The 43,803-nt window shown below is 70.8% G+C and carries 36 protein-coding genes and 5 pseudogenes; 22 read left to right on the forward strand and 19 right to left on the reverse strand.

The annotated features are described in order from the left end of the window. The first annotated feature begins 108 nt into the window (after window positions 1-108). The gene (locus ACWC09_RS41890) at window positions 109-801 is read left to right on the forward strand and encodes a cytochrome P450 (protein WP_450856327.1); all 693 of its coding nucleotides are present in this window, start codon (window positions 109-111) and stop codon (window positions 799-801) included. A 2-nt stretch (window positions 802-803) separates the two neighbouring features. Next, window positions 804-1,454 carry a TetR/AcrR family transcriptional regulator gene (locus tag ACWC09_RS41895; RefSeq protein WP_450856296.1) on the forward strand — a complete coding sequence of 217 codons (651 nt, stop codon included), beginning with the start codon at window positions 804-806 and terminating at the stop codon, window positions 1,452-1,454. A 28-nt stretch (window positions 1,455-1,482) separates the two neighbouring features. On the opposite strand, the gene ACWC09_RS41900 is transcribed toward ACWC09_RS41895, so the two are convergent. Then, a complete protein-coding gene (locus tag ACWC09_RS41900; RefSeq protein ID WP_450856297.1) occupies window positions 1,483-2,409 on the reverse strand; it encodes an SGNH/GDSL hydrolase family protein in 927 nt (308 codons plus the stop codon). Window positions 2,410-2,805: 396 nt separating this feature from the next. Here ACWC09_RS41900 and ACWC09_RS41905 point away from each other — a divergent pair, with 396 nt between their 5' ends. Both ACWC09_RS41905 and ACWC09_RS41910 read left to right on the forward strand, forming a co-directional pair. Beyond that, entirely contained in the window at window positions 2,806-3,042 is a 237-nt protein-coding gene (locus tag ACWC09_RS41905; protein WP_450856298.1) for a hypothetical protein, read from the forward strand. Between the two features lie 117 nt (window positions 3,043-3,159). Next, window positions 3,160-3,693 (forward strand): MarR family winged helix-turn-helix transcriptional regulator, encoded by a 534-nt coding sequence (locus ACWC09_RS41910; RefSeq protein ID WP_450856299.1) that lies wholly within the window; start codon window positions 3,160-3,162, stop codon window positions 3,691-3,693. Window positions 3,694-3,701: 8 nt separating this feature from the next. Here ACWC09_RS41910 and ACWC09_RS41915 read toward each other — a convergent pair whose 3' ends face one another. Beyond that, complete coding sequence (locus tag ACWC09_RS41915; protein WP_450856300.1) at window positions 3,702-4,898, reverse strand: MFS transporter; 1,197 nt, start codon at window positions 4,896-4,898, stop codon at window positions 3,702-3,704. Window positions 4,899-4,951: 53 nt separating this feature from the next. On the opposite strand from ACWC09_RS41915, the gene ACWC09_RS41920 reads away from it, so the two are divergent. The 4 genes from ACWC09_RS41920 to ACWC09_RS41935 all read left to right on the forward strand — a co-directional run bounded on the left by ACWC09_RS41920 (window position 4,952) and on the right by ACWC09_RS41935 (window position 9,114). Next, a complete protein-coding gene (locus tag ACWC09_RS41920; protein WP_450856301.1) occupies window positions 4,952-5,734 on the forward strand; it encodes an AraC family transcriptional regulator in 783 nt (260 codons plus the stop codon). A gap of 113 nt (window positions 5,735-5,847) precedes the next feature. Further along, window positions 5,848-6,228, forward strand: coding sequence for a DoxX family protein (locus tag ACWC09_RS41925; protein WP_450856302.1), 381 nt, complete (start codon window positions 5,848-5,850; stop codon window positions 6,226-6,228). Continuing rightward, complete coding sequence (locus ACWC09_RS41930; protein WP_450856303.1) at window positions 6,225-6,695, forward strand: peroxiredoxin; 471 nt, start codon at window positions 6,225-6,227, stop codon at window positions 6,693-6,695. Before ACWC09_RS41925 ends, ACWC09_RS41930 begins: the two co-directional genes overlap by 4 nt. Window positions 6,696-6,771: 76 nt before the next feature. Further along, the gene (locus tag ACWC09_RS41935; RefSeq protein WP_450856304.1) at window positions 6,772-9,114 is read left to right on the forward strand and encodes a SpoIIE family protein phosphatase; all 2,343 of its coding nucleotides are present in this window, start codon (window positions 6,772-6,774) and stop codon (window positions 9,112-9,114) included. On the opposite strand, the gene ACWC09_RS41940 is transcribed toward ACWC09_RS41935, so the two are convergent. The 3 genes and pseudogenes from ACWC09_RS41940 to ACWC09_RS41950 all read right to left on the reverse strand — a co-directional run. After that, window positions 9,115-9,549, reverse strand: coding sequence for a cupin domain-containing protein (locus ACWC09_RS41940; RefSeq protein WP_450856305.1), 435 nt, complete (start codon window positions 9,547-9,549; stop codon window positions 9,115-9,117). It abuts the gene before it with no gap. 133 nt (window positions 9,550-9,682) lie between these two features. Further along, window positions 9,683-10,067 (reverse strand): annotated as a pseudogene (locus ACWC09_RS41945) (DNA polymerase ligase N-terminal domain-containing protein); the annotation flags it as partial. Further along, window positions 10,058-10,162: pseudogene (locus tag ACWC09_RS41950) on the reverse strand (aldo/keto reductase); the annotation flags it as partial. The pseudogenes ACWC09_RS41950 and ACWC09_RS41945, both read right to left, overlap by 10 nt. 752 nt (window positions 10,163-10,914) lie before the next feature. Between ACWC09_RS41950 and ACWC09_RS41955 the strand changes: the two are divergent. Continuing rightward, a complete protein-coding gene (locus tag ACWC09_RS41955; RefSeq protein WP_450856328.1) occupies window positions 10,915-11,883 on the forward strand; it encodes a TauD/TfdA dioxygenase family protein in 969 nt (322 codons plus the stop codon). A gap of 3 nt (window positions 11,884-11,886) precedes the next feature. Here ACWC09_RS41955 and ACWC09_RS41960 read toward each other — a convergent pair whose 3' ends face one another. Both ACWC09_RS41960 and ACWC09_RS41965 read right to left on the reverse strand, forming a co-directional pair. Continuing rightward, complete coding sequence (locus ACWC09_RS41960; protein WP_450856306.1) at window positions 11,887-12,918, reverse strand: LLM class flavin-dependent oxidoreductase; 1,032 nt, start codon at window positions 12,916-12,918, stop codon at window positions 11,887-11,889. A 99-nt stretch (window positions 12,919-13,017) separates the two neighbouring features. After that, on the reverse strand, window positions 13,018-14,523 hold the full coding sequence (locus tag ACWC09_RS41965; RefSeq protein ID WP_450856307.1) for a metallophosphoesterase family protein: 1,506 nt from the start codon (window positions 14,521-14,523) through the stop codon (window positions 13,018-13,020). Between the two features lie 18 nt (window positions 14,524-14,541). Here ACWC09_RS41965 and ACWC09_RS41970 point away from each other — a divergent pair, with 18 nt between their 5' ends. Continuing rightward, window positions 14,542-16,929, forward strand: coding sequence for a zinc-dependent metalloprotease (locus tag ACWC09_RS41970; RefSeq protein WP_450856308.1), 2,388 nt, complete (start codon window positions 14,542-14,544; stop codon window positions 16,927-16,929). A 31-nt stretch (window positions 16,930-16,960) separates the two neighbouring features. Here the strand turns inward: ACWC09_RS41970 and ACWC09_RS41975 are convergent, their stop codons facing one another. Both ACWC09_RS41975 and ACWC09_RS41980 read right to left on the reverse strand, forming a co-directional pair. Beyond that, window positions 16,961-17,866, reverse strand: a complete 906-nt coding sequence (locus ACWC09_RS41975; RefSeq protein ID WP_450856309.1) for an MHYT domain-containing protein — start codon at window positions 17,864-17,866, stop codon at window positions 16,961-16,963. 170 nt (window positions 17,867-18,036) lie between these two features. Then, entirely contained in the window at window positions 18,037-18,885 is an 849-nt protein-coding gene (locus ACWC09_RS41980) for an SDR family oxidoreductase (RefSeq protein WP_450856310.1), read from the reverse strand. 129 nt (window positions 18,886-19,014) lie between these two features. Between ACWC09_RS41980 and ACWC09_RS41985 the strand changes: the two genes are divergently transcribed. Both ACWC09_RS41985 and ACWC09_RS41990 read left to right on the forward strand, forming a co-directional pair. After that, complete coding sequence (locus tag ACWC09_RS41985; protein ID WP_450856311.1) at window positions 19,015-19,953, forward strand: helix-turn-helix domain-containing protein; 939 nt, start codon at window positions 19,015-19,017, stop codon at window positions 19,951-19,953. A 204-nt stretch (window positions 19,954-20,157) separates the two neighbouring features. Beyond that, window positions 20,158-20,550 carry an SDR family NAD(P)-dependent oxidoreductase gene (locus ACWC09_RS41990; RefSeq protein ID WP_450856312.1) on the forward strand — a complete coding sequence of 131 codons (393 nt, stop codon included), beginning with the start codon at window positions 20,158-20,160 and terminating at the stop codon, window positions 20,548-20,550. A 5-nt stretch (window positions 20,551-20,555) separates the two neighbouring features. Here the strand turns inward: ACWC09_RS41990 and ACWC09_RS41995 are convergent, their stop codons facing one another. Both ACWC09_RS41995 and ACWC09_RS42000 read right to left on the reverse strand, forming a co-directional pair. Then, window positions 20,556-21,098, reverse strand: coding sequence for an FABP family protein (locus ACWC09_RS41995; protein WP_450856313.1), 543 nt, complete (start codon window positions 21,096-21,098; stop codon window positions 20,556-20,558). Window positions 21,099-21,137: 39 nt separating this feature from the next. Further along, window positions 21,138-21,452, reverse strand: a pseudogene (locus ACWC09_RS42000) (alpha/beta hydrolase); the annotation flags it as partial. Window positions 21,453-21,479: 27 nt separating this feature from the next. Here ACWC09_RS42000 and ACWC09_RS42005 point away from each other — a divergent pair. Further along, a pseudogene (locus ACWC09_RS42005) lies at window positions 21,480-21,545 on the forward strand (hypothetical protein); the annotation flags it as partial. A 292-nt stretch (window positions 21,546-21,837) separates the two neighbouring features. Continuing rightward, window positions 21,838-22,326: a LysR substrate-binding domain-containing protein gene (locus ACWC09_RS42010; protein ID WP_450856314.1), complete on the forward strand. Its 489-nt coding sequence runs from the start codon at window positions 21,838-21,840 to the stop codon at window positions 22,324-22,326. A gap of 200 nt (window positions 22,327-22,526) precedes the next feature. On the opposite strand, the gene ACWC09_RS42015 is transcribed toward ACWC09_RS42010, so the two are convergent. Continuing rightward, window positions 22,527-23,861: a phosphoribosyltransferase family protein gene (locus ACWC09_RS42015; RefSeq protein ID WP_450856315.1), complete on the reverse strand. Its 1,335-nt coding sequence runs from the start codon at window positions 23,859-23,861 to the stop codon at window positions 22,527-22,529. Between the two features lie 232 nt (window positions 23,862-24,093). Between ACWC09_RS42015 and ACWC09_RS42020 the strand changes: the two genes are divergently transcribed. Then, window positions 24,094-25,131 (forward strand): hypothetical protein, encoded by a 1,038-nt coding sequence (locus tag ACWC09_RS42020; RefSeq protein ID WP_450856316.1) that lies wholly within the window; start codon window positions 24,094-24,096, stop codon window positions 25,129-25,131. An 811-nt stretch (window positions 25,132-25,942) separates the two neighbouring features. On the opposite strand, the gene ACWC09_RS42025 is transcribed toward ACWC09_RS42020, so the two are convergent. From ACWC09_RS42025 to ACWC09_RS42045, 5 genes are all read right to left on the reverse strand, one after another. Next, window positions 25,943-26,311 carry a hypothetical protein gene (locus tag ACWC09_RS42025; protein WP_450856317.1) on the reverse strand — a complete coding sequence of 123 codons (369 nt, stop codon included), beginning with the start codon at window positions 26,309-26,311 and terminating at the stop codon, window positions 25,943-25,945. A 402-nt stretch (window positions 26,312-26,713) separates the two neighbouring features. Then, window positions 26,714-27,475: a carbohydrate ABC transporter permease gene (locus ACWC09_RS42030; protein WP_450856329.1), complete on the reverse strand. Its 762-nt coding sequence runs from the start codon at window positions 27,473-27,475 to the stop codon at window positions 26,714-26,716. Window positions 27,476-27,531: 56 nt separating this feature from the next. After that, window positions 27,532-28,518 carry a carbohydrate ABC transporter permease gene (locus ACWC09_RS42035; protein WP_450856318.1) on the reverse strand — a complete coding sequence of 329 codons (987 nt, stop codon included), beginning with the start codon at window positions 28,516-28,518 and terminating at the stop codon, window positions 27,532-27,534. A gap of 118 nt (window positions 28,519-28,636) precedes the next feature. Next, window positions 28,637-29,890, reverse strand: coding sequence for a sugar ABC transporter substrate-binding protein (locus ACWC09_RS42040; protein ID WP_450856319.1), 1,254 nt, complete (start codon window positions 29,888-29,890; stop codon window positions 28,637-28,639). A gap of 64 nt (window positions 29,891-29,954) precedes the next feature. Continuing rightward, on the reverse strand, window positions 29,955-31,925 hold the full coding sequence (locus ACWC09_RS42045) for a glycoside hydrolase family 127 protein (protein ID WP_450856320.1): 1,971 nt from the start codon (window positions 31,923-31,925) through the stop codon (window positions 29,955-29,957). A 255-nt stretch (window positions 31,926-32,180) separates the two neighbouring features. Here ACWC09_RS42045 and ACWC09_RS42050 point away from each other — a divergent pair, with 255 nt between their 5' ends. The 4 genes from ACWC09_RS42050 to ACWC09_RS42065 all read left to right on the forward strand — a co-directional run bounded on the left by ACWC09_RS42050 (window position 32,181) and on the right by ACWC09_RS42065 (window position 37,988). Further along, the gene (locus ACWC09_RS42050; RefSeq protein WP_450856321.1) at window positions 32,181-33,200 is read left to right on the forward strand and encodes a LacI family DNA-binding transcriptional regulator; all 1,020 of its coding nucleotides are present in this window, start codon (window positions 32,181-32,183) and stop codon (window positions 33,198-33,200) included. 483 nt (window positions 33,201-33,683) lie between these two features. Continuing rightward, window positions 33,684-34,691: a LacI family DNA-binding transcriptional regulator gene (locus ACWC09_RS42055; RefSeq protein WP_450856322.1), complete on the forward strand. Its 1,008-nt coding sequence runs from the start codon at window positions 33,684-33,686 to the stop codon at window positions 34,689-34,691. 455 nt (window positions 34,692-35,146) lie between these two features. Then, a complete protein-coding gene (locus ACWC09_RS42060) occupies window positions 35,147-36,877 on the forward strand; it encodes an RICIN domain-containing protein (protein WP_450856323.1) in 1,731 nt (576 codons plus the stop codon). A 694-nt stretch (window positions 36,878-37,571) separates the two neighbouring features. Beyond that, window positions 37,572-37,988, forward strand: coding sequence for a hypothetical protein (locus ACWC09_RS42065; protein WP_450856324.1), 417 nt, complete (start codon window positions 37,572-37,574; stop codon window positions 37,986-37,988). Window positions 37,989-37,990: 2 nt separating this feature from the next. Here ACWC09_RS42065 and ACWC09_RS42070 read toward each other — a convergent pair whose 3' ends face one another. Together ACWC09_RS42070 and ACWC09_RS42075 are read right to left on the reverse strand one after the other, a co-directional pair. Further along, window positions 37,991-38,500 carry a cupin domain-containing protein gene (locus tag ACWC09_RS42070; RefSeq protein WP_450856325.1) on the reverse strand — a complete coding sequence of 170 codons (510 nt, stop codon included), beginning with the start codon at window positions 38,498-38,500 and terminating at the stop codon, window positions 37,991-37,993. A 19-nt stretch (window positions 38,501-38,519) separates the two neighbouring features. Then, the gene (locus tag ACWC09_RS42075) at window positions 38,520-39,404 is read right to left on the reverse strand and encodes an NmrA/HSCARG family protein (protein WP_450856326.1); all 885 of its coding nucleotides are present in this window, start codon (window positions 39,402-39,404) and stop codon (window positions 38,520-38,522) included. 18 nt (window positions 39,405-39,422) lie between these two features. On the opposite strand from ACWC09_RS42075, the pseudogene ACWC09_RS42080 reads away from it, so the two are divergent. The 3 genes and pseudogenes from ACWC09_RS42080 to ACWC09_RS42090 all read left to right on the forward strand — a co-directional run. Then, window positions 39,423-40,400: pseudogene (locus tag ACWC09_RS42080) on the forward strand (AfsR/SARP family transcriptional regulator); the annotation flags it as partial. A gap of 165 nt (window positions 40,401-40,565) precedes the next feature. Next, a complete protein-coding gene (locus tag ACWC09_RS42085; RefSeq protein ID WP_450856330.1) occupies window positions 40,566-43,316 on the forward strand; it encodes an ATP-binding protein in 2,751 nt (916 codons plus the stop codon). 195 nt (window positions 43,317-43,511) lie between these two features. Continuing rightward, entirely contained in the window at window positions 43,512-43,715 is a 204-nt protein-coding gene (locus ACWC09_RS42090; protein ID WP_450856331.1) for a type II toxin-antitoxin system RelE/ParE family toxin, read from the forward strand. The last annotated feature ends 88 nt before the right edge of the window (window positions 43,716-43,803 follow it).

The following is a 43,803-nucleotide window of genomic DNA, read 5'->3' on the forward strand; positions in this document are numbered from 1 at the left end:
GCCGCCGCGGTAGCGCTTCCAGGCGGCCGGTTCGTGGGGCGGGGTGCCGGTGAGCAGGAGGGTTCTGCGCTCGCCGTCGATCTCGGCGACCTGGACTGGTCCGACGTCCTGCTCAACCTCACCCGCTACAAGCAGGACGAGATCGAGCAGGCCCAGGACGACTTCGTCGACTACATGGCCGCCCATGTCTACGCCAAGCGCGAGACCCCGAGCGCCGACCTGCTCAGCGACCTGGTCGTCGAGTGGGACCCCGACGGTCACCCCGTGTCCGAGCGTGAGCTGGTCTTCACCGGCCAGGCCCTGCTGGTCGCCGGGCACGAGACGACCACGAACGTGATCGGCAAGACGGTCGCCCTGCTCCTCGCCGACCGCCACCGCTGGGAACGGCTCCTCGCCGACCCCTCACTGGTGCGCCCCGCGGTCGAGGAGGCCCTGCGCTTCGACCCCGACCCCGGCATCGGCGTGCCCCGCTACCTCGACGAGGAGACCGAGATCGCCGGTCACGTCCTGCCGTCCGGCACGACCGTGCTGTGCAGCACCGCGGCCGCCAACCGGGACGAGAAGGTCTTCGACACGCCCGACGAGATGAGGCTCGACCGCAGCCCGAACCCGCATCTGGCCTTCGGCACCGGAGACCGCTCCTGTCTGGGCCAGGAGCTGGCCCGCGCCCAGCTGCAGACCGTCCTCCACGTGCTGTTGCGTAGGCTTCCGACGTTGGAACTCGCCGCGTCGGCGGCGGACCTGCGACGGCTCGAGGGACTGACCGTCGGAGGGCTGAGCGAAGTCCCGGTGCGGTGGTGAGCATGACCGGCAGGACGGTACGGGCGGAGCAGGTCAGCGCGACCCGGGAGCTGATCCTGACCGCGGCCGAGCGGCTGTTCGCCGAGCGCGGCGTCAACGCCGTCTCCAACCGTCAGGTCAGCGAGGCCGCCGGACAGGGCAACAACACCGCCGTCGGCTACCACTTCGGCACCAAGGCCGACCTGGTCCGCGCCATCGTCCGCAAGCACGCGGCGCCCATCGAGGAGATCCGCGCGCGGCTGCTGGCCGAGGTCGGCGACTCCACGGACGTACGCGACTGGGTGGACTGCCTGGTGCGGCCGGTCCCGGAGCATCTCGGGACGCTGGGCGGCCCCACGTGGTACGCCCGCTTCTGCGCGCAGATCATCACCGACCCCGTCCTCCACGAGATCCTCATGGAGGAGTCCCTCGCCTCCCCGTCGCTGCGGCAGATCATCGACGGACTCACCTCCTGCCTGCCCGACCTGCCCCCCGAGGTCCGGGCCGAGCGCAGCGAGATGGTCCGTCACCTCATCGTGCAGATGCCCGCCGAACGCGAGCGCGCCCTCGGCGAGAACCGGCCCACCCCGCGCCCCAACTGGGACGACGCCGCGACGGGCCTCGCCGACGCGATCGTCGGCCTCTGGCTGGCACCGGTGGCGTCGCGGTCCTGAGGCGCGGTACGCCCCGCGGCGGACACGGTCAGTCCGCGGCGCCGATGGCCTTCAGCACCGCGTCGGCCATGCCCTTCTCGCCGCGCTCGTTGGGATGGACCGACGCGGCGGGGGAGAGGGGCACCAGCGGCTCGACCCAGCGCGTGGTCCGGGCCGAGCACGCGTCACGTCCCACCGAAGGCGTGTACGTGTCGACATAGCCGGCCCCCGCCGCTTCCGCGCGCGCCCGCAGCATCGTGTTGAGCTGCTGCTCCTTCTCGTGCAGATAGGCGACGTCGCCGGGTGCCAGGCCCATGGCCCGACCGCAGCCGGAGCTCTTGGCGGGCAGGATCGCCGGGTACCCGACGACGTACACACGCGCCTGGGGCGCCCTGTGCCTGACCTCGCTCAGGGCATGGGCGAGCTGCTCGTCCGCCGCCCGGATCTTCTCCCGCACCTCGTCGGTGCCCCCGGCCACATAGCGCTCACGGCACGGGGCGTCGTCCTCGGCCCGCTTGCCGCCGCCCAGCGCGAAGAAGACCACCCCCTGCCGCACGCACTGCTCGACCGTCGACGCGAACCCGATGTCATTGCCGCCGATCCCGAGCGTGACCAGCCGCGTCCTGTCGGACAGGGCCGAGAGCTGGGCCCCGTTGGCGCCGTCGTCGGTGCCCTGGGCGGAGAACAGGTCACCGATGGTGGCGCCGCTGCAGCTCACGTCGTGGAAGTCGGCCGCCCCGAGGTTCAGGCTGCGCGCGACCAGCGAGGGATAGTTGCGGTCGGAGCGGTCACAGCCCGCGGGCCTGCCGTTCTGGTCCGGGATCTTCGGGCCCGCGGTGTATGAGTCGCCCAGGGCGACGTACGGGCCCTTGGGCGGGGCGTGGTCGGAGTCGTCGTGGTGGGCGATGCCGACGGCGGCGCCCAGCGCCCCGAAGGCCAGTACCCCGGCCAGAACGGCGCGTACGGAGTTCTTCATCGGTGTGTCATGCCTTCCGTGTCGGAGGTCGGGCGCGTCCGGACACGGTCGCTGCCGGACGTCGCTCGGCCGGGGGAGTGGGCGGCGGACAACCGAGCAGGGAGCGGGAGAGGAACAGGGGTCCTCGGGCCCGGCGCCGACCGGGGATGGCCGGCGCCGGGCCCGGACCGCGTCGCACCCCGTATCGGGGGCGGGGCGGGGCGCGGCGCGTCGGGGCGGCCTCCGCTCAAGGCGGCCCCTGTCCCGGACGGGGGCGTGGCTCCCGTCCGGACGAAAGGAGTTGCTTGCGTCAGGCAAGCACAGTTAGATTACTTGAGTCAAGCAAAAGATGGATTCGCCCGCGCCGTCGGCACCTAGGTCGGCGCGCTGCTCACCCGTGCCCCTGTCGAACGGGGCGTGGACCTGCGCTGCGGCGTCAGCGTGGCCGAGGTGGCCGGGGGTGGGGTGCGGCTCGCGGACGGCGAGGTGATCGAGGCCGACGAGATCCTGGTCGCCGTCGGCTCGCTGCCGAACACCGAGTGGCTGGGGAGCGGCGGTTCGTCGCCGCGTGCCGCACCGGCGACCGGGTGTCCGGCGCCCCGGCGGTCGGGATGCCGCCCAAGGCCATCCGGCGGTGGCGTCAGGCGATCATGACTGGCACGGCATGGGAGGAGGCCGTGGTCGTCGACGATGTCGTACGAACGCAGTAGGCGGAGGAAACGCGCGCAGTAGATTACTTGAGTTACGCAACAATATGGTAAAGTGGATCGCATGTCCACACCACCGCTCCCCGCCGAACTCCCCGACGTCCCCGCGTCGGACGAAGTGATCGAGATCGAGCGCGCGCTCACCCGCATCACCTATCTGAGCACCCGCGCGCGCCAGCACGACCGGCTGATGGCGCTGGCCGGTGTGCCGCTGGACCGCGCCGCCGTGGCGCTGCTGCGGCAGATCGCCGACTCGGAGCCGCTGCGTCCCGGGGAGCTGGCGACCCGCCTGGGAGTGGAGGCGTCCCACGTCACCCGCACCGTGCAGCAGCTGCAGAAGTCCGGCTTTGTCACCCGCGTCCCCGACCCCGACGACCGCCGGGCCCAGCGCATCGAACTCACCGAGGCCGGCCGGCAGGCCATACACCGTGTCCGCGACGCCGGCGCCCGCGGTATGCAGCTCGCCCTGTCCGAGTGGACGCCGGAGGAACTGCGGCAGCTCGCCACCCTCTTCCACCGGATGGTCGACGACTTCCTTGCCTACGCCATCGACGAGGAGGGCGAGCAGCAGGCCGTCGCACCGGCCGGCACCGCCTGACCCCGTTCTCAGCCCGAGGCCGTGCGGGGGCGGCGGCGGTCGGGTGGCCCTACGGAATCCCGCTCGGCCGGGACCGGCTCCCGCAGCCCGCACAACACGAGTCGTCCCAGGGCCGGCAGGGCGATCAGGGGGACCAGGGCGGTCCGCAGGGACGTGGCGTCGGCCAGCGCTCCGACGACGGGGGCGGCGAGGCCGCCCACGCTCACCGTCAGGCCCAGCGTGACCCCGCTCGCGGTGCCCATCCGCCGGGGCAGGAAGTCCTGTCCGAGGGTGACGTGCAGGGAGAAGGGGACGTACAGACCGGCCGAAGTGAGCGCGACGAAGAGATGGACCGCGGGGCCGGGTACGAGGACCACGCCGGCGACGGCGAAGACGGTGAAGGCGTACGAGCGCCGTACGACCGTCACCCGCCCGTACCGGTCGGCGAGCCGCCCGCCGATCACCGTGCCCACGGCGCCGCCTCCGTACAGCACGAACAGGGCCGCCGTGCCGGCCGCCGCCCCGCCGCCCGTGCGCTGGCGGACGTACAGCGCGACGAAGGCGCTGAGGCCGACGAAGACGATCGAGCGGCACACGATCGCACCGGACAGCCGCAGGAACGACGGCCAGTCGTCGGTGCCGACCGCCGGCGCCGTACCGGCGGATGTGCTCCCGCTCCCGGAGGAGCGGACCGCGGCCGCGCACAGCGCCGCCCCGATCACGGCCGGGACGGCCAGCAGGGGAGAGGCGCGCAGGCCCCCGGTGGTGACGACCGCGGCGACGAGCAGCGGGGCGGTCGCGAAGCCGAGGTTGCCGCCGAGGGAGAACCAGCCCATCGCCGTGTTGCTGCCGCCCGCCGCGAGGCGGGCGGCCCGCGCGGCCTCCGGATGGTAGGCGGCGACCCCGATGCCGGAGACCGCGACCGCCGCGAGGGTCAGCGGGTACGAGCCGGTGACCCCGCACAGGGCCACCCCGGCGCCGCCGGTCAGCGCGCTCAGCGGCAGCAGCCAGGGCAGGGGCCACCGGTCGGTGAGTGCCCCGAACAGCGGCTGTACCACCGAGGACAGCAGTGAGGCCGCCAGGACGATGCCCGAGGCGGCGGCGTACGAGTAGGCGCGCTGCGAGACGAAGAACGGCACGAGCGCGGCGACGGAGCCCTGGTACACGTCCACGCAGGCGTGCCCGAGGGACAGCAGGGCGATGGGTCGGTCGTGGTGGGTGGACACCCTGCGATCGTCGCGGGGGCGGCTCCGGCGTGCTTCCGATAATCTGCCTGATTGTGTCGAACATCCGCCACGCACCAGTGACCGGGCCGGCGTCGGGCATCCGGCACACGCCGAAAGCCCCCACCCACGCCCGCAGCCTGGCGGCCGGGGAGATCATCGACGCGCACCGGCACGACGAGCACCAGATCGTCTACGCCGGCTCCGGTGTCCTCGCCGTCACGACCGACGCCGGCACCTGGTTCGCGCCGGGAACCCGCGCCCTCTGGGTCCCCGCCGGGACCGCCCACGCCCACCGCGCCCACGGCCACCTCGACCTGCACCTGGTAGGGCTGCCCGCCGACGACAACCCCCTCGCCCTGGACGCGCCGACCGTCCTCGCGGTCAGCCCCCTCCTGCGCGAACTGATCCTCGCCCACACCCGCGACCCCGACCACGACACCCCGCAACGCCGCCGCCTCCTCGCCGTCCTGCGCGACCAGCTGCGCGCCTCGCCCCAGCAGCCGATGCGTCTGCCCACCCCGGCCGACCCACGCCTGGCCGCCGTGTGCGCACTCGTCCACGCCCACCCGGCCGACCCCCACACCCTCGCCGGCCTCGGCGCCGCGACGGGCGCCGGCGAACGCACCCTCAGCCGCCTCTTCCGCACCGAGTTCGGCATGACCTTCCCGCAGTGGCGCACCCAGTCCCGCCTCTACCACGCACTGCGCCTACTGGCCGACGACACCCCGGTCACCGCGGTCGCCCACCGCTGCGGCTGGTCCTCCAGCAGCGCCTTCATCGATGTCTTCCGCCGCTCCTTCGGCTACACGCCGGGCACCCACAACCGCCGGGCCTAGAACAAACCCATGGCGTCCCTTTCGGGCCAGCTCGAGGCCCTCCGGGGCATCCGCCGTCCAGCCCGCCTCTACCTACCGGTAACATCTCCCGGCAGGTCATCGGAGGAGGAACCGTGCCACGGTCCGAACGCTCGCCCCTGTTGCTCGCCGGCCTGTTGGCCACCGCGGGCGTCGCTCATTTCGCCTCACCACGCCAGTTCGACGCGATCGTTCCGCGTGCGTTGCCGGGTGCGCCCAGGACGTGGACGTACGCGAGCGGGGTCGCCGAGCTGGCGCTCGCGGCCGGGGTCGCGGTGCCGCGTACCCGCAAGGTCGCGGCCCTCGGCGCGGCCGCCTTCTTCGTCGGCGTGTTCCCCGCCAACGTCAAGATGGCCGTCGACTGGCGGAACCGGCCCGCGCCACTGAAGGCAGCGGCCATCGGACGACTGCCGCTGCAGCTGCCCCTCGTTCTGTGGGCCCGCAGTGTGGCAAAGAATGGGGAGGCACAGGCATGAGCGAGAAACTGGACGTCGGGGACAAGGTTGACGACTTCGAACTGCAGGACGAGACCGGCACGCCCCGCAGGCTGACCGAGCTGCTGGCCGACGGGCCGATCGTGCTGTTCTTCTACCCGGCCGCCCTGACCGCCGGCTGCACCGCGGAGGCCTGCCACTTCCGTGACCTGGCCGCCGAGTTCGCCGCCGTCGGCGCCCGGCCTGTGGGCATCAGCGGCGACACCGTCGAGCGGCAGCAGGAGTTCGCGGGCAAGCACACGCTCGGCATGCCCCTGCTGTCGGACGCCGACGGTGCGGTGCGTGAGCGGTTCGGCGTGAAGCGCGGCTTCAGTCTGGCGCCCACCAAGCGGGTCACCTTCGTGATAGCGCAGGACCGCACGGTCCTGGAGGTCGTCCGCAGCGAACTGCGCATGAACACCCACGCCGACCGGGCCCTCGACGCCCTGCGCGCCGCCCAACAGAAGTGACCGTCGCGAAACGGGGGGCCCTGCCGGGCCTCCGTTTCGGTTGAACCAGTACGACAAAAGCACCATCCTGTGAGATATGGAGCAGGCCTCCGCTGTGGCGATCGTGGATGCCCGGGGCATGGTCACGGGGTGGAGCGAGGGTGCCCGGCAGCTGACGGGATACCCGGCCGAGGAGGCCGTGGGACGGCCGGCACGGGACCTGCTCGCCGAACACCCGCCGGCCGAGGCCGTGGCGGCATTGAGCGGCACCGTCGTGCTGCGCCACCGCGACGGCTCCACTGCCGCGCTCACGCTCAGGGCATGTGCCGTACAGGGCGAGGACGGCGAACCCGGCGGATACGTGATCACCGCCGAGCCGCCCCGCGACCCCAGGACCGCCCTCGGCGGCGAGGCCTTCCAGCAGGCCTCCATGTCGATGTCCGTCTTCGACACCCGCCAGCAGTATCTGCGTCTCAACGGTGTCGCCTGCCGGGTCATGGGCGTGTCCGAGGAGACCCTGCTCGGCCGGCACTTTCCGGACACCGTGGAGGACGCCGAGCACAGCCGCGGCTTCCTGGCCAATCTGCGCCAGGTCGCCGAGACGGGCCGGCCCGCCCGCTACGAGAGCTACGCAGGTGCCCCCGCCCTGAACCGCGACCATGCCTGGACCACGGAGATGTGGCCCCTGCGGGACGGCTCGGGCGAGGTGACCGCGGTCGCCCTGGCGGCGTTCGACAGCACCGAGCAGTACTGGGCCCGCGAGCGCCTGGCCCTCCTCAACGAGGCGGCGGCCTCCATCGGTACCACCCTGGACGTGGTCCGCACCACCGAGGAGCTGATCGGACTCCTGGTGCCCCGCTACGCCGACTTCGCCAGCGTCGACCTCCTCGACTGGGTCCTCGGCGCGGAGGAACGGTCCGCGCCGCTGGAGGCGGACGTCGTGCTGCGCCGCATCGCCCACGGCTCCGTGTCCGAGGGCACACCCGAGGCGGCCGTGCACGTGGGCGACGCGGACGTCTACCCCTCGTTCTCGCCGCCCGCGAAGGCTCTGCTGAGCGGACGGGCCGTGCTGAGCCAGGCGGGCGAGCCGGACTTCGTGCGGTGGGTGGCCGAGCGCAACGCGCGAGCCCCGGCGGGCCGTGCGCGCCGCAAGGGCGTCCACTCGATGCTCGCGGTGCCGCTACGGGCCCGCGGCACCACGCTCGGCGTGGTGGTCTGCGTCCGTATCGCCAATCCGGACGACTACGGGGACGACGACGCCGTCCTCGGCGAGGAACTCGCCAGCCGGGCCGCCGTCTGCATCGACAACGCCCGTCGCTTCGCCCGGGAGCGCACGACCGCGCTGGCCCTGCAGAACAGCCTGCTGCCGCGCGGACTGCCCGGACAGGCCGCGGTCGAGGTGGCCCACCGCTATCTGCCCTGCGGTTCACCGGTCGGCATCGGCGGCGACTGGTTCGACGTGATCCCGCTGTCCGGCAGCCGCGTCGCCCTGGTCGTCGGCGACGTGGTCGGACACGGCATCCCCTCCTCGGCGACCATGGGCCGCCTCTGCACGGCCGTCCGCACCCTCGCGGACGTGGACCTCCCCCCGGACGAACTCCTCACCCACCTCGACGACCTGGTCATCCATCTCGCCTCGGACGACCGGGACGACGAGGCGGCGGAGCTCGGCGCCACCTGCCTCTACGCCGTCTACGACCCCGTCTCGCGCCGCCTCACCTTCGCCGCCGCCGGCCATCCGCCCCCAGCCCTCCTGCTGCCCGACGGCACCGCGAACCTCGTACCCATGACGGCCGGACCGCCGCTCGGCGTCGGCGGCCTGCCCTTCGAGGCGACGGAGATCGAACTGCCCGAGGGTTCCGTGCTCGCCCTCTACACGGACGGCCTCATCGAGGACCGCGACCGGGACGTCGACCACGCCACCGCCGAACTGTGCCGCGCCCTGACCGCACCCACGGACACCCTCGACACCCTGTGCGACACGGTCCTGAAGGCCGTACTGCCGGAGGAACCCAGCGACGACGTGGCCCTGCTGCTGACCCGCACCCGCGCGCTGGGCGCCGACCAGGTCGCCACCTGGGACATCACCCCCGACCCCGAACGCGTGGCCGCCGCCCGGCAGGCCGCCACCGAGCAGTTGAGCGCCTGGGGCCTGGACGAGGCCGCGTTCGTCACCGAACTGGTCGTCAGCGAACTGGTCACCAACGCCATCCGCTACGGCGCACCGCCCGTCCGGCTCCGGCTGATCCGCGACCGCACCCTCATCTGCGAGGTCTCCGACGGCAGTTCCACCTCACCGCATCTGCGCCGGGCGCACGCCTTCGACGAGGGCGGCCGCGGACTGCTGCTGGTCGCCCAGCTCACCCAGCGCTGGGGCAGCCGCCAGACGGCCCGCGGCAAGACGATCTGGGCCGAACAGCCGCTGCCCCCGCCGATGTGATCACTGGAAGGAGCAACCCGGGTTCGGGACGTCCTCCGAGTACGGCTTGCCGTGCGGGAGGATGTACAGCACGTCGAGGACCAGGGGGGCGTCGCCCTCGTTGCGCCCGAGATGGACGTCGCTCGGACCGCCCGGCTCGTGGACCGTGGTGCCCGTCGGGTAGACGCCGTCCTCCTTGCAGTCGGAGTGGTAGTGACTCAGGGTGCCCTGCTGGACGAAGCCGTAGACCGGACCGTCGTGGTAGTGCCAGCCGGTGCTCTGGCCCGGCGGGACGGTGATCTCCCGCAGGACGTAGTCGGTGTCCCCGATGGTGGTCGTGCTGATCAGCTTGCCGGTCACCCCCGGCCCGGGCGGAGTGGCACCGGCGGTGCCACCCGTCAGGACGGTGCCGGTGACGATCGCGCCGACGACGGCGGTGCGAAGCGTGGTGCGCATGCGTGAGTGGCCTTCCGGGACGACGGGCGAAGATCGAGTACCGCCGTGAACATAGAGGCCCGGAAGCCCTGTTGGGGCCGGAACGCGCCAATCCGGCCCAGGGAAAGGCGAGTTCCTGCCGCCCGACCGCCCCTCACCCCCGTCCGCCGTCGCCCGGGGCGACCTGGGCGACCTGGGCGACCTGGGCGAGCGTACGACCGCTTGTCACCGAGCGGGCCCGACGCGGATCCGGCGTCCCGTGCCCCGCCCGCCTTGACCAGCAGCCAGGACTCCCCGCGGCCGCCGTCCTGCCCGTCGCGGAAGCGGGTGAGCGCGTACTCGCCGTGGAGCGTGGAGCCCTTGAGCCGGAACTCCGCATGCTGTGCTGCAGGGACTTGGCGAAGCCGACGAGCCGCCCCTTCCGGTCGTGGCTCAGCGGCTCGTAGGTGCCGTGGTCCCTCGTGCCGATCGCCGGAGGGGCCCCTGGGGATCGACCACGACTTCAGCACGTCGCCGACCTGGAGCCGGAAGCCGAAGTGCGCTCCGCCTCCGCGTCGCTCATCGGCCAGGTGCCCAGACCGACGGCGGGAAGCCGCGTGCCGTCGTTGAGCGTGTGCGTGGGGATGCTGACCACGGTGGCACCTTTCCCTCGACTGTGCCGTACCTCCAGCCTCACGGACCGGGGAGTACTGAACAAACGGGCTGGTGGGGACGGCAGGGGAAAGGTCCCTTGCGAGCGCCGTGGTCCGACGCGCTGGACAGCGCGAGCCCCGCCGCCCCGACGCCTTGCGAGGGCTGATGCGGCGTGGCGCGGGTGCCGTGCCGGAGATCCGTCGAGGGCTCTCCCATCCCGTCGCGCGGGTGCGGGAGGAGTGCCGCAGACTGCTGGACCAGTTGCTCGTGCCGGAGGCGGTGGGCGACCTGGTCGCCATGATCGAGGACCCCGATGCCCGGGTGCGCGTGGCCGCGCTGCACGCCCTGTCCTGCGACCGCTGCAAGTCGGACGCGGACGCCTGCCGTCCCAGCCGTACGGTGATCCTGCCGCGTGCGATCCGGATCCTGCACGACGATCCGGACCCACAGGTCAGGGCCAGGGCGGTCGAGTTGGTGGCGTTGTGGGTGCACGGCGACGCGACCGCCCTGGTCGCCCTGGAGCGGGCGCGAGACGCGGATACCTCACCGGTCGTGCGGAACAAGGCGGCATGGAACACTCCCGGCGGGCCCCTTCACCGCCGTACCGCGCCGAAGCCCGTGCGTACGCCCCGGGCGCGACCTGTACGAGGCCCTGTCGCCACGTCCCGCGAACGCTGTCACGATCTCCCTGGAAGCGGCTCCCGACTGCCCGTGCGAAGACCGGAGCCGGTGCACGCGAGTGACGGAGTGTGTATGACGACGGAGTGGGACGCGGCGATGGAAGAGGGCTCCGGTGTCGAGGTCAGGCCGGTCGCCGGGCACATCGGGGCCGAGATCACCGGCGTCGACCTGGCCGGCGACCTCGACGACGCCGTGGTCGCCGTGATCCGGGCGGCGGTGCTGCGCTGGAAGGTGGTGTTCTTCCGCGGGCAGCGGCTCGACCACGCCGGGCATGTGGCGTTCGCGCGCCGGTTCGGCGAGCCCGTCGTGCTGCGCAAGCGGGGGAGCGCCTCACCGGCGGACTTCCCCGAGGTGGAGACCACCGCCGACCGGCTGGAGCTGGGCGGGAAGTTCGGCATGGAGCACGACGAGTGGCTGCAGCGCCGCCGCCACACCCTGCTGCGCGGCTGGCACTGCGACCACGGCGCCCGCATCGACCCGCCGGCCGCGACCATCCTGCGCGCCGAGACCGTACCGCCGTACGGCGGCGACACCACCTGGTCCAACCTGGTGGCCGCGTACACCGGACTCTCCGCCCCGGTGCGGGAGTTCGTCGACGGGCTGCGGGCCGAGCACCGCCTGGGGGTCGGCTACCAGCCGAGGCCGGGCGACGACGCGTACCTGCGGCACCTGCTGGACCATCAGGTCGCCTCCGTGCATCCGCTGGTGCGTGTGCACCCGGAGACGGGGGAACGGGTGCTGTTCGTCAACGGCTACTACCTGGAGCAGATCGTCGACGTGTCCCGGCCGGAGAGCCGGGCCCTCCTCGACATGCTGCTGGAACAGGCCGTGCGGCCCGAGTACACGGTCCGCTTCCGCTGGGAGCCCGGCAGCGTCGCCTTCTGGGACAACCGGGCCACCATCCACCTCGCCCCCAGCGACAACAGCCACCTCTCCTTCCCCCGGATCATGCACCGGGTGATGCTCACGGGGGACGTGCCGGTGGGAGTCGACGGCAAGCCGTCGGAGCCGGTCACCGGGACCGAACCCGGGCGCTGGTGACCCTCAGACGGCGGGCTGCCAGCCCAGCGCCGGGCCCAGCTTCGTCGCCACGTCGGTCAGGATCTGCACATAGTCCTCGTGCTCGAAGGTGAACGGCAGCGCGAACGCCACCTCGTCCACCTCACGGAACGCGGCGTGCGCATGCAGCCGTTCGGCGATCTCCTCCGAGGTGCCGACGATGTCCGGCGCGAACAGCAGTCGCGCCGGGCCCTGCGGGGACGTCGTCCGAGGAGTGCGCGTGGCCGCGTACGCCTCGTACTTCGCGCGCTGCTCCGACGAGGCCGAGTCGGTGGGGATGACGACCAGGCCCTGCGAGACCCGGGCACTGTCGCCGTCGGGGTGCCGCTCGCGGAAGGCGCGGATGTGGGACAGCTGGATCTCCGCGAAATCGAACTCCGGCCCGTCCGCGCCCTCCGCCTTGACGACACTGCTGGTCAGGAAGTTCATCCCGTGCTCACCCGCCCAACGCGCCGAGCCGAGGCTCCCGCCGCCGTACCAGAGACGACGGCCCAGCCCAGGGGAGTGCGGCTGCACACGGTCGGAGAACACCTCGAAGCCCTCGATGCCGCTGAAGTCCGTGGCGCTCCTGCCCCGCACGAAGTCCAGCAGCCGGCGCACCCGCTCGTACGAGAAGTCCTCGGCATCCGCCGTGTCCGGATACAGCGCCTCCTTGACCTGGTCGAAGTGCATCGGCGGGCCGACGCTCACCCCCGGGTTGATCCGGCCCCCGGACAGGATGTCGACCGTCGCCAGGTCCTCGGCCAGCCGCAGCGGGTTCTCCCAGCCCAGCGGGATGACCGCCGTGCCGAGCTCGATACGGCTGGTGCGCTGCGAGGCGGCCGCCATGACCGCCACGGGGGACGAGATGCCGTACTGCAGATGCCGGTGGCGCAGCCACGCGCTGTCGAAGCCGAGCCGCTCGCCCAGCTCGATGATCTCCAGCGTGGACTCATGGCCGCGCCGCGGGTCCGACTCGTCGAACAGGCCGATGGTCAGGAAGCCGAGCTTGCGCAAGGGGCGTGAGGTGGGCGGCACGGGCTCCTCCGTGATTGCTTGACGTATCAAGTAGTACGGCAGTGCCAACCCGGTCGTCGCGGGAACTGTTCCCCCTGCTCAGGTCACGATCAGGTCATCTCAGGCGAGCGGAATCGTCACCTCGTCCTCGACCGGCGGCTCGATCTCCTGAGCACGGTTGCCGGTGGCCGCGAAACAGCGCAGCCGGACCGCCTCCGGAGTGACGTCCAGGCGCAGGAACTGCTTGAAGAACGGCGGGCTGTAGGTCGCCGAGCCCGGCGAGAACAACTGCGTGTAGATCTTGCGCACCGGGAGGCGGAAGCGGGAGGTGCGGTCGGGGCGCCCGCCGGCGCCCAGCAGACTGGCGACCAGGCGGACGCGACGGGTCACGCGCACCGGACCGCCCGGGGCGCGGGTCGGCTGGATGCCCAGGCGCTCGGCGATGACCGCCATGGCTTCGGCCTCGGTGAGGGTGAAGAAGCGGGGCAGGTGCAACCGGCGGCCGTACAGACGGCTGTAGAAGGCGAGAGAGTCACCGCGCAGCGGATAGCAGCGGAAGTCCTTCTCCGTGACGTTCGCGATGTCGACGCGAGGGATGGTGTGAGTGGCGTGCATGAAGGCCCCGCCGCCGCCCGAGACGACGTACTGGATCGTGCGACCGTCCACCTGGACCGGATAGCGCTGGTAGTTGTGGATGTCGCCGCCTATCGACGCCACGTAGTGGTGCTCTGGGTCGCGGACTATCTCGTCGACCGTGCCGCCGTCCCCTTCGATCGTGCAGGGATGGTGTTCGCCGTCCACGTACAGGGGCGAGCCGGTGAGCAGGATCTTCGGGCGGGGGCCCTTGGACACCTCGCGCAGCCAGGCGCCCTGTTCCGCGTCGATGGTGCCGAGCAGGCCGGTGTCGATGCCTATGAGACGCAGCGGTCCGGCGTCGATCGCCCAGTAGGGGCCGGGCTGGACGGCCTGTTGGGCCGAGGACGACCTCAACTTCCGTACCTCGTCCAGGTGCTGACCGTCCGTCGGACGCGGCCGGTGCCACAGGAGCGACCTCCACCAGGCCCCGGTGAGGGGGCGCGGCCTCGGCCCGGGAGGCAGCGGCGGTGTGTCCCCGCAGAAGACGCGCATGAACGCGCCGAGATCCTCGTACCAGTCATGGTTGCCCGGTATCGCGTATATCGGCGCCGGGTAGTCCTGGTAGGGCCGGAAGAACTTCGTGCCGTAGTCGTCCGCGCTGCCCACCGGATAGATGACGTCGCTGGTGACGACGGCGAAGTCGGTACCCTGACCGATCTTCAGAAAGCCCGGCACCACGGCGTATTGGGAGTCGTCGCCCTCGCCGGTGTCGCCGATGACCATGAAGGAGAAGCGGCCCGGATCGTCGCGCCGGATCACCTTGTCGGCCGGGGCGCCGGCCGCCTCTCGTTGTGCCACCCATCGGCTTCGGGTGTGGCCGGTCGGGTCCCCGAACCAGGAGGACAACACACCGTTGCGGGCGGCCCACAGCGTCTTCGGGTTGAACCAGGAGAGCTTCTCGACCTTGGCGGGCATCAGCTGCTTGTACTCGCCGGGTTCCGCAGAGCCCCAGCCGGCGCCTTCGGCGGTATCGCGTGAGGAGTCAGACACCGGTGCACCGTAACAACGTTGACTTCCTCCACCCTGCAGGGGGTGGACTGCTCCAAGGCGGTGTTCCATACGGCCCGGCAGATGTTCCCGAAATTCATGACCGAGCACCGCTCTCCCGAAAGGCCCCGCATGCCCGCCGACTTCATCGACCTCGTCAGCGATCCGGACCACCCCGGCGACCGGCTCCTGTTGGGGATCCGCCACTTCGACGAGCCCTTCCTGCTGACCCTCTCGCTCTCCCAGGGCCTGGGTTCCAGTGAGTTGTGGCTGGACCGGGGGAGGGCGGGCAAGGCGCGGCTCGCGGAGTTCCGGCGGGTCGGTGACCGGGTGCTGTTCGTCGTGCGGAACAAGCACTTCCTGACGTCCGGTGACCCTGCCGCCGTACGCGCCGGTGCGGAGTCCTTCCCGCTCTCCGTGGTGTGGAGCGGGCCGGTGCTGCGCGAGGAGGACGGCGCGGTGGTTGTGGACGCCACCGGGCTCGTGCTGGCCGATCACGATCGGGTGGCCGAGCATCTGCGCGAGAAGGGGCAGGGGGAGTACGCGGTCGACGAGGCCCGCAGTCTGCCGTTGGTCGCCGACAGCCGTACCGGGCCTGCCGCCACCCGGCTGCCCGCGCTGCTCACCTTCGGTGGACCGGGCCGAGGTGCGGCGGTTCGCGCGGTGGCCGCCGACCCGCGTGCCCTCACCGTCGTCCAGCAGCTCAACCTGGTCCGCCTGCCCGCCGACCCGATGCCGGTGCGGCGCTTCCACCCCAACTCCGGTGGCTTCGGCGTCGGTTACGCCGACCACGGCCACGTCGGTGTGCGCGACACGCAGGTGAAGGTGCAGCCGCGCTTCCGTGTCGGCCCGGACGGCACACCGATCGTGTTCCAGGTCGACCCGGCGATCCCGGAACCCTTCCGCTCGGCGGTGATCGAGGGCGGCAACTGGTGGCAGGAGGCCTTCGCGCTGATCGGCCTGCCGGACGCCTACCGGGTCGAGGCCGGCGGCGACGCCTTCGACCCGTACGAGGTGGGCGTCAACGGCGTGGTGTGGGTGCACCGTGCGGGCCGCGGCTGGTCCCTCGGGCAGGGCCTGACCGACCCGCGCACCGGCGAGATCCTGCATGCCCGGGTCCGCCTGGGCTCCCAGCGCGTCGAGCAGGTCCGTGCCCTCGGCGAGGCCCTGCTGGCCCCCTACGGCCGCCCCGACGAGGCCGAACGGCTCGCCGCTGTCGAGGAGTTGGTCCTCGCCCGGCTGCGCCACCTGGCCGCCCACGAGATCGGCCACGCCCTCGGCTTCATGCACAACTTCGCCAGTACGACCCACCCGAAGCCGTCCGTCATGGACTACCCCCACGCCCGCATCCATGTCACCGACGAGGGCGCCATCGATCTCTCCGCCGCGTACAGCACGGGTCTCGGGCCCTGGGACCACTTCCTCGTCGCCCATACATACGGGCACTTCGCCGACGAGGACAGCGCGCTCGCCCAACTGCGCGGCGAGGCCACCGGCGCGGGCCTGCACTTCGTCTCCGACGAGGACGCGCAGGGCCCGCACGCGGCCCACGCGGACGCCGTGACCTGGGTGACGGGCGGGGACGCGCGGCAGGCGCTGGAGACGATGCTGGAAGCCCGGCGCATCGCACTGGGCGGGTTCTCGCGCGGAGTCCTCCCGCCCGAGCGGCAGACAGGCGAACTGGAGGAGCGGCTCGCGCTGCTGCACCTCCTGCACCGGCACGAGGTGACCGCCGTGGCCCGACTGGTCGGCGGGGTCCGTTACGCCTACGGCCTCGCGGGCGACGAGGGCCGAGGCGTCGAGCCCGTCGACGCGGCCACCCAGCGCAACGCCCTGACCGGCCTGGCCCAGCTCCTGCGTGCGGAGCACCTCGCCCTGCCGGAAGCCGTGTTGAGCAGCCTCACGCCGCCCGCCATCCGCTACGCGCGCACCGACCAGTACCTCGACACCGACGCCGGGCGGCTCTTCGACCCCTTCAACGCGGTCCGGGTCGCCGTCACGCTGGTGACCGAACAGCTCCTGGAACCGGCCCGTCTCAACCGTATGGCCTGGCAGCACGCCGTCGATCCCGGTGCGCCCGGTGTCACCGAGGTGGTCGACACCCTGCTGACCGCGACCTGGCGCCGCACCGACCCGGTTCCGGCCGACCTGCCGGGCGGTGTGGCGGTTCAGTACACGGCTGCCTGGGCGCTGCTGAACCACCTGCTGACCGTTCTGGAGGACGGCACCCCGCACGCCGCCGTCCGTACGGCCCTGCGCAGCGCCCTGCGCCGGTTCGCCACGGAACTGAGGCAGGGCAACCACGACGGGCAGCGGGAGGCGGCGGACCTGATCAACGGCTTTCTGAGCGATCCCGGCTCGGTCCGGCTCGACCCGCTGCCGAGGGTGCCGCCGGGGGCGCCGAACTGAACACGACGTACGCCTTGAGTCAGGTACCCCTTCACCACTCCCGGGTGCCGGGCGGCGGCGCCCACTGCGGGGAGGGGTCCTGTCGTGAGCGCGCGGTGCGGACCGGGCCCGTGAAGATCGTGCCGGCGGGGCGCGCTGCCGGGTCCTCGGTTCCCTGGGCCGTGCGGGCCCGCCGGTTCGCCGCCGCCTGGTTCCACTCGCCGTCGCCGAGCACCAGGAGCGGGTCGAACATGACCACGACGCCGGCCAGCAGCAGGAAGACCGCCGGTCCCAGGAGCATGGGCAGCAGCAGGGAGGTGGGCGAGTCGCCCGCCCAGGCCGTGTTGCCCGAGCCGTGCACATGGACGCTGACGGCGGCCATCGCCGTGTAGTGCATGCCGGACACCGCCACGCCCATGACCAGGCTGGCTCCGAGACTCGTCAGGAAGCCCCGTACGGTGACCGCCGCCCACAGCGCGGCGGTCGCGGCGACGATCGCGATCACCACCGACAGGAGGACGGTGAGGGTGTCGTACTGGATGTCACCGTTCACCTTCATCGCCGCCATCCCGAGGTAGTGCATCGCGGCGACCCCGAGGCCGGTGATCACGCCGGCGACGCCCAGAGTGAACGTTCCGGCACCCCGGTAGCCGACGATGAACACACCGATGCCGACGACCAGGATCGCCACGGCGAGACTGAGCAGGGTGAGGGACGCGCTGTAACGGATCCCGCTCTGCTTGACCTGGAAGCCGAGCATGGCGACGAAGTGCATCGTCCAGATGCCGCAGCCGATCGACGCGGCGCCGAGCGCCAGCCAACCCGGCTTCCAGGAATCCTTGTTGATCAGGGACCGGACGATGCAGCGCAGTCCCAGAGCCCCACCCAGACAGGCCATCAGATAGGCCGCCACCGGGGTCACCGCGCCGTAGCGGAACCCGTCAACCGTGCCTTGCATGTGCCAACTCCCCCCAGAGTTTTGGCATTTGGTGAGGCAAGGTCTACGGGGTGGAGGTCGCGTAAAGCAAGGTATTACCGCCGGTACGTATTGAACTCTCGGTCAACAACGATTAACTCCGGTCACACATCGGCGAGTTCCGGCCATGAACTGCCGGTCCGGGGGAGTCGTCAGCCTTGTTGGACCGGCACGACCACCAACTCGGCGATGTTCACATGGGGCGGTGCCGAGACGGAGAAGGCGATCGCATCTGCGATGTCCTCGGCGGCCAGCGGACGCAGACCGGCCCGCATGCCGTCCAGGGCCGTCCGCATGCCGTCGTCCTGCATGTCCGCGCCCAACTCCGTGACCGTGACACCCGGTTCGACGTTCCTCACCCGGACGCCGCGGGGCCCGAGCTCGGCACGCAGGTTGCGGGTCAGGTGGGCGACCGCGGCCTTCGTGGCGCAGTACACCGACCAGTTGGGGTAGAGGGCGTGGCCCGCCACGGAGCCGACGTGGACCAGGTCGGCGGGATGCCCGCGGTCCGAGGCGGCGAGCAGGTCGTCGGTGAAAGCGCGCGCGGTGTGCAGCAGCCCGCGCAGATTGACGTCGATCATGCGGTCCCACTCGTCGGCCCGGGCGGCCTCGAAGGGGGCACCGAGCATGGCTCCGGCATTGGCGACGACCAGGTCGACAGGGCCGAGGGCGGACGTGACGGCGTGGGCGGCCGTGTCGAGGGCGGCGGGGTCGGTCAGGTCGACGGCGAGGGGCAGCACGCTCCCGCCGGTCTGCGGCCGCAACTGCTCGGCCAGTTCCGTCAGACGGTCCTCCCGGCGGCCGAGCAGGGCCACGGCCGCCCCGTCCGCGGCGAGCCGGCGGGCGGTGGCCGCGCCGATGCCGCTGGAGGCGCCGGTGACGACGGCGACCCGGCCGGTCAGGGGCCGGGAGGGGCGGCCGGTATCGGTGCTGGGCAGTGGGGTGCTGTTGGTGTCGACGGTGGGCAGTGCGGTGTTGTCGGTGACACGTTCGGAAGTCATGGCTTCGACCCTGCGGTGATCACGCCGTGGTGACCAGGCCGCCGCTCTCCGAGGAGAGCGGATCGTAGGAGTTCCACGGCCACCTTCCGCACTCCCGTCCCCGGCTCACCCCTGCCTAGGGTTGAGGGCATGGACAGCACGAACCCGCTCGGCGACTACCTGCGTGCCCGGCGCTCCCTGGTGCACCCCGAGGACTCGGGACTGCCCGTGACCGGCCGCCGCCGGGTGGCGGGCCTGCGCCGGGAAGAGGTCGCGATGCTGGCCGGGGTCAGCACCGACTACTACGTACGGCTGGAGCAGGGCCGTGAACGGCACCCCTCCGCCCAGGTCGTCGACGCGCTCGCCCGCGCCCTGCTCCTGGACCCGGAAGCGGCCGGCCATCTGCACCTGCTGGCCCGCCCGGTCCCGGAACGTACGGGTGCGCGCGGGCGCCCCCAACAGGTCAGTCCGGTGCTGCTGCGGATGATGGCGGACTGGCACCGCACGCCGGCCGTGGTCCTGGGACGCTGTATGACCGTGCTGGCCCACAACGCCCTGGGGCGCGCCCTGTTCGCCGGTCACACCTACAGCGACGACCTCATGCGGCTGGTGTTCCTCGACCCGGACGCCCGCGAGTTCTACCCGGACTGGAAACGGGTGGCGGTCAACACCGTGGGCGGCCTCCGCTCGGCGGCGGGCACCGACCACGACGACCCCGACCTGATCCGCACCGTGGGCGAACTGTCCCTGAAAAGCCCCGAGTTCCGCCGTCTGTGGGCCCGCCACGACATCCGCCAGAAGACCCACGAGACCAAACGCTTCCGACACCCCCTGGTCGGCGAACTGACCCTGGACTACGAGTCGTTGACCATCAACAGTGCCCCGGGCCAGCAACTGGTCGTCTACCGGGCGGCCTCCGGCAGCACCTCGGAACAGGCCCTCGCCCTGCTGGGCAGCCTGACCGCCGACACCGTCCACCCCGCACAACGAACGGAACAGGAGTTCCTGATGTCTGGCCCCAGACGTCCGTCTGGTGCCTCACCGGCTGCTCCACCGCCCTCGTCGCCGCCCACGGAGACCGCGCCCTGAACCTGCCCCGACGTCATCGACCCCGACCGGGTCCGAAAGGCCGTCGCACAGGCCGAGTCGGCCTTCGGCCACATCGACGTCCTCGTGGACAACGGGATACGGCTACCTCGCGACCGTCGAGGAAGGGGAGGACGACGAGATCCGCGCCCTCTTCGACACCAACGTCGTCGGCCTCGTCGACGTCACCCGGCCGTACTGCCCGGCATGCGCGCCCGCCGAGCCGGACACATCGTCAACGTCTCCTCGCTGGGCGGCCTTGCCGCGTTCGGGGCCACCGGCTACCACCACGCCACCAAGTTCCCCGTGGAGGGTCTCTCCGACTCCCTCGCCGCCGAGTGCGCCCCGCTGGGCATCAAGGTGACCATCGTCGAACCGGCCGCCTTCCGCACCAACCGGTCGGGCCTCTCCGCCCGCCCGCGCGGCCGAGGCGAACATCCGTGCCGTCCACTGCGAACAACCGCCCCTGCGGCTGCTGTTGGGCACGCTCGCCTTCGACGTCGTCGAGACCGGCTGGAGTCGCTCGGAGCCGCCGTGGACGCATGGCGGGACGTCATGCTGAGCGCCGACTACCCCGAGGAGCCGTTGCCGACCGCGTGACCGCGTCACCCCTCGCGGCTCAGGCTCGCCGACAGGTGATGCTGCAACGGCTGCCCGACCGCGGCGAGTTCATGGACGAAGGAGAGCGTGTCGCCGTCGGTCAGGGTGTACTGCCGGCGGGTGGCGTCGACCTGCTTGGCGGTGGGGGTGAGGGCCACCTGGTGCGTGGCGAGGTCGACCGTGGCCCCGTCCGCGCGGCCGACCGCGATCTCGGCGATGCCGGTGGGCTGAGTGATCAGCGCCTCCACCCGCCCGTCGGCCTGGAGCCGCCACCACCCGCTCTCCCGAGCCGCCGGCCGCAACGGCGAACCGTCCCCGTCCAGCAGCCACGCCCGCGCCTCGTACCGCAGAAACGGCCGCCCGTCGTGACTGAAGACGACCTCCTGGGCGTAGGAGAAGTCGCTGTCCAGCGTTGGATACTCCCCGCGCCCCCGGCCGTGCCACGTACCCAGAAGCCCGAGTACGGGCGCGAGCAGCACGTGCGGCTCAGGGGCCTCGCCCGGCTGTCGGCCATCGGGGTACGGGCATTCCAGTGCGGGGTCGAACACGGCTGAACTCCTCGGGTCGTACCGGCGGCGGACGCAAGCCTAGAGCAGGGCCGCGAGCCGGTCCGTGAGGAGGCGGTCGATCTCGGCGGGGCGTTCCTGCCGGATCCAGTGGCCGCAACCGTCCAGGAGAGGGGACACGACCAGTCCCGTAGCATGACGGGATACGTCTTGATCGCGTCGGCCGGCCACGTCGTGGAGGCGTCCAGAGGTGCCGCCGACGAACACAGGGGCAGGCCGGATCACGGGGGCTCCGCCGAAGACGGCGAGATCCTCCCAGTCGCGGTCCATGTTCCGGTAGCGGTTGAGCGCATCCGTCACGCCCGTCCGTTCGAACTCCCCGGCGCAGACGTCGAGCTGACCCGGCGCGGCACCATCACCGCGGTGGCCCAGGCCCTCGGCTACACCCCTGGCGGGGTCTCCCAGCAGATCGCCGCACTGGAGAAGGCCACCGGCATGGAACTGCTGCGGCGGGTGGGCCGGCGGGTCGAGCTGACCGGCGCCGGGAGGACGCCGGCCCGGCACGCCGAGCGGATCCTGTCCACGGAGGCCGAAGCCGTGGAGGCACTGGAGCGCAGCCGGGGCGAGGTCTCCGGAGTGCTGCGGGTCGGCCTGTTCGCCACGGCCGCCGCCGAGATCCTGCCGCTCGCCCTGCGACGCGTCCACGAGACCCATCCCGGGCTCGACGTGCACAGCCGCGACATGGACGTGGACGAGGTGTACGACGGTCGCCTCCGGCGCAGTGGACCTGGCGCTCGGCCTGGACTACCCCGACGTACCCATCCCCCAAGACCCCGCCCTGCGGGTGACGCAGCTGTACCGGGAGCGGTTCTCCCTCGCCGTGCCCACCGGTTCGATGGACGGCGTCGAAGAGATCTCCCTGACCGACACCCAGCACCTGCGCTGGATCCTGCCGTGGGCCGACAGCTACTACGGCCGCGCCGTGCGCACCGCCTGCCGGCGGGCGGGCGTCGAGCCCGACGTACGGCACGAGGTGATCGACACCGCGGCCACCCTGGCGCTGGTCGAGGCGGGCATCGGGGTGAGCACGGTGACGGATCTGATGCTCAGACTGCGCGCCTCGCGCTTCGACGTGGTGCGGCTGCGCGAGACGATCGAGCGGCACATCGTCGTGGTGTTCCGCTCCTCCGCGGAGCGCCGGCCGACAGTGGCGGCACTCATCGACGTGCTGCGAGCCGTGGCCGAATCCCGCCGTGACACCTCGGAGTAGCGGGGGTATCGCCGAGGTTTCGCTTGCTCTTCGGCGCGGGTGCACCAGATTTCCTTGCCCTCAGGGACGCACGCCCCGATCAACGGGAAGACGGCCGCCGGACTGGCGGCAACGACCTGCGGAGCGCCGCCAAGACCAGGAGCAATCCCGGCACAGCGCGACGACCGGGCAGGTTCGCGTGCGCGTCGACTCGGACATGGTCATGCCGATCGGTTGCGGGGCACCTCGGGTATCGGGCGGGAGAGGTGGGTGGTGAACCAGTCGCAGGCCAGTTGGGCGGCGGCGGTCAGGGTGCCGGGCTCGGTGAAGAGGTGTGTGGCGCCGGGGACGACGGCGAGCCGGTGCTCGCAGTGCAGCCGGTCGGCAGCGAGCCGGTTGAGGCTGAGTACCCGGGTGTCGCGGCTGCCGACGATGAGGAGGGTCGGGGCGCGTACCTGCTCCAGGGCCGTGGGCGTGGCCAGGTCGGGGCGGCCGCCACGGCAGACGATCGCGTGGATACCGGCGTCCGGCGCGGCGGCTGCCTCCAGCGCTGCGGCCGCGCCGGTGCTGGCGCCGAAGTAGCCCACGGGCAGGGCGGTTTCGTGACGCAGCCAGACAGCGGCGGCGTGCAGGCGCCGGGCGAGCAGGACGATGTCGAAGACGTTGGCGCGGTCGCGCTCCTCATCCTCGGTGAGCAGGTCGAGCAGCAGTGTGCCCAGACCGGCCCGGTTGAGGACATCGGCGACGTAGCGGTTGCGAGGGCTGTGCCGGCTGCTGCCGCTGCCGTGCGCGAATGCCACCATCGCCGGGGCGGAGTCGGGGAGCACGAGCCGTCCGCCCAGCCGCACACCGATGGCCGGTACCTGGACTTCCCGGTTCGGCAGTCGGTGCGAGGCGACTTGGGGCGGGGTGGCCGAGGCGGGGCGGGCGGCCCGGGCGAGCAGCGCAGTCACCTCGGCGTCGGAAGTCTGGGTGAAGTCGTGGTACCAGGCACCGACCGCGCCGAGGAAGTGGAGGGACTGCAGGCAGACCACGTCGTCGGCGACCTTCCGCAGGTGCGCGACCGTAGACGCCGGCCCCACGGGCACCGCGAGCACGATGCGGGCCGCGCCCTGGCGCCATACGACCTGACAGGCGGCCTCGGCGGTGGCGCCGGTGGCCAGCCCGTCGTCCACGATCACCACGGTCCGTCCCTCCACCGGAAAGGGCCTGCCGTCGGCGCGGTAGCGCAGCACACGGCGGTCGAGTTCGGCCCGCTCGGCCTGTTCCACCCTGTACTGCTCGGCGGGACTGAGTCCGGTCCGGTCGAGCACATCGTCGTTGAGGACACGTACCCCGTGCTCCCCGATGGCGCCGAAGCCCAGTTCCGGCTGCCAGGGCACGCCCAGCTTGCGCACCACCAGCACGTCCAGCGGTGCGTCGAGCCCCTGGGCCACCTCGTAGGCCACCGGCATCCCGCCGCGCGGCAGCCCGAGCACCACCACGTCCTCGCCGCGCAGGAACTCCAGGCGCCAGGCCAGTTGACGCCCGGCCGCCCGACGGTCGTCGAAACGCATGGCACACCGCCTCTCCGTCTCCTTTCATTGCAGAGCGTCGGCGGGGACGGCGGCAGGGGCGTTCGGCCCCGATTCGGGACCATCGGACCCTCCTGGGACGTCTCTGCCGGGATGAGTCTTCGTGTATCTGCACGCTGTGGCGTTTCCGGCTCAACGGTTGTGCTCAGGGGCCCCGACGTGGAGCGCTCCTCTTCTTCTCCGCCCTTCGGCGGTCTTCCGCCCCGTCGCCTGCGTGCCCTGTCGTGCCAGCTGCGGGCTGGCCACCGCCGCCCGCACGGAGTGGACCAACTGCTGCATGTCCGGCGACCTCGGCGCCACCCTCACGCACACCGGCGGGAACCTGGTGCCCTCAGGCCAGTACTGGGCGTACCGTGCCTATGCCAACCTGACCGGAACCCGGGTATCGACCACCGGCAGCGGCAACACGGCCATCACCGCGGCCGTGGACAGCAACAAGCGGCAGCTGGCGGCGCTGATCGGAGACTCCAGCGGCTTCGTCGGACAAGCGAACGTGTCCATCAGCGGATTCAGTTCGGATGCGTGGCTGACCTCCGGCAGCACCACCCACGTCGAGGTCGACCGGATCCCCGATGCCGCTTCACTGAACAGCCCGGAGACCGTCTACAGCGGCAACGTCACCGTCTCCAACGACTCCATCACCGTGCCCGTCACGCTCGGCGACGCCCACGGCTCGTACGTGATGCTCGTGACGCTGCCGAGCTCCGTGTCAGCGGACACCACCACGGACGACACCGTCACCTCCGGCACCGACCACTTCGGCTACGACAGCAAGTGGGGCACCGTCACCGGCGTGCCGGACCTGCATCAGGGCACCGCGCACTGGAGCAACACCACCGGCGGCACCGCCACCTACACCTTCACCGGCAGCGGCGCCACCATCTGGGGCGTCAAAGACCACGACCAAGGCATCGCGGCCTTCTCCGTCGACGGAGGCCCGGCAACCTACGCGAACGACTACGCCACCACCCGCACTCCCCAGGCACCGCTCTGGTCCAGCAGCGGCCTGGCTCCGGGCACGCACACCGTGACGATCAGCAACACCGGAACGAAGAACTCCTCCAGCTCCAACGACCCGTCGCGATCGACTACGCGACCGTCACCCCCAATATCACCACCATCGACGACGGCACCACGTCCGGCACCGACGCCTTCGCTTACGGCAGCAATTGGGGAACGGCGACCGGCGTCGGCGACCTCTACAGCGGCACCGCCCACTGGAACAACACGGGTGGATCGACCGCGACACTGACCTTCAACGGCACCGGCGCCGTCATCTACGGCGTCAAGGACCACGACCAGGGCATCGCCACCTACTCGGTCGACGGCGGCACAGCCCACAGCGTCGACGACTACAGCGCCACCCGGACCCCCGGAGCGAGCCTGTTCACCGTCTCGGGCCTGAACTCCGGAAGCCACAGCATCACGATCACGGTAACCGGAACCAAGAACAGCGCGAGCAGCAACGACACCATCGCACTGGACTCCGCGAGCATCTTCTGACACAGAACCAGCAAGACGCTCAGCCCTGGTCGGGGCCACCACACCGGCGGCCCCGACCAGCACCTCGGGCAAGGGTGGCGCCCAGGCGACATCGTCCTGACCGTCCCCGAGGCCGCTGTTACGAGACGGCGGGACCGAGGTGGTTGAAGACCAGCAGCAGCGGCGGGTGCGGCACATCCCCGGGCCGGCCGGGCGGCGCCGGGGCATCGCTCGACTGTGGTGCGCTGCTTGTAGGCCTCCCGCTTGAAGGCAGGCGGTCTGCCGCCCCCCGGTGTGGTCGGCCCCGCGCCGGCGGGGGATCCGAGTGGTCCGAGCCCGGAAGTTGACACTGGTAAGGCACTCCGCTGCTCACCAGTCCATGCGCTCCGACCTCGGCTCCGCAGCCTGGGCCGATGTGCTTTCTGGCCCTGCTCGGGCGTGGCAAGTACTGGTGCCGGGACGCCCAGCGGACACGCAGTGGACGGAAAGATCAGGAAGGACCAGGAAGCCCACGTGCGCCCCCGGCCGCGAGCAGGCTTGTGACCTGCGGAAACATGAATATCCAGACCGCTTCGGGAAGATCACGGCGAGGCGCAGACGCCACTGCGCCTCGCACCAGGCGGTGTCGACCTCCAGCGCGTCGGCGTCGGTCGCGGCCGGCGCGGTGCCGCCCTCGTCGTCGTTCGCCCAACCGTGGCCTGCCGGCCGGAGATCACGCCGCTGAGCGCCCCTGACGCCCGCATGCCCGGCGCTACCGCCGCACCGACGTCGGTGTCCCCCATGACGAGCGCGGTCAGCACCGTGTCCGTACCCACGACCGGTGATTCGCGCTTGACCGCGCCGCGCAGTGCCTCCACGAGCAGGTCCATGACGTCGGGCTCGAACTCCGTGGTGGCACCCGCCACGGGTGTGGCGTCGGCGTGTGCCCCGGTCGTCGATCGCTGATCCATCGAACGTTCCCCTCGGGATCGGGTGTTCTGCTGCGGTGGCTTGATGAGAACGACGCTGGGCGCGCGCCCCGGGACACCGCGTCGGCCGACCGTCCAGACTCCCGGTCCGGCCGGCCGGGCCTGGCGAGCCCGTAGTGACTTCATCGACGTCCTCACCCGGATCACCGCCATCCCCCACGCCCGGCAAGACGTGGCACCGGGGCTGCTGGACGAGCACGTACGGCGCCACGCTCAGGGGTCCGTCACCGAGAGACGTGTGACGCACCCGATCGAGGCCGCCCACTGCGCCGACGGGACGCGACCGCTCGCCGCGGGCTGCCACGCCGGCCGACGCCGCGATCTTGCGCGGCCCGTGACGGGGAACCCTCCTCGGAGGGAGGGGATGGACACAACGGAGGGGGATCAGTCCTTGACGGCGCCCGCGGTCACGCCCGCGGCCACGTAGCGTTGTGCGAGGACGAGCAGGACGGCTGCGGGGATGGAGGCGACGACGGCGGTGGCCATGATCGCGTTCCATTCCTGGTTGTTGTTGCCGATGTACTTGTAGATGCCGAGGGTGATCGGCCGCAGATCGCCGCCGCCATCCAGGGTGTTGGCGAAGACGAAGTCGGACCAGGCCCACAGGAAGCTGAAGAGCGACACGGTGACCAGCGCGTTGCGACTCATCGGCAGCACCACGGAGACGAAGGTCCGCCAGGTGGTCGCCCCGTCGATACGGGCCGCGGAGATCAGTTCGCCGGGGATGCCCGACATGAACGCCGTGAAGATCATGACGCCGAAGGGGACGGCGATGGTGGAGTCCGCGATGATCAGGCCCCACCAGAAGTTGAGCAGGCCGAGGTCGAGGAAGATGCCGTAGAAGCCCATCGCCATGACGATCCCGGGGACCATCTGAGCGACCAGCAGGGCGAGGCCGAGGGCTCCTCCGCCGAGCGGCCTGAGCTTGGCCAGCGCGAAGCCGGCCGGGGCGGCGAGGACGAGGGTCAGCACGACCGTGCCCAGGCCGATCAGCAGGCTGGTGCCCAGAAACGGCATCTGGTCGTCGAGGACCGCTTTGTAGCCCTCGAACGTGGGATGCAGCGGGAGCAGGTCGGGCGGGGACTTGCGCATGTCCTGCTGCGGGGTCAGGGACACGTTCAGCATCCAGTACACGGGGAACAGCATCACAGCGGTGACCAGGAGGCCGATGACGGTGTAAGTCCGGTTGCGGACACGGAGGTTCACGCTTCCTGCCTCCTCTGGACGCGGATGTAGAGCAGCCCGAAGAACAGGGCTATGAGGATGAGGATGTTTCCGACGGCGGCGCCGGGGCCGAACTTGGGCAGCAGGGTGCCGAAGCCGAGCTGGTAGGACCAGGTCGCCAGGGTCGAGGAGGCGTCGCCGGGACCGCCCTTGGTCATGATCCAGATCAGGTCGAACACCTTGAGGGTGTAGACGAGACCGAGCAGCAGGGTGATCGCGGAGACCGGGCGCAGCAGCGGGAAGGTGATCCGGCGGAACTGATGCCAGGCGCTCGCCCCGTCCATGGAGGCGGCCTCGTACAGCTCGCCCGGGATGTTCTGCAGGCCGCTGTAGAGGATGACGAGGTTGAACGGGATGCCGATCCAGATGTTCGCGATGATGACCGAGGGCAGCGCCCAGTCCGGTGAGTTGAGCCAGTCCACCGGGGATACGCCGACGACACCGAGGGCGTAGTTGATGACACCGGACTCGCTGTTGAACATCCACGACCAGGTCGACGCCGACACGATCAGCGGCAGCAGCCACGGGATCAGGAACAGCGCGCGCAGGGTGGGCGCGAGCCGGAAGTGCCGGTTGAAGAAGACCGCGAGGGCGAGCCCGGCCATGTACTGGAAGGCGATCGACACGAACGTGAAGACCAGAGTATGAAGGATCGCCGGGTCGAACGTGGGATCGTTCAGGACGGTCTTGAAGTTGTCCAGCCCGGAGAACGGCGCATCACCCGCGACGAACGACCGCACGGTGTAGTCGCGAAGGCTCAGGTCGAGGTTACGGTAGAGCGGATAGACGTAGAAGGCGGCCAGGTAGACGACCAGCGGCGTGAGGAACGCCAGTGCGGTCAGCCGGCTCTTGCGGTTCTTGCGGCGCCGGCGGCGCACCGACACCTCCGTCGGATCCGCGGTGCCGGTCACCCCGGGCCCGGCCGGGGACCGCTGTGCGCGGCGGTCAACGCGGGCGATGCTCATGGGAACTCCTGAATGCGGGTGGCCTGCCCGGGGCGGTGGCGGGGTCCGGTCGGTCACGGATGCCCTGCGGGCGCCGGCCCGAGAATCCCGGGCAGGCCACGGGGGAGGGTGCCGGGTGTCAGCTGGTGCCCTTGCCGGCGGCCTTCTGCGCGGCGTCCAGCGCGTCCTGCGGGCTCTTGCTGCCGGACAGGGCGCCCTGGACGGCGGTCCACATCGGCTGCGAGATGGTCGGGTACTTGGTGCCGAGGCCACCGCTGGTACGGCCCCGGGCCGCGGCCACCGCCGCCACCCACGGCTTGAGCTCCGGGTTCTGCTTCACCTGCTGGGCCTGCACCGCCGCGGTCGGGGCGACGTACTGCAGGGTCGTGTCCGTGGACAGCAGGTTGGCCGAGCTGGTCAGACAGGTGACGATCTTCTTGGTGACGTCGTAGCGCCCGGTGTCCTTCTGCACGGGTACGGTGACGAACTCGCCGCCGGTCGGCACCGGCGCCGAACCGCCGTTCTGCCCGGGGATGCTGATGACGCCGTACCCGAAGCCGGCCTTGTCGGCGTTGCCGAGCTGCCAGGTGCCGTTCTCGCTGAAGGCGTAGTCCCCGGTGGCGAACTCCTGCCAGCTGGTGGTCTGGGTGTTCTGCAGGACGTCCTTGGGCGCGTACCCGGCGTCCACCCACTGCTTCCACAGGGTCAGCGCGGCGACTCCCTTGGCGGAGTTGAGCTTGGTGAGGTCGCCGCCCGCGCCCCAGAACCAGGGCAGGAACTGGAAGCTGCCCTCCTCGGTGTTGATCGCGGAGAAGGTGATGCCCTTCTTGCCGGCCGCCTTGACCTTCTTCAGCGCGGCCGTGAGCGAGGCCCAGTCCTTGATGGAGGCCGCGTCGACACCGGCGGCGGACAGCACCTTCTTGTTGTAGTAGAGGGCGAGGGTGTTGGCGCCGATCGGCACGCCGTAGGAGGCGTTGTCGATGGTGCCCGCGCCGAGGATGTTCTCCTGGATCGACTTCGTGTCCAGGCCGAGGTCGCCGGTCTTGTTGAGGATCCCGGCCTCCACCAGCGTGGAGACGACCGGGTTGTCGACCATCATCACGTCCGGCGCGTTGCCCTGCTGGGCGGCCAGCAGCGCCTTGTTGCCCAGGTCCGTCGTGTCGTACGCGGTCCGCTTGATCTTGACGCCGGAGTCGGTGCCGCACTTCGTGACGAGCTTGCCCCACGCCGATGTGGCGTCGAACTGCGGGTACGGGTCCCAGAAGGTGTACGTCCCGCCGGCGCTGCCGGACCCGGAGGCGGAGGAGTCGGAACCGCCGCCGCAGGCCGCGACGGAGGTGAGCGCGCCGATGGCGGCGATGGCGGCGATCAGGGTGCGGCGGGATTTTCTCACGGTGACCTCGTTGTCTCGGGTTGGAACTCGGGAGAGGGGGCGGGGAGGGAACTGCGGTGGGGGCTCAGGTGGTGGGTAGCCAGACGCGCATGCTGCCGTCCTGGCGGTTGGCCCACGCGTAGTAGGGGATCGCGGTCAGTTCGAGGAGAACGCCGGCCGGTGCCGCGTCGGCGCTCTCCGCGCCGCGGTACGGCCACCAGCCGGCGTCCGGGATGTGCCGGCGGTGTCCGGCGGCCACCACGGTGGTGACGCCGCCGAGCAGGTCCGGGCGGTGCTTCACGGCCAGCGGACGGGTGGGATCGAGGACGACGTCGTCCAGTCCGCCGCCGGGGTGGTCGACCTGCTCCAGGCAGTAGACGAGCGGGCCGCGCTCGATCGCCACGCAGCCGCGCACGGCGTCCACGCGCGGGTCGGCGGCGGTCAGCCGCGGCTCCAGGCCGAGCTCGAGGACGACCTGGTCGCCGGCCGCCCAGGTCCGCTCCAGCCGAAGCCAGCCGTCGGCGACGGGCGCGTCGCTCTGGTCGAACACCGTCTCCCCCACCCGGACCTGGAAGGTGCGGCACCACTGCGGGACGCGCAGCGAGAGGGTCCAGGGCCGGTCGGCCGGGGTCTCCTCGACGGTCAGGCCGATCGTGCCCTGCCAGGGGTAGTCGGTCTCGACGGTCACCGTTACGGGCGTTCCGTCGAGGTCGCCGGTGTAGCGCCCGGTGGCGTACTGGTGGATCTGCAGGCCGTGTTCGTCGCTCGACGCCAGGTAGTGCTCCAGGGAGGCCAGCAGCCGCATCACGTTGGGCGGGCAGCAGGCGCAGCGGAACCAGCGGGTGCGGCGGGCCGACTGGTCGCCGCCGGGGTCGGTGTGGCCGTCGCGGACCTGGAGCGGGTTGACGTACAGCCAGCGCTCGCCGTCCAGCGAGACACCGGCCAGGAAGGCGTTGAACAGGGTGCGCTCGATCAGGTCGGAGTAGCGGGCCTCGCCGGTCAGCAGGGCCATCCGCCAGCTCCACTGCACCGAGGCGATGGCGGCGCAGGTCTCGCAGTAGGCGCGCTCGTTGGGCAGCTCGTAGGGGTCGCCGAAGTCCTCCTCGTCGTGGTGCGCGCCCAGCCCACCGGTCAGATGCGTCTTCGTGGTGGTCATGGCCTGCCACAACCGCTCGCCGGCGGCGCGCAGTTCGGCGTCCCCGGTCTCGGTGGCCAGGTCGGTGGCGGCCGCAAGCAGGTACAGCTGCCGTACCGCGTGGCCCTCGACGTTCGTCGCCTCGCGCAGCGGGACGCGGTCCTGGCAGTACGCCTCGCCGCCCAGCAGGCCGTGGCCGAAACGGTCGACGAAGTAGCGGGCCAGGTCCAGGTAGCGGCGCTCGCCGGTCTCCCGGTACAGCTCCACCAGGGCGGTCTCCACCTCGGGGTGGCCGTCGATGCCATCGATCTCCTTGCCGCTGCCTGGCAGGCCGAAGACGGAGTCGATGTGGTCGGCGAACTTCACGGCCACGTCGAGGAGTTCGGTGCGCCCGGTGGCCCGGTGGTGGGCCACCGCGGCCTGGATCAGGTGCCCCGCGCAGTACAGCTCGTGGCCCCAGCGCAGATCCTTGTAGCGCTCGCCGCCCTTGAGCAGCTGGAACCACGTGTTCAGGTAGCCGTCGGGCTGCTGGGCGGCCGCGACCAGGCCGACGATCCGCGCCACGTCGGCGGCGAGGGAGTCCTCGGCACCCTGGGCGAGCTGCCAGGAGGCCGCCTCCAGCCACTTGTACACGTCCGAGTCGACGAACGGGTACGCGCCCTGGAACTCGCCCTCGGCCGTACCGGCCACCACCCGCAGGTTCTGCAGGTTCCCCGCGGACTCCAGCAGGCCGGGGCCCTGTGGGATGGAGGTACGCGCGTTCACCTCGCGGCGGGTGTCCCAGAAGCCGGCGCGCACCTCGACGCCGGCAGGGGTCAGCGCGGCCTTGGTGCCCGGTCCGCGGCGGACCGGGCCCACGGGGGTGGCTTCTTGCCCGGACGAGGACGGGGTGGAGGCTGCGGCGGGACGGGGGCGGGACATGGCTCTCCGGACAGGTAAGGGGAAGCGGGCGGGGCCGGCCCACGTCGGGTGGTGTGCGAGCCGGAAACCGGGCAGGTGGTGCTCGATGGCTCGGACCGTTTGGGCAAACGTTTTTCTGGCGGAAACGTAGGAAGCGGGCGAGCCGTCGTCAAGGGGCGTGACGAAAGTATTTCCAATCGTGTCTTCATAGCTGTTCAGTGGGTGGGGATGGTGTCAGGATGAGGAGCCCGAAGTCATCTAGGAAAAGGATTGCGCGTGACTGCCGCTCCAGGGTCCCCCCCAACAAGACGGGCGAAGCTCGCCGATGTCGCCAGGCTGGCCGGCGTCAGCGTCGGGACGGCCTCGAAGGCGCTGAACGGCAGCGGCAGGATGCGCCCCGAGACCCGGCAACGGGTGCTGGACGCCGTGGAGGCGCTCGACTTCCGGCCCAACCAGCACGCCCAGAGCCTGCACACCGGCCGCAGCTGGACCGTCGGGCTGATGACGACCGACGGCATCGGCCGCTTCAGCACCCCGGTGCTGCTCGGCGCCGAGGACGCGCTCGGCGCCGGGAAGCTCTCCGTCCTGCTCTGCGACACCCGTGGCGACGCCATCCGCGAGCAGCACCACCTGCGCAACCTGACCGACCGGCGGGTCGACGGCATCATCGTCACCGGCCGCCGCACCGACCCACGGCCGCCCCTGAAGGGGATCGAGCCGATCCCCACGGTCTACGCGCTGTCGCCGTCCACCGACCCGGACGACATCTCCGTCGTGTCCGACGACCGCAGCGGAGCACAGCTCGTGGTCGAGCATCTGCTGGCGACCGGCCGCACCCGGATCGCGCACGTCACCGGCCCGGCACACCACGCGGCCGCCCGTGACCGCGCCCGCCACACCGTCGAGTCGCTCGAACGCTCCTCGCTGCTACTGTCCACCGGCCGGGTCCACTTCGGGGAGTGGAGCGAGGCATGGGGGCGCCGCGCCGCCGACGCGGTGCTGCGCACCGCACCGGACACGGACGCCTTCTTCTGCGGCAACGACCAGATCGCCAGGGGGGTCGCCGACACCCTGCGCGAGAACGGGCTGGACGTTCCCGGGCGGATCGCGATCGTGGGCTACGACAACTGGGACATCATGGCCCTGGCCAGTCGGCCGCCCCTGACCACGATCGACACGAACCTCGCCGAGATCGGCCGGCAGGCCGCCCTGCGCCTGCTGGACGCCATCGGCTTCGAGGCGGAGCCGGGCGTGCACACCGTCCCCTGCCGCCTCGTCGTCCGCGAATCCACCTGACCGTCCTGGATCGCCGCGCGGTTCGCAGCCGGGCGCGGAGCATGAGGGGTGGCCGGGCCGCAGGGGTTCGTCTCTTTCGCACCGGCGGAGAGTTGTCGGCCGATGGGGAGTTGCCGGCCGCCGGGGCGTGCGGGGCTGCTGCTGGTGGAGAGCTTCCGGCTGGTGGAGAGCTGCCGGTCGACGGAGGGAGGCTCTGAACGTCCTGGTGATGCAGGGGCTGCGGGGCTCCGGGGTCGCCGCGGTGCGGTTTCCCGTCGGCCGTCGTGTGTGTCGGGCGTGCGGACGAGAAAGTGTCGGGGACCCCGAAGGACCGGACCCCGCCGACGTGCCGCGTGCGCGCCGGTGTGCGCGGCGTATGGTCGCTCCGGGCCGCCCGTGATGCCGCATCGGTCGGGCGGTTACCCGCCCCCCTCGGTGGGGGTGGACCGGAGCGACCCTGGAAGTCCTGTGCGGACTCCGCATCTGACCTGCCACAATCAGCTCATGCACTCAGCGCGGGCGGCGACCCTTACCGAGGTGGCGCGTCGAGCGGGCGTGTCACTGACGACCGCCTCCAAAGCCATCAACGGCCAGGCGCGGGTCTCCACCGAGACGCGCGACCGCGTGCTCAAGGCCGCCCGCGAACTCTCCTACACGCCCAACCGCATAGCGCGGGGCCTGACCACCGGGCGGAGCGGAACCGTGGGGCTGGTGGTGGTGGACAGTCTGGCGCAGCGGTTCGCCCTGCCGATCCTGCTCGGCGCGGAGGAGGCGCTCAGCGAGATCGATCTCAGCATGATCATCAGTGATGCCCGCGGTGACGGGACGCGGCTGCGGCAGATCGTCGACCGTTTCCGGCAGCGCAAGGTCGACGGCGTGCTCGTCGTCGGAGACAACAACGCGCTCACGCCGAGGATCGGCCGACTCGACCCACCGGTCGCCTATGTGTACGGGGAGACCGGCGGGAACGACGTGGTGCATGTGCCGGACGATCTGTCGGGCGCCCGCGCCGTGACGGATCACGTCCTCGGTCTGGACCGTCGACGGATGGCGGTGATCACCGGCCCGCGGTCGGGGCGGGCAGTCGTGGAACGCGTGAAGGGCGTTCACGAGGTCGTGCGGGCACACGGAGTCGAGCTCGCGCACAGCGTCGTGCACACGCAGTGGTCGCAACGGTCAGGGCGCGCCGCCGCGGAAGACTTGCTGCTACGGGTTCCGGACGTCGACGCGATCGTCTGCGGCTCCGATCAGCTCGCCGCGGGAGTGGCGGAGGCCGTGCGCGCCTCGGGCCGCAGGGTGCCGCACGATGTCGCGATCACCGGATACGACAACTGGCCGGTCTTCGCCCTGGAGACGGATCCGCCGTTGACGACGGTCGACATGAACCTGCAGACGCTGGGTGCGGCGGCCGTTCGCGATCTCTTCGGCATGATCGACGGCGAGCCCGTCGGTGGTGGTGTGCGGCTGCACGCCTGCACCCTGGTGGTCCGGGGATCGACCTCGGCCCAGTGACGCCGTCGATCTCGCGAGGAGCCCGGAGCGTCCCGGTCCGAGGCCGGTGATCCGGCGCGGGCCAACTCCGCACCGGCCCACCCGCGTTGATCGGCTCTCCGCGGGCGCCTTGGGGAAGCGCTACCTCAGAAAACCCCATCGTCAATGACGTATGCGTGTCTGATTCTATTGACACCACTCTCACCTTGCGGAAATATCGCCGCAACGTCGGCCTCTTCAGTAAGCCGATGAGCTGCTCATTTCGAAAACGCGGTCACCTCGGACATCTCTCCGCAGGCCGCGTCCCGCTCTGTGTTGCACGCCGGGAAGGCTGTGCAGTGATGAGGAAGCGCTTCCTCAATCCATCCTCCTGCGAACCTCCTGCAAGGGAAGGATCCCCCGTGTTCCAGCTGTCTCCCACGGCACGCCGCCGCAGACCTGCGCCGTCGCGCTCGCCCAGGACCTCATTCTCACCCGTGAACACCGCTCGCCCGCGCCGACGCACGGCGGTCACGACCGTGCTGGCTTCGCTGACGACGCTGCTCGGCCTCGTCACGGCGGCCCCCGCCCACGCCGCGGGCAACACGCTCACGGTCAACGTCGGTACCACGGTGCGCCCCGTCACCCACGTGGCCGCCGGCGGACTCTACGGTGTCGACACCGGCACCACCCCGCCGCTGAGCCAGCTGTACCCGCTGCACGTCAACAACTTCACCCAGCCCCCGCCGGGCACCCAGCAACTGGGCAACGGAGCGACGTCGCCGTGCTGTGACGCGCTCCAGGTCGGGAGCAAGATCATCGATGCGGGCGGCCAGCAGTACATCCGTCTGCCCGACATCTTCAGCACCTTCCCTTACAACTGGGTGAGCTGGGCCGACTGGGAATCGAAGGTCCACACGATGGTGCAGGCCCGTATGGACGCCACCGGCACCACGAACATCGCGGGCTACGAGATCTGGAACGAGCCCGACGCGAACTGGACGACCAGCACGGGCGGTAACGCGGGCACGTTCGACGACGCGTGGACGCGCACCTACGGGGACATCCGAGCCGTCGACACCCGCACACCGATCATCGGCCCTGGCGAATCCAGCTACCACCACAGCTGGATGCTCGACTTCATGCAGAACGCCAAGAACACCAACACGCTTCCGGCGGTCGCGGTGTGGCACGAACTCGGGAACCTGGGCTACCAGAACATCCAGGCGCACGTCGACGACTTCCGCGCCATCGAGACCTCACTGGGGCTGTCGCACCGGCCGATCTCGATCAACGAGTACGCGTCCCCGACCCAGGTCGACCAGCCGAGCATCGGCGTGCACTACATGGCCTCGCTGGAGCGGGCCGGCATACACGACGCCGAGCGCGCCTACTGGTACGAGGCCGGCACGATGAACGGCCTGCTCTACAACAACCAGCCCACGGCGTCCTACTGGGCGTACAAGTGGTACGGCGACCAGTCCGGCAACATCGTCGAGACGGTTCCCCAGTCGTACCTCGACGGCGTCGCCTCCTACGACGCCAGCCGCAAGCAGGTCAACGTGGTCTTCGGCGGCGACGGTGGCGACAACACGGTCAAGGTCAACGGCCTCGGCGTCCTCGGCTCGCAGGTCACCGTGACGCTCTCGCGCACCGAGAACACAGGGCGCACGACGAACGAAGCCGCCCCGGTCACGGTGTCGACCGCGACCTACACGGTGGGCGCGGACGGCAGCATCAGCGTCCCGGTGACCGGCATGGACGCCGTCAAGGCGTACCAGCTGCTCATCACGCCGACCACGGGTACGCCGACCTGGCAGCAAACCTACGAGGCGGAGAACGCGACGGTCGTCAACGCCAACCGCCTGAGCTCCACCACCGCCTCCAACGGCGGCTACGTCGGCCAGATCGACAACAAGACCGACATGCGTGACGACAGCTTCGTGGACTTCCTCGTCAACGTGCCCACGGCGCGCTCCTACACCATGACCGTCAAGTACGCGAACGCCACGGGAGCGAACTCCACCCAGGGCCTCGCCTACGACGGCGGCGCCTGGTCCTCGATCACCTACCCGCCGACCAGTTCCGGCTGGGGCAACCCGACGGGCACCGTCAGCGTCAGCGTCAACCTGCATGCCGGTTACAACATGATCCGTCTCGCGAAGGGAGCACCCAGCTACGCGGGAGGCACCGGTTACGCGGAACTCGACAACATCACGCTCTCCTGAGAGCGGACGAGTTCTGGGCAACGTCTCAGCTGGTGTGCGGTTCAGGACCTCGATCCGATGTCCTGAATCGCACAACCCGTGGCTTCGGTTCGGCTCGCCGGGGCTCAGAACCTGGCCGACAACGGCCGGCTCTGCGTCCGATACAACGGCTGGCCCCAGGGCTGCCGCCGCACCGGGGACGAACACGCTGTCCACCGACGGCCGCCGAGGGTGGCGGGTTCGAGTACTCCGCGCTCGATTCGGGACGTTGGCAGGACGCAGGGAATCGCACGTGGCTGCCTCGGGGCGTTGGCGCTGCGGAAGTGCTGTGTCGTTCGTGCCGGTGGCCAGAGTGCTGAACACTGTTCGCCTGACGCCGGGCCCCTTGCCGACAGGCATGCGCCGAACCGCCGCACGGTGGCTCGCTCCGGGGAACCGGTCTGGAAGCCGGATATCCCGAGAGCGGGGGAGTGAGAGGCAGGCGAGACCCCGGACCGGGGCTCAGTCGGCGTCGGAGGACGGTTTGCGGAGCGTACCCGCCGACCGCGGCCCAGGTCGACACGGTCATCCGCTCCGCACTGCACCAGGCCGACGAGCGCGCCGTCGCCGAGGTCGCCGCCTGCCTGGCACGGGCCGAGGACTGCACCGAGGTGAGGGGCAAGGTCGGGCTGCGCGGACGGATCGCCGCGGCCTTGCCCGGTGCCCCGAGGGGTCGGTGCGCGAGGTGGTCTATCCGGCGGCCGGCGGAGAGAAGACGCTCAAGGACCTGGTCGCCGAGATGGAGGCGACCAACGCCGCCTTCGCCCGCTCCAAGCGGGAGGTGTTCAAGTCCTCCTCCGGCAACCACTACCGCGCCGGGCTGACAAAACTGCTGGAGGTGCTCGACTTCCGCTCCTCCAACGACCGGCACAAGCCCGTCATCGAAGCCTCGGCCCTCATCGAGCGGCACAAGGACTCCTCCTCCACCACCTACCTGCCGCTCGGCGAGACCGTCCCGTTGCAAGGCGTGGTCCGCGAGGTCGGCGCCCGGTTCCGGCTCGCCCGACCTCTCACCGGGGGCCTCCTTCGGCCATGGGAGAAACCTGCGGCTCCCGACCGGTTCACCTGCGCTGACGTCCGGTGCGCTGTGTAGCCTCAGCCTGCGCCGGGGGAGGTGAGCGGAGTGAGTTGGTGGATGTCGTGGCGGAGCCGTAGGGCCGCGATCTCGGCTTGGTCCGGCGGCCCCGAGGCGCTCAGAAGGTCGGTGAGTTCCTGGAGGTAGGTCTCGTGCCCGGCCGGGGACACGAGGAAGAGCATCCGGGCGGGTTCGGCGCCGGGGTTCGAGAATGCGTGAGGGCATCCGGCGGGTACGAACATGAAGCTCCCGGGGCCGCCCCGCATCACCTTCGCGCCGGTCCCGGACTCCCAGGAACGCCAGTCGCCGGTGGCCTGGGGGGTGGGATGGAAGGCGAGGAGGTCGAGTTCGCCTGCGAGGACGTAAAACACCTCCTCGGCCCGGTGGTGCAGGTGCGCTCCGACATCGAATCCCGGCGCGACCTCGGCCTCGAACGTCGACCAGGTCGTCGACTGTTCCGCACCAGCCTTCATGGTCATGGTCTGGATTCGGCGGCCGCCCCCGGGCGGCAGCAGCAGTCCATCGGTCATGTCTCCTCGTTTCAGGGGTTCAGGGCTTCCATCCGGTGCTGCGCAACCAGGTCCCGAGGTTCATCAGGCCGGGGTGGTGCTCCCGCAGAGCCGAGATGTCGGGCAGGCCGGCAGGTCGCTCGTTGAAGAACGCGAACATCTGGGCGAGCTGTTCGTCGAAGGCTCGTATCTGCTCGACGGGCACCTGACGCAGCCGTGCCGGCAGGCCGCAGTGGCGGCCGAAAGTCTCGGCGATCTCCGGAGGCGTCAGGACATCCCCGGCGATCTCGACGGTCCGGCCGAGGAAGTGCTCGGACCGGTCGAACGCGATCGCGGCGAACGCGCCGATGTCGCGTACCGCGATCAGTGGCATCGGAATCTGCGGTCGTACGGCGAGGCCGAGCACCAGTTCCCCGTTGTCCAGGACCGGGCGGTTGTAGGTGGCGAAGTTGTCCATGAAGGAAACGGGACGCAGGATCGTCGCCGGGAGTCCGAGCGAGCGGAGGTGCTCCTCGATCCGCTGCTTGCTTTCGTAGTACGGGATTCCGGAGTGAGCGTCCGCGCCATTGAGCGAGCTGTAGACCAGGTGCTCGATGCCCAACTCCCGGGCAAGATCCGCCACTGCCTTTCCCCGCCGTTCTTCGGCCACCACGCCTTCGGGGCTGATCCGGGGGCCGACCATCATGGTCAGCACGAGGAACACACCCTGTACGCCCTTCATCGCCTTCCGGAGCGACGTCGGATCGTCCAGGTCGCCGACGACAAGGCCGGCTCCTGCCGTACGCAGTGCTCTGGCGCGGGGTGAATCAGGGTCGCGGACCAGGGCTGTGACCGGCCGGCCGCGCGCGAGCAGTTGCTGTGCGGTCGCGCCGCCCTGTTGACCGGTGGCACCGATGACCAGCACGGGTCCCCTGTGATCTGCCATACGAAGCTCCTTGCGGAAATGGCCGGGCCGTCACATGTCGCACGGGGTCGGGTCGGCGTGGGGCGGTGTCCAGGAGGACCGGCCGGCAGCCCGCGGTGCCGAACTCGTCGCCTTCCTCGTGTGCCTGTCCTCCGTGGGAAGGACGGGCACAGTGCGGTGTCAGCTGCGGCCCGATGCCCGCAGAGCTGGGCCTCCGGGTTGTCCCTCGCGCTCTTTCCTGTCCGGGACCACGGTGCGCGGCCGACCGTCGGCGAACCTTGGGTAAACGTTGAATCCACTGTTCGAAGGTGCTATGCCAAGGTGGGACTTGACACTCGGGGGCGTGCTGTGAGGGTTGAGTTCGATTTACTCGGCGGCGTCGAGGCGCGAGTGGACGGCCGAATCGTTGATCTGGGTCATGCCCGGCAGCGGTGTGTGCTGGCAGTGCTGCTTGTGGACGCCAACCGGGTGATCAGGGTGGACCAGCTTGTCGAGCGCGTCTGGGCTGACCGTCACCCGCAGCGGGCCAGGAACACGCTCTACGGCTACCTCTCCCGTCTGCGGCAAGCTTTGGCCATCGCCGAGGGGGCGGATATTGTCCGGCGATCCGGTGGTTATGTCCTCGACGTCGAGGCGACTGCAGTGGATCTGCACCGTTTCCGTGACGTTGCCGCACGGGCCCGGGCGGCCGTGCGGAGCGAGCAGGACGAGCAGGCTGCAACTCTGTTCGGGCAGGCACTCGGCCTCTGGCGGGGAGATGCCTTCGCGGGTCTGGACACCCCTTGGATCAACGCCCTCCGCGACGCGGTCGACCAAGAACGGATCGCGGCCGAACTGGACCACACCGACGTTCGGCTCCGCTGCGGTCAGCACACCGGACTGTTGGCCGAATTGGCCGCCCGGGTCGAGACACACCCACTGGACGAACGACTGGCCGGCCAGTTCATCCTCGCCCTGTACCGCTGTGGCCGCCCGGCCGATGCCCTCAGCCATTACCAGCAAACACGGCTGCTGCTGGCCGAAGAATTCGGCTGTGACCCTGGCCTCCCGCTGCGGCAACTGCACCAGCAGATCCTCACCGCCGATCCCGCACTGAACGTCCCAGCCGCCGTCCCAGCCGCCGGGCCTGCTCCGAGATCCGCACCCGCTCTCGTGCCGCGCCCGTTACCCATGCCCCCGCCGGTGCGCACCCCACGGGACGGCGCCGACCTGGCCTGCCCGCCGACACCGCAGCGTCCCCGGACAGGGAGCCACCTGGTTGGGCGGGCAGCGGAGTTGACGGTCCTCGACGGTGCGATCGAGGACGCCTTGGCCGGTGCGCCAGGGGTGGTCGAGGTGGTCGGGGAACCTGGTATCGGAAAGACACGGCTGCTCGGCGAGCTGGGCGAGCGCGCGAGACAGCGCGGCTTCGTGTCCTTGGCCGGCCGCAGTGTGGAGTTCGACCGGGCTCCGTACGGTGCGTTCGTGGACGCCTTGGACGACCACCTCGGCACGGTGGACTTCCTCCGGCTCCGTCACGACGGGTCACCGCCCGGCGCGTTCGCCCTGCTGAGTACGGTCTTCCCCGCGCTCTGTGATCGTTTCCCGACCGGGCCGGATCCGGTGACGGTCGAACGGTACTGGTTCCACCGGGCGGTGCGAACGTTGCTGGAGACGCTGAGTGCCGACGGCGGGCTCGTGCTCAGCCTGGACGACCTGCAGTGGACGGATGACGGTACTGCCGAGCTGATCGACCATCTGGTACGGCATCCGCCGAGGACACCGCTGCTGCTCGCCCTCGCCTACCGTCCCCGGCAGGCCCCGCCGCGACTCGCTGCGGCGCTGGCCCGGGCGGGGACGGAGGGAAGAGTGGCCAGGGTCGAGTTGGGTCCGCTGTCTCCGGCTGAGGGAGCGGAACTGTGCGGGGCCAGGACGGATCACTGGCGTTTCCAACGGCTGTACGAGGCCAGCGGCGGCAATCCGTTCTACCTGGAGGCGCTGGCCCGAAGCGCCGGGAACGAAAGCCCGCCGGCGGCGCCGGCCGTCCCGGCACCTGCCGCCGGCGATCTGCCGCAGTCGGTGCGGGCCGTGGTGCTGGAGGAGCTGGGAGGCCTGTCGGCCACTGCGAGGGTCTGTACACAGGCGGCCGCGGTGCTCGGCGACTCTTTTGAAGCCGACATGGTGGCAGTCGTGGCCCAGACCGGTGAGGCACAGGCCCTTGCCGCCCTGGACGAGGTCGCGGAGCGGGACCTCGTACGCCAGGTCGGCTCCACGCGCCAGTTCCGGTTCCGCCATCCGCTGGTGCGGGCAGCGGTGTACCAGGGGGCCGGCGCCGGCTGGCGGATCGAAGCGCACACCCGGGCCGCGGACGGCCTGGCTCTGCACGGCGCACCGCTGACCGCCCAGGCGTCGCACGTTCAGCGTTCGGCGCGCGTAGGAGACGAACACGCCGTCGACGTACTTGTACGGGCCGCCCGTCAGATGATGACGATCGCACCGGCCACCGCCGCGCACTGGACACAGGAAGCCCTGCGGTTGCTGGGTGATCAGAGTCGACTGCGGCCCGAACTGTGGCTCCAGCAGGCCGATGCGCTGGGCATGGCCGGACGACTGCTGGAAAGCCGCGCCGTCCTGCGCACGGCCGCCACTCTCCTGCCCGCGCGGGACCGGGGCCGACGGGCCCGGGTGACTGCCCTACGAGCCACCATGGAGTGGGCGCTCGGCCGGTACGAAGAGGCCACGGCTCTGCTGCTGCGGGAGTTGGCGGACCACAAGGGCCAACTGCAGCCTGAGACCGCCACTTTGGAGTTGGGCGTCGCGGTGGTGGCGCTTCGTAAGAACGACTTCTCCACGGCGATCGATTGGGGCGAACGCGCGTTGCGTTCGGCGGCACGTATCGGCGACCCGCCGCAGACCACCGCGGTCCGCGCCCTCCTGGCCCTGGCGCATACCTTCGCGGGCGACGCCCGGGCAGCCGACTACCTCGACCCCGTGGTGGAAGTGCTCGACGACACCGACGACCAGGAACTGGCCGGGCAGATGGACACGCTCGTCATGACAGGCTGGACGGAGATGCTCCACGGACGCTACGACCCCGCACTGCGCCATCTCCGGCGAGGCCTGGATGTGTCCCGCCGCACCGGCCAGAGCCTCGTGCTCGCCGATCTCTTCGCCGCCTCCGCCTACGCCTACCTGTGGCTCGGACGCCTGGACGAGGCGGCGGCCTACGCCGACGACGCCCTGGAGGCGGCGTCACTCGTCGGCAGCGGCGAGCCGCGCTCGTTGGCCGAGGTGGTGAGCGCGGCAGTCCTGATGTGGCGGGGAGACTTCGTCGGAGCATTGAAGATCTGTGAGGAGTCACTCTCTTCGGCCGGCCCCGCACCGGGAGCGCACCGGTCGGCGATGGTCGGGATGCTCGGCCAGACGCTGCTGGTCAACGGCGATCCGGAGGGCTGCGTCAGCAAGGTACTGGAAGCGGGCGGCGGCCCGCACCTGCTCGGGTTCGAAGCCCCGGTCCGCCCGATGTGGTTCCGGCTGCTGGCTGTCGCGGAACTGGCCCTGGGTGACGTGACAGCTGCCGAGATGTGGGCCGACCGAGCAGCCGCTGCCGCAGGGCTCGATCTGTCGCCCGGCTGGCGTGGGTTCGCGTTGCAGGCCCGTGCCGAGGTACAACTCGCCCGGCAGAACCCGGCGGCGGGTCCCACTGCGTGCCGGGCCGCTGCCGAGTTTCGCGCGGCCCGGATGCCCCTCAACGAGGCTATGGCCCGGCTGACCGCCGGTACCGCACTGTCCGCCTCCGGCCGTCAGGCCGAAGCACTCGCCGAGCTGGAACAGGTGAAAGCCTTGGCGGATACCTGCGGGACCCTCGTCCTGTCCGAAATGGCTGATCACGAACACCACCGAATCGCCGTCGGGACCCCGCCTCCGACAGCTGGTACGACACCCGGCACATAAGGTTCCCGAACAGCACGAGCTTTGGTGGAGTACGTTCTCGCGGTAGTCATTCCGGCTTCCCCAACCCCGTCGACGCCGATCGCACCCGCGCCGTCTCCTGATACAAGACCCGAGGGTTGGCCAACCTGACCGGGCCGGCCCGGAGGCTTGGAAGACTGTCGTGGTCGAGCCGGCTCTTCCGTGGCTTCACGGCCTGTGCCGGAGCTCCGCCCCGGCTCGGCAGGGGCGGCGGAAGTGCGCTTGTTGTTCGTTTTCGACCCGGACCGTCAGGCCGTGATCCTGGTCGGCGGCGACAAGGCGGGCAACTGGTTCGGCTGGTACCGCGTCGCGGTGCCCCAGGCGGAGCAGGCGTACGCGGAGCATCTGAAGCGAATCGATGGACAGGACGGGGCACGATGACTGATCACCTCAAGGACCCGCAGGCCGTCTCCTGGGGAGACCTGGCCGAGGATTTCGCCTTCACCGATGCCGAGATGCCGAAAAGGAC

The organism is Streptomyces sp. NPDC001617 (assembly GCF_053596855.1).

Excerpts from the sequence above, each read along its gene's own strand:
- ACWC09_RS41910 (WP_450856299.1), top strand. The coding sequence starts at position 3,160 with ATGTCCACACCACCGCTCCCCGCCGAACTCCCCGACGTCCCCGCGTCG.
- ACWC09_RS42025 (WP_450856317.1), bottom strand. The coding sequence starts at position 26,311 with ATGGATCAGCGATCGACGACCGGGGCACACGCCGACGCCACACCCGTG.
- ACWC09_RS41900 (WP_450856297.1), bottom strand. The coding sequence starts at position 2,409 with ATGAAGAACTCCGTACGCGCCGTTCTGGCCGGGGTACTGGCCTTCGGG.
- ACWC09_RS41980 (WP_450856310.1), bottom strand. The coding sequence starts at position 18,885 with ATGACTTCCGAACGTGTCACCGACAACACCGCACTGCCCACCGTCGAC.
- ACWC09_RS42055 (WP_450856322.1), top strand. The coding sequence starts at position 33,684 with ATGCACTCAGCGCGGGCGGCGACCCTTACCGAGGTGGCGCGTCGAGCG.
- ACWC09_RS41895 (WP_450856296.1), top strand. The coding sequence starts at position 804 with ATGACCGGCAGGACGGTACGGGCGGAGCAGGTCAGCGCGACCCGGGAG.
- ACWC09_RS42045 (WP_450856320.1), bottom strand. The coding sequence starts at position 31,925 with ATGTCCCGCCCCCGTCCCGCCGCAGCCTCCACCCCGTCCTCGTCCGGG.
- ACWC09_RS42075 (WP_450856326.1), bottom strand. The coding sequence starts at position 39,404 with ATGGCAGATCACAGGGGACCCGTGCTGGTCATCGGTGCCACCGGTCAA.
- ACWC09_RS41930 (WP_450856303.1), top strand. The coding sequence starts at position 6,225 with ATGAGCGAGAAACTGGACGTCGGGGACAAGGTTGACGACTTCGAACTG.
- ACWC09_RS42015 (WP_450856315.1), bottom strand. The coding sequence starts at position 23,861 with ATGCGTTTCGACGACCGTCGGGCGGCCGGGCGTCAACTGGCCTGGCGC.
- ACWC09_RS42030 (WP_450856329.1), bottom strand. The coding sequence starts at position 27,475 with ATGCTGTTCCCCGTGTACTGGATGCTGAACGTGTCCCTGACCCCGCAG.
- ACWC09_RS41940 (WP_450856305.1), bottom strand. The coding sequence starts at position 9,549 with ATGCGCACCACGCTTCGCACCGCCGTCGTCGGCGCGATCGTCACCGGC.
- ACWC09_RS41935 (WP_450856304.1), top strand. The coding sequence starts at position 6,772 with ATGGAGCAGGCCTCCGCTGTGGCGATCGTGGATGCCCGGGGCATGGTC.
- ACWC09_RS41975 (WP_450856309.1), bottom strand. The coding sequence starts at position 17,866 with ATGCAAGGCACGGTTGACGGGTTCCGCTACGGCGCGGTGACCCCGGTG.
- ACWC09_RS41985 (WP_450856311.1), top strand. The coding sequence starts at position 19,015 with ATGGACAGCACGAACCCGCTCGGCGACTACCTGCGTGCCCGGCGCTCC.
- ACWC09_RS41955 (WP_450856328.1), top strand. The coding sequence starts at position 10,915 with ATGACGACGGAGTGGGACGCGGCGATGGAAGAGGGCTCCGGTGTCGAG.
- ACWC09_RS41990 (WP_450856312.1), top strand. The coding sequence starts at position 20,158 with ATGCGCGCCCGCCGAGCCGGACACATCGTCAACGTCTCCTCGCTGGGC.
- ACWC09_RS42035 (WP_450856318.1), bottom strand. The coding sequence starts at position 28,518 with ATGAGCATCGCCCGCGTTGACCGCCGCGCACAGCGGTCCCCGGCCGGG.
- ACWC09_RS42070 (WP_450856325.1), bottom strand. The coding sequence starts at position 38,500 with ATGACCGATGGACTGCTGCTGCCGCCCGGGGGCGGCCGCCGAATCCAG.